Source organism: Methyloceanibacter methanicus (genome assembly GCF_001723285.1).
GTDB lineage: Bacteria > Pseudomonadota > Alphaproteobacteria > Rhizobiales > Methyloligellaceae > Methyloceanibacter > Methyloceanibacter methanicus.
Genome location: NZ_LPWG01000011.1, coordinates 1 through 54,670, shown reverse-complemented (window position 1 = coordinate 54,670; position 54,670 = coordinate 1). Strand labels below are relative to the sequence as shown.

General features: G+C 64.3%; 57 protein-coding genes, 1 other RNA gene and 3 pseudogenes (1 of these 61 cut by a window edge). 30 read left to right on the top strand and 31 right to left on the bottom strand.

What is annotated here, in order from left to right:
- The 3 genes from AUC68_RS07760 to AUC68_RS07750 form a co-directional block, all read right to left on the bottom strand.
- Positions 1 to 716, bottom strand: partial view of a peptidoglycan L,D-endopeptidase MepK gene (locus AUC68_RS07760; RefSeq protein ID WP_069437123.1) — the 5' portion only. It extends 340 nt beyond the left edge of the window; 716 of the gene's 1,056 nt are visible here — the first part of the coding sequence; the start codon lies at positions 714 to 716; the stop codon falls past the left edge of the window.
- A gap of 367 nt (positions 717 to 1,083) precedes the next feature.
- The gene (locus AUC68_RS07755; RefSeq protein ID WP_069437122.1) at positions 1,084 to 3,117 is read right to left on the bottom strand and encodes a L,D-transpeptidase family protein; all 2,034 of its coding nucleotides are present in this window, start codon (positions 3,115 to 3,117) and stop codon (positions 1,084 to 1,086) included.
- Between the two features lie 21 nt (positions 3,118 to 3,138).
- A complete protein-coding gene (locus AUC68_RS07750) occupies positions 3,139 to 4,647 on the bottom strand; it encodes a sigma-54-dependent transcriptional regulator (RefSeq protein WP_069437121.1) in 1,509 nt (502 codons plus the stop codon).
- A gap of 309 nt (positions 4,648 to 4,956) precedes the next feature.
- Between AUC68_RS07750 and AUC68_RS07745 the strand changes: the two genes are divergently transcribed.
- Together AUC68_RS07745 and AUC68_RS07740 are read left to right on the top strand one after the other, a co-directional pair.
- Entirely contained in the window at positions 4,957 to 6,855 is a 1,899-nt protein-coding gene (locus AUC68_RS07745; protein WP_083240538.1) for a M3 family oligoendopeptidase, read from the top strand.
- A gap of 4 nt (positions 6,856 to 6,859) precedes the next feature.
- The gene (locus AUC68_RS07740) at positions 6,860 to 7,453 is read left to right on the top strand and encodes a DUF6790 family protein (RefSeq protein WP_069437120.1); all 594 of its coding nucleotides are present in this window, start codon (positions 6,860 to 6,862) and stop codon (positions 7,451 to 7,453) included.
- A 24-nt stretch (positions 7,454 to 7,477) separates the two neighbouring features.
- On the opposite strand, the gene AUC68_RS17675 is transcribed toward AUC68_RS07740, so the two are convergent.
- Entirely contained in the window at positions 7,478 to 7,987 is a 510-nt protein-coding gene (locus AUC68_RS17675) for a DUF411 domain-containing protein (protein ID WP_244500440.1), read from the bottom strand.
- 37 nt (positions 7,988 to 8,024) lie between these two features.
- The gene (locus tag AUC68_RS07730) at positions 8,025 to 8,966 is read right to left on the bottom strand and encodes an endonuclease/exonuclease/phosphatase family protein (protein ID WP_069437119.1); all 942 of its coding nucleotides are present in this window, start codon (positions 8,964 to 8,966) and stop codon (positions 8,025 to 8,027) included.
- A 198-nt stretch (positions 8,967 to 9,164) separates the two neighbouring features.
- Between AUC68_RS07730 and AUC68_RS07725 the strand changes: the two genes are divergently transcribed.
- The 10 genes from AUC68_RS07725 to AUC68_RS07685 all read left to right on the top strand — a co-directional run bounded on the left by AUC68_RS07725 (position 9,165) and on the right by AUC68_RS07685 (position 17,887).
- Positions 9,165 to 10,514, top strand: coding sequence for an ABC1 kinase family protein (locus tag AUC68_RS07725; RefSeq protein WP_342027468.1), 1,350 nt, complete (start codon positions 9,165 to 9,167; stop codon positions 10,512 to 10,514).
- 86 nt (positions 10,515 to 10,600) lie between these two features.
- Entirely contained in the window at positions 10,601 to 11,092 is a 492-nt protein-coding gene (locus AUC68_RS07720) for a DoxX family protein (RefSeq protein WP_069437117.1), read from the top strand.
- 222 nt (positions 11,093 to 11,314) lie between these two features.
- The gene (locus tag AUC68_RS17670; RefSeq protein ID WP_244500439.1) at positions 11,315 to 11,542 is read left to right on the top strand and encodes a cupin domain-containing protein; all 228 of its coding nucleotides are present in this window, start codon (positions 11,315 to 11,317) and stop codon (positions 11,540 to 11,542) included.
- Between the two features lie 11 nt (positions 11,543 to 11,553).
- Entirely contained in the window at positions 11,554 to 12,471 is a 918-nt protein-coding gene (locus tag AUC68_RS07710) for a VOC family protein (RefSeq protein WP_069437116.1), read from the top strand.
- A gap of 132 nt (positions 12,472 to 12,603) precedes the next feature.
- Positions 12,604 to 12,741 (top strand): aa3-type cytochrome c oxidase subunit IV, encoded by a 138-nt coding sequence (locus AUC68_RS15805; RefSeq protein ID WP_083240537.1) that lies wholly within the window; start codon positions 12,604 to 12,606, stop codon positions 12,739 to 12,741.
- Between the two features lie 118 nt (positions 12,742 to 12,859).
- A complete protein-coding gene (locus AUC68_RS07705; RefSeq protein WP_069437115.1) occupies positions 12,860 to 14,020 on the top strand; it encodes a Re/Si-specific NAD(P)(+) transhydrogenase subunit alpha in 1,161 nt (386 codons plus the stop codon).
- Positions 14,017 to 14,436 carry a proton-translocating transhydrogenase family protein gene (locus tag AUC68_RS07700; protein ID WP_083240536.1) on the top strand — a complete coding sequence of 140 codons (420 nt, stop codon included), beginning with the start codon at positions 14,017 to 14,019 and terminating at the stop codon, positions 14,434 to 14,436. The genes AUC68_RS07705 and AUC68_RS07700 overlap by 4 nt, the downstream gene beginning before the upstream one ends.
- A gap of 14 nt (positions 14,437 to 14,450) precedes the next feature.
- On the top strand, positions 14,451 to 15,845 hold the full coding sequence (locus AUC68_RS07695; protein WP_069437114.1) for an NAD(P)(+) transhydrogenase (Re/Si-specific) subunit beta: 1,395 nt from the start codon (positions 14,451 to 14,453) through the stop codon (positions 15,843 to 15,845).
- Positions 15,846 to 16,365: 520 nt separating this feature from the next.
- The gene (locus AUC68_RS07690; protein WP_158008267.1) at positions 16,366 to 17,244 is read left to right on the top strand and encodes an alpha/beta hydrolase; all 879 of its coding nucleotides are present in this window, start codon (positions 16,366 to 16,368) and stop codon (positions 17,242 to 17,244) included.
- Between the two features lie 190 nt (positions 17,245 to 17,434).
- Positions 17,435 to 17,887: a Rieske (2Fe-2S) protein gene (locus tag AUC68_RS07685; protein WP_083240534.1), complete on the top strand. Its 453-nt coding sequence runs from the start codon at positions 17,435 to 17,437 to the stop codon at positions 17,885 to 17,887.
- Positions 17,888 to 17,914: 27 nt separating this feature from the next.
- Here the strand turns inward: AUC68_RS07685 and AUC68_RS07680 are convergent, their stop codons facing one another.
- From AUC68_RS07680 to purE, 4 genes are all read right to left on the bottom strand, one after another.
- Entirely contained in the window at positions 17,915 to 18,505 is a 591-nt protein-coding gene (locus AUC68_RS07680) for a hypothetical protein (protein ID WP_069437112.1), read from the bottom strand.
- Positions 18,506 to 18,746: 241 nt separating this feature from the next.
- Positions 18,747 to 18,977, bottom strand: a complete 231-nt coding sequence (gene rpsU / locus AUC68_RS07675) for a 30S ribosomal protein S21 (RefSeq protein WP_069437111.1) — start codon at positions 18,975 to 18,977, stop codon at positions 18,747 to 18,749.
- A 145-nt stretch (positions 18,978 to 19,122) separates the two neighbouring features.
- The gene (locus AUC68_RS07670; RefSeq protein WP_069437110.1) at positions 19,123 to 20,211 is read right to left on the bottom strand and encodes a 5-(carboxyamino)imidazole ribonucleotide synthase; all 1,089 of its coding nucleotides are present in this window, start codon (positions 20,209 to 20,211) and stop codon (positions 19,123 to 19,125) included.
- Positions 20,201 to 20,698: a 5-(carboxyamino)imidazole ribonucleotide mutase gene (gene purE, locus AUC68_RS07665; protein WP_069437428.1), complete on the bottom strand. Its 498-nt coding sequence runs from the start codon at positions 20,696 to 20,698 to the stop codon at positions 20,201 to 20,203. Before purE ends, AUC68_RS07670 begins: the two co-directional genes overlap by 11 nt.
- A 225-nt stretch (positions 20,699 to 20,923) precedes the next feature.
- Between purE and AUC68_RS07660 the strand changes: the two genes are divergently transcribed.
- Both AUC68_RS07660 and AUC68_RS16385 read left to right on the top strand, forming a co-directional pair.
- Entirely contained in the window at positions 20,924 to 21,232 is a 309-nt protein-coding gene (locus AUC68_RS07660; RefSeq protein WP_083240533.1) for a DUF4345 family protein, read from the top strand.
- Positions 21,199 to 21,345 (top strand): DUF4345 family protein, encoded by a 147-nt coding sequence (locus AUC68_RS16385; RefSeq protein ID WP_141701154.1) that lies wholly within the window; start codon positions 21,199 to 21,201, stop codon positions 21,343 to 21,345. Before AUC68_RS07660 ends, AUC68_RS16385 begins: the two co-directional genes overlap by 34 nt.
- On the opposite strand, the gene AUC68_RS07655 is transcribed toward AUC68_RS16385, so the two are convergent.
- Positions 21,335 to 21,541: a YdcH family protein gene (locus AUC68_RS07655; RefSeq protein WP_069437109.1), complete on the bottom strand. Its 207-nt coding sequence runs from the start codon at positions 21,539 to 21,541 to the stop codon at positions 21,335 to 21,337. The genes AUC68_RS16385 and AUC68_RS07655 overlap by 11 nt on opposite strands.
- Before the next feature lie 182 nt (positions 21,542 to 21,723).
- On the opposite strand from AUC68_RS07655, the gene AUC68_RS15800 reads away from it, so the two are divergent.
- Entirely contained in the window at positions 21,724 to 21,900 is a 177-nt protein-coding gene (locus tag AUC68_RS15800; protein ID WP_083240532.1) for a YdcH family protein, read from the top strand.
- Positions 21,901 to 22,149: 249 nt separating this feature from the next.
- Positions 22,150 to 22,686, top strand: coding sequence for a c-type cytochrome (locus tag AUC68_RS18350; RefSeq protein ID WP_069437108.1), 537 nt, complete (start codon positions 22,150 to 22,152; stop codon positions 22,684 to 22,686).
- A gap of 74 nt (positions 22,687 to 22,760) precedes the next feature.
- On the opposite strand, the gene AUC68_RS07645 is transcribed toward AUC68_RS18350, so the two are convergent.
- On the bottom strand, positions 22,761 to 23,138 hold the full coding sequence (locus AUC68_RS07645; protein WP_069437107.1) for a SpoIIAA family protein: 378 nt from the start codon (positions 23,136 to 23,138) through the stop codon (positions 22,761 to 22,763).
- Positions 23,139 to 23,377: 239 nt separating this feature from the next.
- Here AUC68_RS07645 and AUC68_RS07640 point away from each other — a divergent pair, with 239 nt between their 5' ends.
- Positions 23,378 to 24,676 (top strand): SH3 domain-containing protein, encoded by a 1,299-nt coding sequence (locus tag AUC68_RS07640; protein WP_141701153.1) that lies wholly within the window; start codon positions 23,378 to 23,380, stop codon positions 24,674 to 24,676.
- Positions 24,677 to 24,689: 13 nt separating this feature from the next.
- Here the strand turns inward: AUC68_RS07640 and AUC68_RS07635 are convergent, their stop codons facing one another.
- The 10 genes and pseudogenes from AUC68_RS07635 to AUC68_RS18680 form a co-directional block, all read right to left on the bottom strand.
- A complete protein-coding gene (locus AUC68_RS07635) occupies positions 24,690 to 25,250 on the bottom strand; it encodes a cupin domain-containing protein (RefSeq protein WP_069437105.1) in 561 nt (186 codons plus the stop codon).
- Positions 25,247 to 25,654, bottom strand: coding sequence for a TfoX/Sxy family protein (locus AUC68_RS07630; RefSeq protein WP_069437104.1), 408 nt, complete (start codon positions 25,652 to 25,654; stop codon positions 25,247 to 25,249). Before AUC68_RS07630 ends, AUC68_RS07635 begins: the two co-directional genes overlap by 4 nt.
- A gap of 19 nt (positions 25,655 to 25,673) precedes the next feature.
- Complete coding sequence (locus AUC68_RS07625; protein WP_069437103.1) at positions 25,674 to 27,590, bottom strand: B12-binding domain-containing radical SAM protein; 1,917 nt, start codon at positions 27,588 to 27,590, stop codon at positions 25,674 to 25,676.
- Positions 27,591 to 27,796: 206 nt separating this feature from the next.
- Positions 27,797 to 28,219, bottom strand: coding sequence for a DUF1622 domain-containing protein (locus tag AUC68_RS07620; RefSeq protein WP_204376983.1), 423 nt, complete (start codon positions 28,217 to 28,219; stop codon positions 27,797 to 27,799).
- 46 nt (positions 28,220 to 28,265) lie between these two features.
- The gene (locus AUC68_RS07615; protein ID WP_069437102.1) at positions 28,266 to 28,655 is read right to left on the bottom strand and encodes a tautomerase family protein; all 390 of its coding nucleotides are present in this window, start codon (positions 28,653 to 28,655) and stop codon (positions 28,266 to 28,268) included.
- 184 nt (positions 28,656 to 28,839) lie between these two features.
- Complete coding sequence (locus AUC68_RS07610; RefSeq protein ID WP_141701152.1) at positions 28,840 to 29,253, bottom strand: hypothetical protein; 414 nt, start codon at positions 29,251 to 29,253, stop codon at positions 28,840 to 28,842.
- 87 nt (positions 29,254 to 29,340) lie between these two features.
- Complete coding sequence (locus AUC68_RS07605) at positions 29,341 to 30,075, bottom strand: GIY-YIG nuclease family protein (RefSeq protein WP_069437100.1); 735 nt, start codon at positions 30,073 to 30,075, stop codon at positions 29,341 to 29,343.
- A 9-nt stretch (positions 30,076 to 30,084) separates the two neighbouring features.
- Positions 30,085 to 31,710, bottom strand: a complete 1,626-nt coding sequence (locus tag AUC68_RS07600) for an acyl-CoA synthetase (protein ID WP_069437099.1) — start codon at positions 31,708 to 31,710, stop codon at positions 30,085 to 30,087.
- A gap of 376 nt (positions 31,711 to 32,086) precedes the next feature.
- Positions 32,087 to 32,958, bottom strand: a pseudogene (locus AUC68_RS07595) (DUF1013 domain-containing protein).
- A 218-nt stretch (positions 32,959 to 33,176) separates the two neighbouring features.
- Positions 33,177 to 33,587 (bottom strand): annotated as a pseudogene (locus tag AUC68_RS18680) (collagen-like protein); the annotation flags it as partial.
- Between the two features lie 425 nt (positions 33,588 to 34,012).
- On the opposite strand from AUC68_RS18680, the gene AUC68_RS07585 reads away from it, so the two are divergent.
- Positions 34,013 to 35,062: a YheT family hydrolase gene (locus AUC68_RS07585; protein ID WP_069437426.1), complete on the top strand. Its 1,050-nt coding sequence runs from the start codon at positions 34,013 to 34,015 to the stop codon at positions 35,060 to 35,062.
- A 54-nt stretch (positions 35,063 to 35,116) separates the two neighbouring features.
- Here AUC68_RS07585 and AUC68_RS07580 read toward each other — a convergent pair whose 3' ends face one another.
- On the bottom strand, positions 35,117 to 36,127 hold the full coding sequence (locus tag AUC68_RS07580) for an NAD(P)H-quinone oxidoreductase (protein ID WP_069437098.1): 1,011 nt from the start codon (positions 36,125 to 36,127) through the stop codon (positions 35,117 to 35,119).
- A gap of 98 nt (positions 36,128 to 36,225) precedes the next feature.
- Here AUC68_RS07580 and AUC68_RS07575 point away from each other — a divergent pair, with 98 nt between their 5' ends.
- From AUC68_RS07575 to AUC68_RS18670, 5 genes are all read left to right on the top strand, one after another.
- Complete coding sequence (locus tag AUC68_RS07575) at positions 36,226 to 36,414, top strand: DUF1192 domain-containing protein (RefSeq protein WP_069437097.1); 189 nt, start codon at positions 36,226 to 36,228, stop codon at positions 36,412 to 36,414.
- Between the two features lie 287 nt (positions 36,415 to 36,701).
- On the top strand, positions 36,702 to 37,235 hold the full coding sequence (gene rcdA, locus AUC68_RS07570) for a protease adaptor protein RcdA (RefSeq protein WP_069437096.1): 534 nt from the start codon (positions 36,702 to 36,704) through the stop codon (positions 37,233 to 37,235).
- Between the two features lie 524 nt (positions 37,236 to 37,759).
- Positions 37,760 to 38,458 (top strand): Crp/Fnr family transcriptional regulator, encoded by a 699-nt coding sequence (locus tag AUC68_RS07565; RefSeq protein ID WP_069437095.1) that lies wholly within the window; start codon positions 37,760 to 37,762, stop codon positions 38,456 to 38,458.
- Between the two features lie 152 nt (positions 38,459 to 38,610).
- The gene (locus AUC68_RS18675) at positions 38,611 to 40,008 is read left to right on the top strand and encodes a PEP/pyruvate-binding domain-containing protein (RefSeq protein ID WP_244500438.1); all 1,398 of its coding nucleotides are present in this window, start codon (positions 38,611 to 38,613) and stop codon (positions 40,006 to 40,008) included.
- On the top strand, positions 39,948 to 41,012 hold the full coding sequence (locus AUC68_RS18670) for a putative PEP-binding protein (protein ID WP_244500437.1): 1,065 nt from the start codon (positions 39,948 to 39,950) through the stop codon (positions 41,010 to 41,012). The genes AUC68_RS18675 and AUC68_RS18670 overlap by 61 nt, the downstream gene beginning before the upstream one ends.
- A gap of 130 nt (positions 41,013 to 41,142) precedes the next feature.
- Here the strand turns inward: AUC68_RS18670 and rpmE are convergent, their stop codons facing one another.
- Positions 41,143 to 41,364 (bottom strand): 50S ribosomal protein L31, encoded by a 222-nt coding sequence (rpmE, locus tag AUC68_RS07555; RefSeq protein ID WP_069437094.1) that lies wholly within the window; start codon positions 41,362 to 41,364, stop codon positions 41,143 to 41,145.
- A gap of 221 nt (positions 41,365 to 41,585) precedes the next feature.
- On the opposite strand from rpmE, the gene AUC68_RS07550 reads away from it, so the two are divergent.
- Both AUC68_RS07550 and AUC68_RS07545 read left to right on the top strand, forming a co-directional pair.
- A complete protein-coding gene (locus AUC68_RS07550) occupies positions 41,586 to 42,524 on the top strand; it encodes a TQO small subunit DoxD (protein ID WP_069437093.1) in 939 nt (312 codons plus the stop codon).
- Between the two features lie 208 nt (positions 42,525 to 42,732).
- Entirely contained in the window at positions 42,733 to 44,565 is a 1,833-nt protein-coding gene (locus tag AUC68_RS07545; RefSeq protein WP_244500436.1) for an ABC transporter transmembrane domain-containing protein, read from the top strand.
- A gap of 11 nt (positions 44,566 to 44,576) precedes the next feature.
- Here AUC68_RS07545 and AUC68_RS07540 read toward each other — a convergent pair whose 3' ends face one another.
- The 7 genes from AUC68_RS07540 to AUC68_RS07510 form a co-directional block, all read right to left on the bottom strand.
- On the bottom strand, positions 44,577 to 45,554 hold the full coding sequence (locus AUC68_RS07540; protein WP_069437092.1) for a hypothetical protein: 978 nt from the start codon (positions 45,552 to 45,554) through the stop codon (positions 44,577 to 44,579).
- Positions 45,555 to 45,602: 48 nt separating this feature from the next.
- Positions 45,603 to 46,631 (bottom strand): peptidoglycan -binding protein, encoded by a 1,029-nt coding sequence (locus tag AUC68_RS07535; protein WP_069437091.1) that lies wholly within the window; start codon positions 46,629 to 46,631, stop codon positions 45,603 to 45,605.
- 35 nt (positions 46,632 to 46,666) lie between these two features.
- Complete coding sequence (locus AUC68_RS07530) at positions 46,667 to 47,671, bottom strand: flagellar motor protein MotA (protein WP_069437090.1); 1,005 nt, start codon at positions 47,669 to 47,671, stop codon at positions 46,667 to 46,669.
- A 154-nt stretch (positions 47,672 to 47,825) separates the two neighbouring features.
- Positions 47,826 to 48,653: an inositol monophosphatase family protein gene (locus AUC68_RS07525; RefSeq protein WP_069437089.1), complete on the bottom strand. Its 828-nt coding sequence runs from the start codon at positions 48,651 to 48,653 to the stop codon at positions 47,826 to 47,828.
- Positions 48,654 to 48,749: 96 nt separating this feature from the next.
- Positions 48,750 to 49,316: an elongation factor P gene (gene efp / locus AUC68_RS07520; RefSeq protein ID WP_069437088.1), complete on the bottom strand. Its 567-nt coding sequence runs from the start codon at positions 49,314 to 49,316 to the stop codon at positions 48,750 to 48,752.
- Between the two features lie 32 nt (positions 49,317 to 49,348).
- Positions 49,349 to 50,470, bottom strand: coding sequence for a tetratricopeptide repeat protein (locus AUC68_RS07515; protein WP_069437087.1), 1,122 nt, complete (start codon positions 50,468 to 50,470; stop codon positions 49,349 to 49,351).
- On the bottom strand, positions 50,467 to 51,090 hold the full coding sequence (locus tag AUC68_RS07510; RefSeq protein WP_083240529.1) for a thiamine phosphate synthase: 624 nt from the start codon (positions 51,088 to 51,090) through the stop codon (positions 50,467 to 50,469). The genes AUC68_RS07515 and AUC68_RS07510 overlap by 4 nt, the downstream gene beginning before the upstream one ends.
- Positions 51,091 to 51,343: 253 nt before the next feature.
- On the opposite strand from AUC68_RS07510, the gene AUC68_RS07505 reads away from it, so the two are divergent.
- The 4 genes from AUC68_RS07505 to AUC68_RS07490 all read left to right on the top strand — a co-directional run bounded on the left by AUC68_RS07505 (position 51,344) and on the right by AUC68_RS07490 (position 53,316).
- Positions 51,344 to 51,652, top strand: coding sequence for a DUF4164 family protein (locus AUC68_RS07505; protein ID WP_141701150.1), 309 nt, complete (start codon positions 51,344 to 51,346; stop codon positions 51,650 to 51,652).
- 36 nt (positions 51,653 to 51,688) lie between these two features.
- A complete protein-coding gene (locus tag AUC68_RS07500) occupies positions 51,689 to 52,063 on the top strand; it encodes a cell division protein ZapA (protein WP_069437084.1) in 375 nt (124 codons plus the stop codon).
- Between the two features lie 72 nt (positions 52,064 to 52,135).
- Positions 52,136 to 52,293: non-coding RNA, 6S RNA (gene ssrS, locus AUC68_RS07495), on the top strand.
- 174 nt (positions 52,294 to 52,467) lie between these two features.
- A complete protein-coding gene (locus AUC68_RS07490) occupies positions 52,468 to 53,316 on the top strand; it encodes a TIGR00282 family metallophosphoesterase (protein WP_069437083.1) in 849 nt (282 codons plus the stop codon).
- Here AUC68_RS07490 and AUC68_RS07485 read toward each other — a convergent pair.
- Positions 53,313 to 53,594: a hypothetical protein gene (locus AUC68_RS07485; protein ID WP_141701149.1), complete on the bottom strand. Its 282-nt coding sequence runs from the start codon at positions 53,592 to 53,594 to the stop codon at positions 53,313 to 53,315. The genes AUC68_RS07490 and AUC68_RS07485 overlap by 4 nt on opposite strands.
- A gap of 382 nt (positions 53,595 to 53,976) precedes the next feature.
- On the opposite strand from AUC68_RS07485, the pseudogene AUC68_RS07480 reads away from it, so the two are divergent.
- Positions 53,977 to 54,670, top strand: a pseudogene (locus AUC68_RS07480) (porin); the annotation flags it as partial.

Genomic DNA, 54,670 nt, shown 5'->3' with positions numbered 1-54,670 from the left:
TTGGGCGTCGGGGGCGGCGTGACGCCGGCGACCATCGTGGGCGACAGGCCCCTGGCCTGGGCGATCAGCACATGGTCCACCATGCCTTTGTCGACGGCGCGTTCGTAGTCCCTCTTGGTGATCCGCCGGCCGTCGCTCGGGACGTATGCGGTCTTTCCTTCGGGGAACAGCGCGGCGAGTTCGAGGCGCGGCATGCGCGGCCACATGCGCACGTTGCCCACGTCCACATGGACGAAGGGAATGCCCGATGTCGGGTAATAGCCGACGCCGCCGATCTCTTGAATGAGGGCGGAAGCGCGCAACTTCTTGACCGGAATGTCCGGGAAATGAATGTCGGAGGCCTTGCCCAGCGAATGCTGGCTGCGCCGCGCCTGGCCGCCGCCGGCGCGCCTCAGCTTGTCGTTGGTCTTCTTGCTGCGATAGGCCGAAATCAGATGGATAGGTTCCTGGGAGCCGAGCCGGGTATGCAGTGTCCAGATGAGATCGATCAGTTCCCGATCCATCTTGGTGGGCTCGTTGGCGCGCCAGTCGCGCATGAACCAGTTGAGCTTCTCGAGGGCTTCTTCGTCCCACACGCCGTCGCGCTTGTAGGTGACGGTGATCGTCTCCTTGGTGTGGATCTCGTACATGGAAAGCGTGCGGTCTTCGGCAGAAGCGGAAGTCGTCTGACCGATGATCGCCGCGGCGCTCACCGTCCAGATTGCAGCGCGCAGCACGGCGCGGCGTAAAGGACTCCCCCGAAAACGCATCCCCGTCTTTCCGTATTACCCTCGCCGGCGTTGTCAGCCGACTTTCCCCAATGACACCAGGCCTTTAAGGCCTTTCTGTGCCCATGGTCGCGTGTGCCCCACTGCGACCTATAAGCAACAGTATCCAGATAAAATGAGCGAAAAACAAGGCAAAGGCGTTAACCGTAAGGCCCGCTTGCGAGCTTAGTTAACAAGTTCTGACCGGGTGTCGTTCGCAGGTTTTCTCATGGTTGCGTCGCCGCCAAAGGGCGGCGGAGACGCGCGCTTCGGCCCGTTCGGGCGAAGAGGGATGAAGGCGTGTTCGTCGCAGAGCTGTGGTGGACGCTTCACCCCGTCAGAAAGCGCTGCGCGCGAACCGCGTGCCGGAGCCCTCGCGTGCCCGCTGCGCCTGCCGTTCTTGCCTGGGCGCCGCGTCCGGGCGCCCCGAGGCGGCGTAGTTCCGGCCGTTCTTGAGGAGGGCGGTGGTCATGCGCCGGTCGTGGCCGTAGAGGTCGGGATAGGTCTTGATCGAGCCATCCTCGTTCACCCAGAGCGTGAAATAGGTGATGTAGACAGGCACGGGGCTCTTCAAGGGCACGTGCTTGTCGTACCCGGTGTTGAACGCGGTCTGCGTCCTATCGGCGCTCCAATTCTGGTCGTGCTTCAGGAGCACGGCGGCGAATTCGTCCGGGTTCTGCACGCGCATGCAGCCATGGCTCTCGGCGCGCACGGTCCGCCCGAAGTAGTGCTTCTCCTGGGTGTCGTGCATGTAGACGTCGTGCTTGTTGGGGAACACGAACTTGACGCGTCCCAGAACGTTGTTGGGGCTCGGCGGCTGATAGAAATGCAGCTTGCGCAGGTCCACGCGAGCCCAGTCGATCGTCTGCGGATCGACGTGCTGGCCGTTGTACTTGATGCGCAGCTCATGCTGCTGCAGCACGCGGGTGTCCCAGCGGCGTCCGTACCAACCGCCGCCATAGGGCCGGATATAGGGCCGGATCTCGCCGGTCTTGATGGAATTCGGGACGTTCCAATAGGGGCCGAACACCACGGACTTCATGTCGTTCGAGAAGATGGGCGTGGGCGTCTTGGTCTTGCCGACCACGACCCGGCTGGTGTGGATGGTCTCGTCGTCCTTGACCACCCGCAGCATGAATTCCGGCACATTCACGGTGACGTAGAACCGCCCTTGGTCCTGGGGCAGCCAGCGCCAGCGCTCCATGTTCAGGAGGATCTTCTTGATGTCCGCCGGGTTGCCGGCGTTACGCATCTGCGGGTTGTTCAAGAGCCGCCGCGTGCCGGGCCCGACCACGCCGTCGGCCGTCGTGTTGTGCGCCCGCTGGAAGCGCTTCACCGCTTCGGCGAGCGTGTCGTCGTAGCGTTCCGGATTGTCCCCTTGGGGCACGCCGAGCCGTGTCCGCAGCAAGGCGACTTGCGGGTCCGCATCGCCCAGCCGGAGCAGGGGCCCGCTTGGAACGTGGACCTTGGGCGCGGTGTCGTCCGTGTCCGCGCTGCCGCCGCGCAGGGCGATCAGCTTCTTACGCAGGGCTTCGAATTGCGGATGCTGCGGCTGAAAGCTTCGCAGGTACGCGCCCGCGTCCGGCCGATAGGCGATCGATTGGATGACCTCGTCCGGCTTCGGCAGGGCCAGCGTCGGGTCCAGGTTGCGCGAAATGCGGCGCGGATCGATGCGTCCGCCGCGGGCGTCCCGCGCATAAGCGAGCACGGCCCCGCTGATTTCGAGTTCCGCCGAGGCGAGTGTGGCCGTCGCATCCGATGCTGTTTTGTCGAAGCCCGCGAGATCCGGCAGACTGTAGTCCGATGCCTCGAGGCCATAATCCTCGGCGCGCGCAATCTCGGCCGTCACGGCCTTGCCGCGCGCGGTCAGGCCGTTCTCGTCGACCCACAGAAGCGGTCGCCCGCGATCGGTGTAGTACTCATCGAGCGCGGCCTTCTCGTCGGCCTTGAGCGTGGCCGTGGCCGAGGCGCCTTCCGACAGAAGCCGCTGCACGGCCCGCTGCAGAGGGCTGGCCGGCTTGGTGCGGGTGGCGATGCGCGGCGTGGCCGCGCCGATGGGCTCTGTCCCGGCCGCTTTGGGACTTTCCAACTTCGGCCCGGCGTCCGGCCGGTTCACAGCCGGCAGCGTTGCGACGGACGGCGCGGTCCGGCGCGAGTCCGGTCCGCGGGACACCTTTGCCGGAAACTTGTTTGCCGGAAACTTGGCCTCGGCCGCGTCCGCGCCAAACATTTGTACACGGAGCAAGTCGGTGCTGAGCGGTTCCGAACTCAGCATCGCAGTGTTCGTCATCTTCCTGTCCGCGGCACCCGCAGGCAGGCCCGGCAAGGCCGCGCACAGAACCGTCAGTGCGATGGCGTGAATGGGCTTCATAGGACCAGTCCCCCTTCAGGCTTAATTGGGCCGCGCTTCGAGTCCGATCTCCCGCATCTTGCGGTAGAGCGTCGATCGTCCGATGCCGAGGCGCTTGGCGATCTCCGTCATGCGGCCGCGATAGCGTCCGAACGCGAGCCGGATCATGTCCGCCTCGACGGCTTCCAAGGACCGGATGTCGCCATTGGCCCCGAGGGCGGGGATGCCCACCGAATCCTTGCCGGTGGGCGTCGGGACGTGGATCGTCATCGGTGTGTCGGCAGATTGACCGAGCATGACCGGGCCGTCGATGCGGGGCATCGGATCTCTCGGTGCCGGTGCCGGCGGCACGGTGACGGCATAGCCTTCCACATGCGCGGCGATCTGCGGGAACTCGCTAACGGTCAGCGTGGGCGAATCGGCGAGCACGACGGCGCGGAACACGGTGTTCTCCAGCTGGCGGATATTGCCGGGCCAGCTGTAGCGCTGGAGCATCGCCTCTGCCTCGGCGTCGATCCCGTCCACGCGCTTGCCTTCCTCGGCGGCGAAGCGCGCCGTGAAATGGCGCACCAGTTCGGGGACGTCTTCGAGCCGCTCGCGCAGGGGCGGCACCCAGATGGGGAAGACGTTCAAGCGGTAATAGAGGTCCTCGCGGAAGCGGCCCTCTTGCACCAGCTTGATCAGGTTCTGGTTGGTGGCCGAGACGAGCCGAATATCCACCTTGATCGGCTGTTTGCCGCCGACGGGGTCGATCTCGCCTTCTTGAAGGGCGCGCAGTAGCTTCACCTGCGCGTCCAAGGGCAGTTCGCTGATCTCGTCGAGGAACAGCGTTCCGCCGTCGGCTTCGACGAACTTGCCGACGCGCTTCTCGGTGGCGCCGGTGAACGAGCCGCGTTCGTGGCCGAAGAGAATGCTCTCGACGAGGTTTTCGGGGATGGCGCCGCAATTCACCGTCACGAACGGTTTCGCCTTGCGTGCGCTTTCGCCTTGGATGGCGCGGGCGACCAGTTCCTTGCCCACGCCGGATTCGCCTTCGATCAGGACCGGAATGTTGGAGGAGGCGGCGCGCCGGCCGATCTCGACGACCCGCTCCATGGCCTCGCTGCCTGCGATCAGGTCGGAGAAGCCGAGCTTGCCGTTGGCGGTCGCCTTCATGCGGTTGATCTCGCCGGCGAGCGCCTCGATCCGCAGGGCATTCTTGATGGACACTTCGAGCCGCTCGGGGCTCACGGGCTTGACCACGAAGTCGACGGCGCCCGCGCGCATGGCGCCGATGGCCGCGTCGATGCTGCCATTGGCCGTCTGAACGATCACGGGTGGCTTCTTCGGGAGCGAGCGCATGGCGGCCAGAACGGCCATGCCGTCCGTGCCGGGCATCACAAGGTCGAGGAGAACGAGGGCGATATCGCCGGCATTGCCGGCCTGCAATGCAGCAAGTGCGGCTTCGCCGCCGTCGGCGCTTTGAACCTCGTAGCCGAACCGCTTTGTAATCTCTTCAAGAATACGGCGATGGGTAGGGTCGTCATCGACGACCAAAACGCAACTGGGCATGACGCAAAAACTCACTGGTTACGCAAACATCTACTGGAGCAGGTTCCCATTGGGCCGATACACTTGGGCTTTCGGGAATCCTGCTGTGCCAAAACAGTGCACTCGAAGGGTAAACATGTTCTTTATCGCAGTTCGATTTTGGGGAATGTCTTGCGAATGCGTAATTTTGCGTGCCACAACAAAGCGTTCTTAGGCCCTTGCGGGAGGGGCGCGCGCTACCCACACTAGGCGTGAGGAATTGACGTATTTGGGTGTTAGCGAATCGCCTGCGAGGGATTCGCGCCCCGCCAACAAGGACCTTCAAGACTGATGCTGTGCAGCTTCTTCCCTGGTTTGCCGTCCCGTACCGTTGCAACCTTCTCGCCCAAGGCGCTCGAAAAGGCCGGTGCGAAACCGGGCGAGGGCGCCGCGCTCGGCGACCTCCCGGAATGGAACCTGGGCGACCTTTACGACGCGCCCGAAGCGCCGGCGCTCAAGGCCGACCTGGAAAAGGCCCGGCACGATGCGGAGGCCATGCACGAGCGCTATGCCGGAAAGCTCGAACAGCTGCTTGACGGCGGCGCGGGCGGCGAGGCGCTGGCGGAAGCCGTGCGCACCTTCGAGGCGCTGAACGACGTGCTGGGACGCGTCGCGTCCTATGCGAGCCTGCTCTACGCCGCCGATACCACAGACCCGCGCCATCAGAAATTCTATGGCGACATCCAGGAGACCATCACGGCGATCTCCTCCAAGCTTCTCTTCTTTCCCTTGGAGCTCAATCGCCTCGACGATGCGGCGATCGAGACCGCGCTGGCGACGCCGGCCTTCGGCCACTACCGGCCCTGGATGGAGGACTTGCGCAAGGAAAAGCCCTATCAGCTCGAAGACAAGCTGGAGCAGCTCTTCCACGAAAAGGCGGTGAGCGGGCGCGGGGCCTGGGACCGGCTCTTCAACGAGACCATGGCGAATTTGCGCTTCGAGGTGGAGGGTGAGGAGCTGAGCCTGGAACCCACGCTCAACCTCCTGCTCGATCCGACGGAAAAGCGGCGCAAGCACGCCGCCAAGCGCTCGCGAAAGTCTTCAAAGGACAATATCCGGCTCTTTACCCTGATCACCAACACGCTCGCCAAGGATAAGGAAATCTCCGACCGCTGGCGCGGGTTCGAGGATGTGGCCGACAGCCGCCATCTCTCCAATCGCGTGGAGCGGGACGTGGTCGACGCGCTGGTCGCGGCCGTGCGCGAGTCCTATCCGCGCCTGTCCCACCGCTACTACGCCATGAAGGCCAAATGGCTCGGCATGGACCGCCTGAAATATTGGGACCGCAACGCGCCTCTGCCCGAGGTGCCGAAACAGGTCATCGGCTGGGACGATGCGCGCGATACGGTGCTGACGGCCTATGGCAGCTTCTCCCCGCGCATGGCGGAGATCGCCGGCCGCTTCTTCTCGGACGGTTGGATCGATGCGCCGGTCCGCGAGGGCAAGCAGCAGGGCGCGTTCTCACATCCGACCGTGCCAAGCGCGCACCCTTACGTCCTGCTCAACTATCAGGGCAAGCCGCGCGACGTGATGACGCTCGCCCACGAGCTGGGCCATGGCGTGCACCAGGTTCTGGCCGGCAAGCAGGGCGCGCTGATGGCGCCGACGCCCCTGACTCTGGCGGAAACCGCGAGCGTGTTCGGCGAGATGCTGACCTTCCGGAAGCTGCTCGATCAGGCTCCATCCCCCCGCGAGCGCAAGGCGCTGCTCGCGGCCAAGGTGGAGGACATGCTCAACACCGTGGTCCGGCAGATCGCGTTCTACTCGTTCGAGCGGCATGTGCATACGGAACGGCGCGAAGGCGAACTCACGAGCGACCGGCTCGGGGAGATCTGGATGGACGTGCAGCGCGAGAGCTTGGGGCCGGCGATCGAGCTCAAGCCGGAATACGAGACCTTCTGGTCCTATATTCCGCATTTCATTCACGCACCCTTCTATGTCTACGCCTATGCGTTCGGCGATTGCTTGGTCAATTCGCTCTACGCCGTCTACGAAAAGGCCGATGCGGGGTTTGCCGAGCGGTATCTTGCGATGCTGTCCGCGGGCGGGACGAAGCATCACAGGGAACTTTTGAAGCCGTTCGGTCTTGATGCTTCCGAGCCCCATTTTTGGTCCATGGGGCTCAAGGTGATCGAAGGTTTCATCGACGAACTCGAAGAAATGGACCGGACGGTGATCGCGGAGGCCTAAGACGATGACTCAGGTTGCGCTGGTTCCCCTGCTTGTTTGGGTCGCCGCGCTAACCTGTTGGGGCATCGCCCTGTCGCGCGGCCCCCGTCCGCTGCCGCGCTGGTTCGTGATCGATCGGGCGTTGCGCTACATCTTCATTTTCCCGCTCGGCGTGCTCGGGCTCTGGGCTTTCATCGGCCACGTGATCTTTCCGGTTCGGGCCGCTGCCGCGATCGGCTGGCCGCCGAGCCCGTTTCAGTTCGAGGTGGGCTACGCCAATCTGGGGATCGGCCTTGCAAGCCTGTATGCGGCGTTCACGACATTCTATGCGCGGGTGGCGGTGGCGATCGCCGCATCCTGTTTCCTCGTCGGCGCCGGCATCGGCCATGTGCACGACATCATCGCTTACGGCAACCTGACCGCGGGCAACGCCGGACCGATCCTGGTGACGGATTTTCTCACGCCGGCGGTGGCGCTGGGCTTGCTGATCGCCTCCGCGCGGCGGCCGAAGGCGAAGCTGCGGTCGCCGGACACCCAGGCGCTCGAAGCCGAGATCGAGGTGGCGCGTGACGCCATGCGCTCCTATCGGGAGGCGCTCGACAGATTCGTCAAAGGGTAGGGCCTGCCCGCGCGCCGCCGGAGCTCAGTGCTTGGCGAAGATCTCGGTGCTGCCGTCCTTCTTCACGAGAAGAACGTCGTAAGGCTCGCTCTTGCCGTCGGGCTGTTCCATCCCCGGCGAGCCGAGGGGCATGTCGGGCACCGAAAGGCCGACAGCGTCCGGGCGCTCCGCGAGCAGTCTTTTGATGTCGTCCGCCGGGACATGGCCCTCGATGGTGTAGCCCTCGATCAACCCGGTGTGGCAGGACGCGAGCTTCGGCTCAATGCCGGCTTGGCGCTTGATGCGATTGAGCATCCCTTGCGTCGTGTTTCGCGCCGAGACGCTGAAGCCGTTCGATGTGAGATAGTCGGCCCATTTCTGGCAGCAGCCGCAGGTGGGCGATTTCCAGATCTCGATCGCAAGGCGCGCGTCGGGCGCCGCAAAGGCCGGCCCGCCCAGGGCAAGCGCGGCCAAAGACAACGTCGCGAGAAACAAGACCAGCGTCGCGCGAAAGACGCGAGGCCGTCTGACGATCGTCGGCCGTGCTGCAATCACGCCCGTGCTCCTTCATCGCCGCATGCGGGCCGCCATCCTATTCCACAAGGGCGATATCGGCGATCACAGGCAGGTGATCGGATTCCAGCCTCGGGCCGATCGACAAATCGATCTTTGCCAGGTGCTGCGAGACGAACACATTGTCGATGGGCAGCAGCTGCAGAAGCGGGATGGCTCTCCAGCGTGCAGGCCAGGTCGGTGCGTAGGTGTTCAGGCGGCCCAAGCCGGTTTCCGCGGAAAAGCGCCGGAGCTTGTGCGTCCACGGCGTCGCGTTGAAGTCGCCGGCGACAATGACGGGCCCTGTTCGTGAGCGTACGAAACGCGTCAGGGTCTCGATGTCGCTCTTTTGCTGAACCGGGTAGAAGGGCCGCGCCATATGTGCCCCGACGAGGTCGACAGGGGTGCCGTCCACATCGAGGCGCGCCCAGTTGACGATGAGCGAGCGCCAATAGGGTTCGTTCGGACGATCGAGCCGGCCTTTGTCCACAATCGGATGCTTGGACAGGATCACGAGGCCATGCCCGCCCGCCTGGAACGGGTATCGCGCTTTCATCCGCTCCAGAAAATCCTCGTGCTTCCAGCGGACCTCTTCCAGCACCACGGCATCGGGTTTCGTCTCGGCGAGGAAGTCCTCGACCTTCTGCTCGTGAAGGTCGCCCTTGCCCCACATGTTGAAGGTGGCAATGCGCAGGAACCGTTCGGCGCCGTTCGCCGCTTTCGGGGCCGCGCCGGCAAGGTTCGGAATCAGTATAGCGAGCGCCACGGCAAGAAGAGCCCCGGTCGTCACGATCAGCATGCGGCTGCGCAGCACCAGGCTGAGGAGAAGCAGCACCGCGAGACCGGCCACGAGGAACGGCAAGCCGTTGTTGACGATGTCGAGGGCCGGGTACGCATCGGCCAGGACTCCGGCGACGAGCGCGGCCGCCGCGAAGAGGCAGCCGGCAATGATGGCGGCGTTGAGCAGTTTTGAGATCGGCATGAAACGATGGTCTGAGAACGATGTTCGGAAAGTCGGCTATGGCACGGGTGGAATTGGCACTTATATGTGGGGAGCCATAACGAGAGGTGAAGGGCCACGGCGTTCATGAACGATTTGTCGGACAGCTCGGGTCGCGGTTCGCCGAGGAACGATTCAGAGGCGGCGGATCGCGAAAGGAACAGGTTCAGCGCCCGAGCCATGCGTTATGGCCGCGTCGGCGCCAATGTGGGCGGGGTGGCCGCGCGCATGGCCGGACGGCGCCTGTTCGGGCTCGATGCGGAGACCGAGAAGGAAGCGGCCGCACTGGCCATGGCCCTTGGCGGGCTCAAGGGCCCGATCATGAAAGTGGCCCAGCTTCTCGCCACCATTCCCGACGCGTTGCCGCCGGAATATGCCGAGGCCCTGGGCAAGCTGCAAAGTCACGCGCCGCCCATGGGGCGTGCCTTCGTCAAGCGCCGCATGGCCGCCGAGCTCGGCCCTGAGTGGGAGAGCAAGTTCGCCGCCTTCGAGTATGAAGCCGCGGCCTCCGCCTCGCTCGGCCAGGTGCACCGGGCGGTGGGCCATGACGGGGCCGCGCTCGCGGTCAAGCTGCAATACCCGGACATGCGTTCGGCCGTCGAAGCGGACCTGGTGCAGCTCGGCATGCTGTTCTCGGTGCATCGCCGGATGCGGCCTGCGGTCGAGACCTCCGAAGTCTTGAAGGAGCTTTCCGAACGGCTGCGCGAAGAGTTGGACTATCAGCGCGAAGCCGGCATGACGCGCCTTTACGGCCTGATCTTCGCGGACGACGCCACAGTGCGGGTGCCGGAGATCTATCCGCACCTCTCGACCGATCGCGTGCTGACGATGACCTGGCTCGAGGGGCGCAAACTCCTGGACTACAAGGACCGGCCTCTCGAGGACCGCAATGCCATCGCCCGCGCGATGTTCCGCGCCTGGTGGTTTCCCTTCAGCCATTACGGCGTCATCCACGGCGATCCGCATTTGGGCAACTACACGGTGTTCGAGAACGGCGCGGGCCGTGCCGCGGGCATCAACCTACTCGACTATGGCTGTATGCGGACTTTCGCGCCCAAATTCATTCAGGGCGTGATCGATCTCTACAATGGGCTTCTGCATGAGGATCGCGCCTTGATGGTGCATGCCTACGAGACCTGGGGCTTCGTGGGCCTGTCCAACGAGCTCATCGATATTCTGAATATCTGGGCCAGGTTCATCTACGGCCCCATGCTCGACGACCGTGTGCGCACGATCGCGGACGATGTGGAGCCGGGCATGTACGGGCGCAAAGAGGCGTTCCAGGTCCACCAAGCCTTGCGGGAAAAGGGCCCCGTGACCATCCCGCGCGAATTCGTCTTCATGGACCGCGCGGCGATCGGCCTTGGCGGCGTGTTCCTGCACTTGGACGCGGCCTTGAACTTCCATGTCCTGTTCGACGAGGCCATTGCGGGCGTCGACATCGAAAACGTGACGCAGCGGCAGCGCGATGCGTTCGCGCAAGCCGGCGTGCCGATGCCCGGTACGGGGGTAACCGGGACAAGCGCCTGACAAATCCGCGACAAGGGTTGTGATCGCTCCCTACATGGCTGAGGATTCGCGGGAGACGCGAACGTCATCGAAAGGAGGGGCTGGCCATGGATTGGCTCATCAACGATGCGCTGCCGGTCTTGGCGCGTATCTTCATTGTCTGGATCTTCCCGTTCAGCTTTCTCGACAAGATCATCAATTGGGACACGGCGGTGAAACAGGCCTCGTCGAGTTGGCTGCCCGGTGGGGCCATGCTGCTGTACCCGGCCATGGCGGTCGAGTTGCTGACGCCGCCCATGATCGTGTTCGGGTTCTACGACGGCATCGCCGCGTTCATTCTCGCCGGTTACTGCGCCGTCACGGGGCTCGTCTATCATAACTTCTGGACCTATCCGCGTTTCTGGTCTCCGACGAGCGAGGGCTACCCGCATGTCTGGGACTTCTTCAAGAATTTCGGGCTCGTCGGCGGGCTGATCTTGGTGATGCTCGCGGCCGGCTTCTTCGAGATGGCGGACAAGGACATCGAGGAAGTGACGCTGCTTTCGCCCCATCTGTCTGCACAAGGCGCGGTTGCCGCCGGACCGGCGGAGGTTCGCTGAGCCGATGGAGTCTCCGACGCGCTCCTACTGGCATGTCTGGGCGGACGAGGAGGGGGTCACGCACCAGACCCAGTGCGCGTTGACGAATTTCGCCATGCAGAGCATGGGCGGGAAGGCCGCCCCGCAATGGAATCTCCAGCTCTGTCGGGGGCAAGCCAACGTCATGCTCTGCGTGCTGCCGGTCGGTTGGGTCGGCGAGTGGCATGAGAACCCCAAGCCGCAATGGATCATTCCGCTCTCGGGCGCGTGTTCGTGGAAACCACGGACGGCGTGCGGGTCGAAATGGGGCCCGGCGAGATTTCGTTCGGGGCCGATCAACATTCGAAGCCGTCTGCAGACGGGGATTTCGGTCACAGATCGGGAACGGTCGGCGATGAGCCCGCAACGCTTATGGTCGTGCAGCTGGAAGACCCCAAATTCGTCGCCGCCCGGCCCGGCTTCTTCAAATAGGGACGCGTTCCATGCCGGTGACGAAACTGATGCGCGTGGTCATAACCGTGGCGGATCTCGACCGGGCCACCCGCTTCTTTGGCGTCGGGTTGGGGCTGGAGGTGGCCCCGGAAACGCGCTTCTGCGATGCCCAGTGGAATGGGCTTCTCGGGCTCGATCCGAGGACCATCATGCGAACCGCCGATATCCGCTTTCAGAGGGAAGGCCTCACGCTCGCGGCCTTCGATCCGCCGGGCGTCCCCTATCCCGAGCCCCGCGCCTCGAACGATCCGTGGTTCGAACACGTGGCGCTGGTCGCAGGCGACATCCAGGCGGTGTGGGCGCGGCTGGAAAAGGCCGGGCCCGAAACCGTCACCGCGCACGGTCCCGTGCTGCTGCCGCCGAATACGGGCCGCGTGAGCGCCTTCAAGTTCCGCGATTTCGAGGGCCATCCCCTGGAGCTGATCGCGTTTCCGCAAGGGGTGGGCGACCCGCGCTGGCAGCACGGGAGCGCCGGCATTCGCGGCTTCGACCATACCGCCATTGCCGTGAGCGATCTCGATCGCAGCCTCGCGTTCTATACGGGTCTCCTGGGGATGCGCGTGGGCGGGCGGTCCTTGAACCAGGGGCCGGAACAGGACCGGCTCGATGGGCTTTCGGGTTGCCTGGTCGATGTGGTGGCGCTCCAGCCCCTGTCCCAGCCGACGCCCCATGTGGAGTTGCTCCACTACCGGTCCCCGCAGGGGCGAACGGCCGTCGCGGCGCCGCATGCGAACGACGTGGCCTCGGTCCGTCAGGTCCATAAGGTCGACGATCTGGAGGGGCTCGTTCGGCGCCTCGAGGCGGCGGACGTCGTCTTCGTTTCCGATGGCCTCGTCTGCCTCGCGGACGGGGGCAACGGGGCTGCCGTCAGGGACCCGGACGGGCACCTGATCGTACTATTGGATTAGGCTTCGGGTCGCCTGTTTGGTCTGGCCCAATATTGCGGCAAGCCTGGGAGTCTGCTATTTCCCGAGGGAAGCGCGGCCTCGCGATGTGGCGCGAAGCGACCGCCAACGAATGAGAACTAGGGGGATAACCGAATGCAGATTGATCCCAAAGCGGGCCACCCGGATATGGACTATGCCGAGCACATGGGAACCTACAAGACGTTTTGTGGGCTGGTGTTGTGGGGCACGATCGCCGTTGCGGCGCTTGTCGCGGCCATGGGGTTCTCCTGACATAAGCGCGGACGACGACCGGCTTCGTGAAGGCGCGTCGCCGTCTTATTCCAAAACCCGATAGCGCTTGGCGGACCGCCTGTACCGAACCGGTGCGCCTGCGGCGAAGGGAGCCATAATGATTGCAATTGGCGTACCAGCGGAGGGTCCCGACGAGCCTCGGATCGGCCTCACCCCCGAGACGGTGAAAAAGCTGGTCAAGGCCGGTGCCAAGGTCACCATACGGTCTGATGCGGGCCTGCGGTCTCATTTTTCCGACGAACAATACGAGGAGGCTGGCGCCTCCATCGCCAAGAGCGACAAGGACGCGGTCGCCGATGCCGACGTTGTCTTCACGGTCCGGCGTCCGCCGGTCGACCTTGCCAAGGCCATGAAGAAGGGCGCGTCTCTGATCGGCATGCTGGATCCGTTTTCGGATACCGACGGCCTCGAGGCCCTGGCCAAGACCGGCGTTTCGCTGTTCGCCATGGAACTGATGCCGCGCATCACGCGCGCGCAGAGCATGGACGTCCTGTCCTCGCAGTCGAACCTCGCCGGCTACAAGGCCGTGGTCGACGCCTCGGCCGCGTTCGAGCGTGCCTTGCCGATGATGATGACCGCGGCGGGCACGGTGCCGGCCGCGCGCGTGTTCGTCATGGGGGCGGGCGTTGCGGGGCTCCAGGCGATCGCCACGGCGCGCCGCCTGGGTGCGATCGTGACCGCGACGGATGTGCGTCCCGCCGCCAAGGAACAGGTCGAGTCGCTCGGCGCGAAATTCATCGCCGTCGAGGACGAGGAATTCAAGCAGGCCGAGACGGCCGGCGGCTACGCCAAGGAAATGTCCGACGACTACAAGAAGAAGCAGGCGGAGCTTGTTGCCGAGCACGTGAAGAACCAGGACATCGTCATCACCACGGCGCTGATCCCGGGACGGCCCGCGCCGAAGCTGATTTCCAAGGCCATGATCGAGAGCATGCGGCCCGGCTCCATCATCGTGGATCTCGCCGCCGAGCGTGGGGGCAACGCGGAGCTGACCGAGCCGGGCGATATCGCCGAGCACAAGGGCGTGCGCATTTTCGGCCAGTTGAACTTGCCGGGCCAAGTGCCGGTCAATGCCTCCAGCCTCTATGCGCGGAACCTTCAGGCGTTCATCGAGCCGTTCATCGACAAGGAAACCAAGGAACTCGCCATCGATTGGGACGACGAGCTGGCCGTGGGCACCGCCATCGCCCGCGACGGCGCCATCGTCAACGATCGGGTTGCCGGAGGAAAGACATCATCCGGAGGAAAGGCATCATGATGACTAGGACCCTTCTGACGGGGATCATCGTTGCGGGGCTGGCGCTTGCCTTCGAAGCGTTTCTGCCGGGCGCGGCCCACGCGGCGGAAGCGGCCGCGGAAGACGGCGGCCACGATTTCATCTCGCAGTTCTCGATTTTCGTGCTGGCCGTGTTCGTCGGCTACTATGTGGTTTGGAGCGTGACGCCGGCGCTGCATACGCCGCTCATGTCGGTGACCAATGCGGTCTCCTCCGTGATCGTTGTCGGCGCGTTGCTCGCGGTGGCCGTCGAGGCAGGAGACGCGGTTGCCTCGTCCGGTCATTGGCTGGCGAAGATCCTGGGCTTTTTGGCCCTGATCCTGGCCTCGGTCAATATTTTCGGCGGGTTCCTGGTGACGCAGCGCATGCTCGCCATGTACCGGCGTAAAGACCGCTAGGGGGATCGAACAGCATGTCCTCCGAACTCGTCGCACTGCTTTATCTCGTCGCGGGCGTTCTCTTCATTCTCGCGCTGCGGGGCCTGTCCTCGCCGGAGACCTCGCGCCGGGGCAATTACATGGGCATGGCCGGCATGGCCATCGCCGTCGTGACCACGCTCGCCGTGGCCGCCCCCCAGTCGGGCCTGTCTTGGGCCATGATCATATGCGGTATCGCCATTGGCGGGACCATCGGCGCGGTCATCGCCCGCCGTATCCCGATGACGGCGATGCCCGAACTCGTTGCCGCGTTCCACTCGCTGGTTGGCATGGCCGCGGTCCTGGTGGCCGCGGCGGCCTATTACGCGCCGGAGGCATTCGGTATCGGCGCGCCAGGGAGCATCCGCGTGGCGAGCCTCGTGGAAATGTCCCTGGGCGCGGCCATCGGCGCCATCACCTTCACCGGCTCGGTCATCGCCTTCGCCAAGCTGTCGGGCCGCATGTCGGGCGCGCCGATCCTTCTGCCCGCGCGGCATCTCATCAACATCGCGCTCGGCATCGCGCTGATCGCCTGCATCGTCCTGTTCTGCCAGGAGCAGACGCCGTTCTATTTCTGGGCGATCGTCGCGCTGTCGCTGCTGCTGGGCGTGCTGATCATCGTCCCCATCGGCGGCGCGGACATGCCCGTCGTGATCTCGATGCTCAACTCCTACTCGGGCTGGGCGGCGGCGGGCATCGGCTTCACGCTGGGAAATACGGCGCTGATCGTCACCGGCGCGCTGGTCGGCTCGTCGGGCGCGATCCTGTCCTACATCATGTGCAAGGGCATGAACCGCTCCTTCATCAGCGTCATTCTCGGCGGGTTCGGCGGCGAGACCGCGGGCCCGTCCGGGGACGGCGAGCAGAAGCCGGTCAAGCTGGGTTCGGCCGAAGACGCGGCCTTCCTGATGAAGAACGCGGAGAAGGTCATCATCGTGCCGGGCTACGGCATGGCCGTGGCCCAGGCGCAGCATGCCCTGCGCGAGATGACGGACGAGCTGAAAGAGGTCGGGGTCGAGGTCAAGTTCGCCATTCATCCGGTCGCGGGCCGCATGCCGGGCCATATGAACGTCCTGCTCGCCGAGGCCAACGTGCCGTACGACGAGGTGTTCGAGCTCGAGGACATCAACTCGGAATTCGCCCAGACCGACGTGGTCTACATCATCGGTGCGAACGACGTGGTCAATCCGGCCGCCGAGGACGATCCCACCTCGCCGATCTACGGCATGCCCGTGCTGCAGGTCTGGAAGTCCGGGACCGTGCTGTTCAACAAGCGCTCGCTCGCGTCCGGCTACGCGGGCATCGACAACCCGGTCTTCTACAAGGACAACACGATGATGGTCCTGGGCGACGCCAAGAAGATGACCGAAGAGATCGCGAAGTCCATCTAACTTGCCCTACCGGCCTGTGGCCTACTTGAGGCATGGTCGTTAGCTTGCCCTACCGGCCTGTGGCCTACTTGAGGGCATGGTCGGTTCCCCTGCCGCGCGTTATGCGCCTTGAGGGCGTGTCCCGGTGGCTCTCCGGCTCCGGGACGGCGCCGCCTCGCGCCCGTTAACCGTCTCGAAGAAAACGATAAATCGTCAAGATCGGGCCGGGAGTCGCCCATTTTGCGGCTGCAATCGGTGCTTAATCCGCTGCGCCTTGGCGCCTGCGCGGTGCGGCGTGTGACATTTGTCCATTGATTCCCTCGCCGTCCAGACCATCTAGCATGGGATCGAGGCGCCTCCCTTCCGAAGGTTAACCCGAGATTTCCGGATCGAAGGCCGCCATTAGCTGAGCATAAACCCTAGTGCTTGGATCAAGTGCGACGTTTTCGCGGATTGAATGGCCTGTTCAAAAGCCATTCATACCTGGTCCCTATTTCGTAGGCCGATCAAGAACAAAGATAAGAGAGGCGTGGACGGGCTCATGTTGAACCTTTTTCTAGCACTGTTACTGATTTTTGCGCTGTTTTGCCTCGTGGCGCGGCTTCTGCATCGCTATTTCGTCTATGTGCCGGATCGCAGGCGCATCGATCCGCGCGAAGCCGGCATCGCAGGCGTCGAGGAGATCGTCTTCAAGGCAACAGACGGCAAGACGCTGATCGCCTGGTACCGGCCGGCCGAAAAGGGCAAGCGCACGCTTCTGTACTTCCCTGGCAATAGCGGCAGCGTGGCCGCGCGCGCCGGCAAGATCAAGACAATCGCCGCGGACGGTTACGGCGTCTTCATCGTCAACTATCGCGGCTATGGCGGATCGGGCGGCCGTCCCACCGAGAAGCGCCTGGTGAAGGACGCCGTGAGCGCCTTCGACACCTTGCGCGGGCTCGGCGTGCCGCCCCGCGACATCGTCGTCTATGGCGAGTCGCTCGGCACGGGCGTTGCCACCCAGGTGTGCCTCCAGCGCGAGGCCGAGGCGCTGGTGCTGGAATCGCCGTTCACGTCCGTGGTGGACGTGGGCAAGCTGGCCTGGCCGCTCCTGCCGCTGAAGCAGATCATGGTCGATCAGTACCGCACCATCGACCGCATCGGGTCCGTGAACGTGCCCCTGTTCATCGTGCATGGCGGCCGCGACGCGGTGATCCCGCTCGACATGGCGCGGCGGGTGTTTCATGCGGCCCACGAGCCCAAGACCCTGACGGTCGTGCCGCGGGCCGGGCACAACGACCTCTTCGAGCAGGGGGCCTGGGCGCGGGTGCGCGACTTCGTGGCCGGCCTTCCGGCCGAAGCGGTGCCTGCCGAGGCGCAGAGCGCCGCGCGCGCGGGCCGTCCGGTGGAGATTCAGGCCGCCGCTGCCGCCGAGCGCTAGAGCGAAATCCGTCTGTGTCCCTTTCGGGGGCTTCATTTTCGAGGCTTCCTGGCCGGCGTGGACCCCCGCGCCGGCCCTTTTGCGTTTCCGTGCTGCGGTCGGGGAACGGGCGCGCAAGGCCGTGTTGGCGTCCATTTTGCAAGACTGACCGAAGAGCGACGCAGCAGCTTTCAGAGATGAGGATATCGCGATGACCGAAACAGCGCCGGCCGATATGGACGTTCCCTACGTTGTGTGTGGGCTCAACGAGATACCGAGTAAGCGCGCCAAGGACTTTCGGTTGGGGCGCATCGAAAACGGCGAGGTGAAGCACTGGTCGATCCTCATCTATCGCCTGGGCCAGAACGTCTACGGATACGAGAACCAGTGTCCCCACGAGGGCGTGGGTCTCGACTTCGGCGGCGAGCGTTTCGTCAACGACAACGGAAGCCTCCTGATGTGCGGCAAGCACGGGGCCTTGTTCGACCCCGGCACCGGCGAATGTATCGATGGACCGTGCTTGGGGCAGGCGTTGAAGCCGGTGCCCCTCGTCGTGCTCGATGACGATGTGTGCGTCATCGGCATCGAGCTGGCCGGCGAAGACATCGAAGACGACGTCGACGAGGACGAAGACCCATCGCTCTGCGATGACGTGGGTGTCTAAGCAGAGCGGCCCTGAGAGGGCCGCCTACTAGACGGGCCGGTTCTCGTTGCGGTTCTTGACCGGCTCCATCTCTTCGACACCCTTTTCGAAGCTGATTTCTTCGAATGTGTCATCGAAGTCGAGGGCGGCGTTCAAGACATACTCGGTCTTGTCGACCGTGCTCATCTTCTTCACGTCGTTCTTGTCGATGCGCAGCAACTCGAGCATTTCCTTCCACACCGACGACTCGTCGCACGGGAAGACATAGAAGCTCTTGCCGTCCATGGTGACGGAGAAGGTCTTGCTCAAATCCACGTTGTTGCAAAACATGAAATATTTGCCGTCCGGGCCCAACAGGTCACCCAAGACGTCGACGACGCTTTGCAGATATTCGAAGTTGTGCAGATAGCCCGCCATCACCGGGATCTGCGCGTCGCCCTTGTTGGAGAGCGTCAGGATCTGCTCCATGCAGAAATCCGGGGGCCGTGCCTCGTCGGCGAGCTTGTCTTGAAACTTCAGCGCGAAATCGCCGCGATAGGCGAAGCGGTCTCCATCGGCCGTCGGCGCTTTCAAAACGGCGTTGAAGAGGCGGCCCTCGGTCTCCAGTCGGCCGTAGGGCGTTTGATCGATCGTCGTCATAGCGGTGTCCCGGATTGTTGGTTTTCCGACGCAAAGTGCGTGCGGATAGGCCTGATGCAAATGCCCTGCCGGTTTGCGTCTGGGATCGGGACCATTGTTTGCGCTACCGCGCTTTGCGCTACTTGAGCGCTTGTTTGCTTGCGCTACCGCGCTTCGCGCTCGTTGAGCGCGTGCAGACACGACAAAGCCGGGAAGGGTGTTCCCGGCTTCTGGTAACGCTTTAGCTTTAAGAAAGAATGCCTTAGCGGCGACCGCGGGGGCGTGCGCCGACACCCGACTCGCGCTGGGCCTTCTTGCGGGCCAGCTTCCGCGCGCGGCGGATGGCCTCGGCTTTCTCGCGGGCACGCTTCTCGGAGGGCTTCTCGTAATAGTTACGGAGCTTCATCTCGCGGAAGATGCCTTCGCGCTGCATTTTCTTCTTCAGCGCCCGGAGGGCCTGATCGACATTGTTATCGCGAACGACGACTTGCACGCGTCTCTAATCTCCGAATTAGCGTTGGTTTTGAGATTGGACGGGAGCCAAAGCAACCCATTTGCGGATCACTTGAATCACGCATCCGGGGCTCGTCTAGCAAACCTGCGGCGCCTTGTCCAGACCGTGGAGCGGTCTTCCGGCCCTATGATTTCGGGGAAATCCTGGTGATGTGGCCCATCTTGCGCCCGGGCCGGGCCTCGGCCTTACCATAGAGATGCAGGGCGGTGCCGGCCTCGGCGGCGTTCTGGCGCCATTCCCCCGCGTCGTCTCCAATAAGATTGGTCATGACCGCATCGCTGTGGCGGGCCACATCGCCGAGCGGCCAGCCGCAAATCGCCCGGACGTGATTTTCGAACTGGCTGATGAGACAGGCATCTTGCGTCCAATGACCGGAATTGTGGACCCGGGGCGCGATCTCGTTCACCGCAAGGGACGGGCTGGCCCCGCCGGTCTGGAACATCTCCACGGTGAGGACGCCCACATGGCCGAGCGCCTCGGCTATTCTGCCCGCGATCGCTTGCGCTTCGCCGGCGAGCCTTGGGGCCATGTTGGCCGGGACCGTGCTCGTATCGAGAATGCCGCCTCTATGGACGTTCTCGACCACGTCGTAGAAGCGCATGGTCCCGTCCTGGCCGCGCACGGCAATCACGGAGACCTCGCGCTCGAACGCGACCATGCCTTCCAGGATCGCCGGCGCTTCGCCGATGATCTCCCAAGCGCTTTCCGCTTCGCAGAGCGTGTGGATCGAAGCCTGTCCCTTGCCGTCATAGCCGAAGCGGCGGGTCTTGAGCAGGGCCGGGGGCGGCACGCGCAGGATCGCGCCTTTCAGGTCGGCGAGCGTCGCGACGGCGGCGTAGGGCGCGACCGCGATGCCAAGGCCGCTGACGAAATCCTTTTCGGTCAGCCGGTCCTGGGCGACCTCGAAGGATTTGACCGGCGGGAACACGCAAGCGCTGCGACCGGCGGCTTCCAGGGCCGCGGCCGGTACGTTCTCGAACTCGCAGGTGACGACGTCGACCTGTTCGGCAAAGCGCGCGATGGCGTCCAGATCGTCGTAGGCCCCGACGGTCGCGGCCGCGGCGACGTCGAAGGCCGGCGCATCGGGCGTGTCGTTGTAGATGTGGGTCTTGAGGCCGAGGCGGCTTGCCGCGACCGACGTCATACGGCCGAGCTGACCGCCGCCGAGAATGCCGATCGTGCTGCCCGGCGGCAGCGGATGGTCAATCATCATCCTCGACGGTCTCGGCGACCGCTTCGGTCTGGGCGCTGCGCCAATCGGCCAAGCGCGCCGCCAGGGCCGCGTCCGACAGGGCCAGGATGCTGGCCGCGAGGATACCAGCATTGGTCGCGCCGGCCTTGCCGATGGCAAGCGTCCCGACTGGCACGCCGCCCGGCATTTGCGCGATGGACAGGAGGCTGTCGAGCCCCTTCAAGGACTTGCTTTCCACGGGCACGCCGAGGACGGGCAGTTCGGTCATGGACGCGGCCATGCCCGGCAGATGCGCCGCGCCGCCGGCCCCGGCAATGATGACCTTCAGGCCGCGACCGCGCGCGGCCGACGCGTAGTCGTAGAGCCGCTGCGGGGTGCGATGGGCCGAGACGACTTTCGTCTCGTAGGGCACCTCGAGGGCGTCCAGGATTTTCGCTGCTGCCTTCAGGGTGGGCCAGTCCGACCGGCTTCCCATGATAATGCCGACGGAGGGTGTCGCCTCACTCATGCTTTCGCTCATTAAAAAAACCGCCCGGAGGCGGATCGCGGAAAGCGCGCGATTATAGGCGTGCCGGGGGGCTTGGCAAGGCGCCTCTAGGGATGTTCTCGCCCCAAGCTTAAGGGCCGCCGGTGCGGAAGAGGCCGGAGCAGAAACGGACAAGCCAGGCGCAGCAAAAGGCGTCATGATCGGGCTTCGCTTTTTTGACCCGACTCACATAACGCGAGGGACCCGATGCCTGACGTCGCCGCCACCCCCAAAAACAACAAGCTGATGCGGCTGTTCCTCTTGGGAGCGGCGCTGCTGATCGTGCCTATCGCGCTCAATTACGGGCTCGTGCCGTCCACGACCTTGCCGATGTTCCTGACGATCCCGGATTTGAGCACGGACCAGACCCATATCTACCGGGGCGTCATGTGCCTTTATCTGGGGGTCGGGCTGTTCTGGGCCGTCTCGGCCTTCAAGCCCGAATGGCAGCGGGTGGCCGTGATCACGGCGATCGGCTTTGCTTGGTCCATCGCCGCGGGCGCATCATCAGCCTGATCGTCGACGGCCGGCCGAGCCCGCTCCTGCTGTTCTATCTGGGGGTTGAGATCCTCGCCGGGCTGCTGGGCCTTGCCGTGCTGGCGGCCGCGGACCGCAAGCTCAAGCGATAATGTCGGGAAGCAGTTCGTCCTCGATCCGGCATATCTCGTCTCTCAGAAAGAGCTTCTTCTTCTTAAGGCGCTTGAGCTGCAATGCGTCCGCGCGGCCTGACTGTTCGAGCGCGTTGATCGCACTATCCAGGTCGCGATGCTCTTGTTTGAGCCTGCTCAGTACAGCCCGAAGCTCGCGGATCTCCTCGCTCTCCATCGGGCGCTCCTTTACCGTGTCGCGGGAGTATCTTGCCGAACGCCGCTCCGTTCAAGTGCATGTCCACAGGATCGAGCCGGGGCGAATTGTCCGGCCGGGCGCGCCGGGCGCGGTCGTGATTAGACAAGCGCAGGTCTCTTTGACAGAATGGTCACGTCGACAATTCAATCTGGAGGTCCGGCATGGCACTAGACGCGCATCTCGATGAATTGGCTGAAAAGCACCGCGCTTTGGATCGGAAGATCGACGAGGAACAAGGAAGGCCTACGGCGGACGCTTTCAAGATCGCCGAACTGAAGCGCCGGAAACTCCACCTAAAAGATGAAATGGAACGCTTGAGACACGGCGTCTCCCACTAGGTTCCAAGGACCCCCGGTCTCCGGCCTGGAGATCGCGTCGAGAGATTGGTTTTTGCCGCGCTCGGCCTCGCGGGACATGCGCGAGGCTCTGCCCGGCCCGTTATTCTTGTTGCCGCGCCCGCGTGGGAGAGCGCTGGGGCGTGGCTTTTTATTGGGCGCCTTGCTGGGGGCGCCCTCATCCTTGATGCAGATTCGTGCTGCCCCACCGAGCGGCCGGCGCTGTCGAGAAGGGTGCGAAACGGATTTGAGATGGGTGCGATGCGAGCAGGACGAAGCGGTTTTCTTGGGTTCCTCGAGGTATTTGGGTTTCTCGGGCGCGCCGTGTTTGGACCGACGGGTGCCCTCGCGATTTTGGCGGTGGCCGCGATCGCCCTGCCGGCCGCGACGGCAGCCCCGGTCCTGGCGGCCGAAAAGGACCTGTCCGACAAAGGCGAGGTGATCGTGCGCGAGCACTGCGCCCGCTGCCACGCGATCGGGCGCAGCGGCGAGAGCCCCAAGGCCGAGGCGCCGCCGTTCCGCGTGTTGTCGCAAAGCTACCCCGTCGACAGCCTGGCCGAATCGCTCGCGGAGGGCATCATGTCCGGCCATCCGGAGATGCCCGTCTTCGTCTTCACGCCGCACGACGTGGACGCGATCATCACCTATCTCGAGTCGATCCAGGTCCCGGCGGACGGCAGCCCTTCAGACGACGGCAGCCCTTCGGATTCGGATTCCTCGAACACCGACCCTTCGGATACAGCACCGTCCGCGCCTGAGGCGTCCGGGACAACGGAGTCCACGGGATAACCGGCCGGCGCCGCTCAAATGTCCGTGGCGCCTCTCAGATATCCGCGGCGCCTCTCAAATATCTGCGGCGCCTCTCAAATATCTGCGGCGCCTTCCGGCCACATCAACCAGTCGCGGGCTTCAGCGATCTGGTCGGGCGCGAAATGCTCGACCTCGCAGGTGATGAAGGGCGCTACGAACCGGGCCCACAGATTCTGGATATGCGGGTCGCAGACGATGGCGACGCGGCTGAAATCCTTGAGGTGGCGCAGGCTGAACTTGATGTCGTGCCACAGCGCGGCGGCATCCATGCCCTCGAAGTCCGAGACCTGCTCCAGAACGCGCACCTGACCGTGGCGCGCGATGAACGCCTCGAGCTTTTCCGCGAGGCGGTCGAACTCCTCCGTGGAGACCTTGCCGCCCACATGGATTTCGACCGCCTGGGCATTGTCATGTTCGACATAGGACAACATGGAACGATCGCACCTCTTGGGTTGGCGGCGGGCCGGCCGGAACGGTCTTCTCGCGAAGGCGTTTGGATGGTCAGGGGCGTAGCCTCCGGCAGACCGGATTGGGGTTCAAGGTCTGGCGGCCCCCGAGGCCCCGAAAAAAGTTGCTGCGTCCCGGTGCCGCTTCACCGAAATTTAGGGTTAACGAAGACAGAATACTGGCCTAAGACACGCAATCGCCGCCTTTTCTCAGCCTAATGCGGTTGAAGAGGGGAGTTACGACCATCAAGAAGCTGATTTTCTTCTCCGCGAGCCTGTCCATCGTCGCGCTGGGCGCGGTGTGGATGATGCTGTTCAATGAGCCGATCGCCGACACCATGACGAAGGCGCCGCCGCCCAAGAAGCAGACGCTCGCCTACGAGCAGGCCCTGGCCACGGCGCAGGACGGCGAGGACGACGTGTCCGCGCCGGAGAGAAAGCCGGAGCCGGACGCGATGGACACCGCGGGTGGCGCTTCTGAAAGCACCGCCTCCGATGCGGTGAAGGCGACCGCCGATCCGGCCGCGAACCAGGCCGCGCCTCAACAGAATGTCGCGGCACTGTCGCAGCCCGCGGGGCAACCCCAGCCGGGAACCGGCGCGCCCACGCCGAATCCGCTGCCGTGGCTCAACGAGCCGGCCGGAGGTGATGCGGCGGCCGGTGCCGCGCAAGGGCAGGCCGCTCAAGGTCAGCCAGGTGACTATTTCGAGGCACCGCCGCAGAACGCATATGGCCAGACTCAGCCCTCTGGTCGGAACCAGGCTTACGGCCAGCAGCCGGCTTATGGCCAGCAGCCACCTTACGGACAGCAGCCGCCTTACGGGCAAGCCCAAGGCCAGCCGGTCCAGGGTCAGTCTCAGCCCTATGACAGGACCGCGTCGCGCGATCCCTACATGGATGGCGGGAACCCCTATCAAGGGTCCGGGGCAACCGGAACCGCGCAGGGCGGTTATCCGCCCTATCCGGGACAGGGTGCCGCGGGTGCGCAGCCGAGCTATCCCGGCCAACCCGGCGGCCAGGGTCAGTACCCTCAACAAGGACAGTACCCACAGCAAGGACAGTATCCGCAGCAGGGGCAATATCCGCAGCAAGGGCAATACCCCCAGCAGGGCCAGTACCCGCAACAAGGCCAGTATTCCCAAGGGCAGTACCCCCAAGGTTCCCAAGGTCCGTATCCTCAGGGCCAGGGCTATGGCGGCCCCCAGGAGGAATGGGTGAAGGTCGCGGTGTCCGGCTCGGGCATGCGCCTGACGGCTTCGGAGGATTCGCCCGTGCTGTTCGCCTTTCCCTATGGGCGCGATCTGAAGGTCGTGTCCCGTAACGGCGAGTGGGTCGAGGTGACCGATCCCAACAGCAACGCCAAAGGCTGGATCCAGGCCTATGCGCTGGCACCGTCCGCGGGTCCGACGCAATACGGGCAGGCCGGTGGAGGCTATTACGAGGAAGAGCCGCCGCAGGAGCGCCGCCGGCCTTTCGGCCGTGGTGGTTTCGCGGACATGATCAACCGCGCCTTCGGCAACTGACCGGGAATACGCTCTAGCCCGCGCGTTTCACTCCGAGCGAGATGGTGAGCAGCCGGCAGGGCGCCTCGTGCGGGTTGCGCCAGGCGTGAGGCTGTCCGTTCAACACCACGCTGTCGCCCGTGCCCATGGCGATTTCCTCGCCGGTGTCGAGGACGAGAAGGCTGGCGCCCTCGGTGACATAGATCATGTCGATCGTGTCGGTCCGGTGCATGCCGGGCCTGCGCGGGTCCATGGTGCGGATGAGGCCGGGGAGCAGGGCTTCGGTCTCCTTGAGCGCCTGTTTCATCTCCTCGGGCGTGGGCGCTTTGGCGTCTTGGCCAACGCCTTGCGGCGGCAGTTCGATCAGTTCGAAACGGAAGCCGCCGGCCGGCGGAAACCAGGCGTGGAAGTCGGGCGCGGCGCCATCGTTGGGAACGGACGGCATCGCGTCGGCACCCCAAAGGCTGAAGAATTTCGCCTCCGGCATGAGCGGCGTTTCGATCGGCGCGACGGCGTCGTCGCGCGCCACGCAGGGCCGTCCCTCCGCCGTTTCGCCGATCGCCACGCGGCGCAGCCGCGCTTCCGTCTTGGTCATGGCGACGATGTCCTTTTCCGCGGCTTCTTCTTCGCCGCCGTCTTGTTCTTTGCTGCCTTTTTGCGCGCCGGTTTCTTCGCCGCGCGGGCGATCGCATAGGCCTCGCGGGCCCAGGCGGCGAGTTCGTCCGGCTCCTCGAGCAGGCGCGGGGGAACCTCCCAGTAGGACATCGAGATCGGTTTCCCGCCCTTCGCCGCGTAGGTGAACGCCGCCATGCCTTCGGCCTCGAAGGCGGGCGCGGTGGTCCCGTCCGCTTTCAGATAGAGCGTGTCGTCGGCGATAAGCGCGAACATCACCTGGCCCGCATAGACGCCGGCGCCGCCGAACATGCGCCGGATGGCGACGGGCCCAAAATCCGCGAGCTGATCCTTGACGAATTCCTGGAAGCCTTCGGACGCGCTCATCCGATCATCCGGCTCGGACCTAAGCGGCGGGGGCCTTTTCGCCCGCCGGCCCGGTTTCGTTGGCAAGACCCGGCGCTTTGAAAGCCTTCTTCGACTTCACGGTCAGGATCGGCTGACCCTTGCCGTTGCTCTTGGGCGCGCCGTTGGCGGCACCGTTCGCCTGAACGCTGGCCTTGTTGGCGACACGCAATTCCCGCTCCACGGCGACCCGCGCGGCCTCGTTCTGATTGTAGAGGCCCATATGCTCGGAATCTTCCTCGGCGACCGCCGTGAGCGCCTGATCCTTGTAGTCCTTGGCGTGTGGGTCGGCCTCGATCTTCTTGACGATCCGTTTCAGGTCCCACCAGCTCTTGCCGAGCATGGTCGCCTTGCGCGCGACTTCGCCCGCATATTTGGCATAGAAGGTGATCGGGTTTTCGATCGGCAGGCCGGAGCGCCGGTGTTTGCGGTGTTTGATGCGGAAGACGCCCCATTGCAGCGGATGCAGGCCCTCGACCGGGACGGAGTTCTTGAACCAGAACAGCACGGGCATCAGCGAGCGGATGTTGACGCCGCTGGCATAGGCGCGGCGCAGGACCGTCTCCAGATGCTCGTTGGTGTAGAAGATGCGCCACGCGGTCTCGTAGGCGCCCTGCCATTCGTCCTTGGTCATCTTCGCGTGGCCGGTAACGACATGCTCAAGCTCGTACTTGTTCATGTCGGGGTCCATCCACACGCCCTTCTCGGAGAGCACCTTGTGGTCTTCGGAACCGGGCAGGGGCGTCAGGATGAAGAACTCGAGCATGTCGAGCGGCAGCTCCTGCTTGATGATCTCCAGATCCTGCTCGATGGACTCCGGGGTGTCGTTGGGGAAGCCCAGAATGTAGCCGGCGAAGGTCATGATGCCGACGCGCTTCCAGTCCAGCAGCATCTTCCGGTATTCGGTGATCTTGTTCTGACGCTTCTTGGCCGCGAGCAAATTCGCCGGGTTGATGTTCTCAAGCCCGATGAAGACGCGGGTCACGCCGGCGCGCTTCGACTTCTCGATGAAGTTCGGAATCTTGTGGCACAGCGTGTCCACCTGAATCATGAAGCGGACGTCCATGCCGTCCTCTTCGCGCAGCTTGATGATGCGGTCGTAGATCGCTTCCCAATCCTTGTTCCGCGCGAAATTGTCGTCGGTGATGAAGAAGCGTTTCACGCCCTGCTCGTAGTTGAGGCGCAGGATCTGCTCGATGGAGTCGGGCGTGCGGTAGCGCGACTTGCGGCCCTGCACATTGATGATGGTGCAGAACGAGCATTGGAAGGGACAGCCGCGGCCCGCATCGAAGCTCGTGAAGTTGCCGACCGTGCGTTCTACGAACTCGTAAGGCAGGAAGGGCGGCGCCGGCACGTTGGCGAGGCAGGGCAGTTCCTCGGTCATATGGTTGTAGATCGGCTGGAGCTTCCGCGCGGCGGCATCGCGGATCACCGTATCCATATGCTCCTCGGCCTCGCCCGCGAAGATGGAGACGCCGAGCTCCTGCGCGGCCTTGATGTCGTCCGGGAGCTCGGGGAGCATGGACAGGCAGCCCGAAACGTGGAACCCGCCGACCATCACCTGGATGCCGGCGGCTAGGAACGGGCGGGCGATGTCCACCGCACGCGGAAATTCATTGGACTGGACGCCGACGATGCCGACCAGGCCCTGACCGCCATTGTCCTGGACCATGCGGATCAGGTCGTCGAACGGGACCCGCTTATTGGTCTCGTCGATCGCGGTGACGTCGATCGGCAGGTCGGGGCCGAGCACGCCGCGCTCGGCGGCTTCCTGGGCGAGACTGTAAACGGCGGCGAGCGAGTTGGACGGCATCGTGGACTTGAGCCACTGCACGACGTAGCCATCCTCGTCGTAATGGGACGGTTTGATGAGGATGAATTGGAAACGCGGGCTCGTCGTCCGTGTTGACTCTGTCATCCCTCAATCCCGTGAAGCGCCGTCCCCGCGCATCGGGGAGCTCAAGTTGTTGGGCTACTTCGGAAAATCGCGCCCTGGCCCAAGGCGGCGTGTATCCCCCAATTCCGCCCGAATTTTGGCCAGCCGGGCGTCCGCACGCTCCGTCAATCGTGCGGTGCGATAAGTCAGAGCCACTCAAACACAAATTCGTCCGATGGTCCAACGGATTAGGATGACGCGGGCCCAGGAGACTGATTCTGTGGCGAATTGTCCGCTTGGGTGTCCTGAAGCCTACTGAAAGCGGCGATATCCTTGGCTAGGAAGTAGTTCAGCATGGTCCGGACCACGGCGATCACGGCCAGTTTCCAGATATCGTCCCAGGTGGGCGCAACCGCCGTGCGGACGATGTCCGCGGCCAGGGCGAATTCGAGCGCCAGCAGGATCCAGGTCGCGAATTTCAGCCAAATCTCCCGGCCGCGAAAGCCGTCCGCCGTGCCGGTGACGATCGCCCCGATCAGGCCGAGGACGGCTTGGACCGATCCGAATGCCACGACGAGCACCGCGCCGAACTCGACGCCGATCGCCACGTAGTTGGCGATCACATTGAAGGTGTCCTCAAGCTGAGCGATGGTCCCCTCCCGGTCCGTCACTTACGAAGACTAGGCCGATTCGGGGTGCGCCTCACAGCGCTAGGACCTAGAGCTCCCCGGTCAGGAACTGGCCGCGGCCGAGCCCGAAGGACCAGTCCTCGTCGGTGTTCTCGACGAGGGAGACCATCACGTCGGAGGGGGCGATGCCGCAGGCGCGCTCAAGCTCTTCGCAGAGAAGCCGGTAGAAGGCCTCCTTCTGCTCGCGCGTGCGCGGACGGGAGACGACCTGCACGACCACGACCTTGTCGGTGCGTTCGATGCCGAGGCCAGTGTCCTCGACGATCATGCGGCCGCGTCTGTGCTCCTGGACGATCTGGTAGCGGTCGCGTACGGGCACCTTGAAGGCGGCCAGCATGGCCCGGTGCGCGGCATCGAGCAGCGTCTGGATTTCGCCGTCGGTGCGGCCTTCGATCAGATCGAAGCGGAGCAGGGGCATGGGGGCGGTTCCTCTTTCTTGTCCGGCCTCATGCTGAGGAGCGGCGAAGCCGCGTCTCGAAGCATGACGCCATAGGCTCCTGTCTTGGTGCTTGCGGCCTCACCCTTCGAGACGGGCCTTCGGCCCTCCTCAGGGTGAGGACCGGGATGTCGGCGTCTAGACCTCATTCGCCAGCTCCCGCAGTTCAACCTCGCGTCCACCAGTCATGCAGTGGCGTTGCAAGAGCGCTACCAATCCCACGTGCAGCTTGTGCTTCTTCGAAGGTCGGTTTTCTTTGAAGCAAGTTCCAAAGAACCCAGAGACCAAGAGTGTCGCTTGGCAGCAGGTCTTTCACTACAGGACTCTGCATATCGAGATTGCCATGGGTGAACCCTTGGCAGTCGAGCACTGCTTCCGCGCCTCTCGGATGCCACTTGTGCAGCTCCGAAACAATGAGTGCATGGAGTGCTTTGAATCGTTTCCCCGACACCCGCTGCGCCAAATCAAGAAGGGCAGCCTGCACAGAGGCGGCGGTTGCAAAGAAGTCCCATTCTTTCGAGTTGCACCTCTTCAAGAAGGAATAGTGATCACTAACTGGAATGAACGTGGCGACGGCCAATATCTTGGCAGCCCCCACAAGGCGCTTTGCTTGAGCCTCGAGTGGATCGTGGTGTTGAAAGAATCTCGATAGCATCGCGAGAAGGACCTACATGAATTTCCTGCGTCTGAACGCGCGAACATCTCTAGAGTCGAGGTTGAACCATTCTCCCTGCTTGCGTTTTTCTGCAAACCGGTGATGCCAGTACCGTTCGATGCCCGCTGGATCGTCAGTCTTGATAACATGAATAGTTGAGGCCTCTTCAGGCAGTTGGATCGCAAGCTCGCGCTCACGACGACCTGCAGAGTTAGTCTTTCCGATCTTGTAGTAGCGACCTGACTTTAAGAGATAGACAAAGCCCAACTCTGACTCAGGGACTGGCTCGCTTGCCGATCGTTTCTTAACTGTCGTTCTGGCCGCCGTGAGGGCTTCATTGCACAGGCGAGCTGCGTCCTCGTAGCCACTGCGTTCCTCACAGTGGGCAAGTGCTTTTTGGATAAGATCGCCCCTTCTTCCGAGCCGAGCTGCAAACGTATGAGGACTAGGAAAAGTATCGTCGCTGCTGTGCTTAACCCTAAGCGCCGCCTGCGTGGGGACCTGTCCAAGTTCACGGATTAGGTCGACGAACTTCTCTAACAGGAAATCGGCGTCGTATCCTCCTTGTAGCGAATTGGGTTCGAAGCCGGCTTCTCTCTGGGCGTCGCTGAGTCGCGCCCAATATTTTTCGATGTAGTAGGGCTTTATCCCGGTTTCTCGCGCAAACCGCTCGCGACCTAGTGGAACTCCTCCATTCTCTGTAGCAGTGCGGCGAATCTCGTCGAGAATGTGCTTCTTGCTGAACATCAAGCGCCGTTACACCTCCTTCGCGAGTTCGCGCAGTTTGAACTTCTGGATCTTGCCGGTGGAGGTCTTGGGCAGATCCACGAACACGACGTAGTGCGGGCATTTGAAGTGGGCCAGGTGCTCGCGGCACCAGGCGATGAGGTCCTTGGCATCGGCTTTTGCGCCGGGTTTGAGCTCCACGAAGGCGCACGGCGTCTCGCCCCATTTCGGATCGGGCTTGGCCACCACGGCGGCGCTCGCCACGTCCGGGTGCTTGTAGAGCGTATCCTCCACCTCGATGGAGGAGATGTTCTCGCCGCCCGAGATGATGATGTCCTTGGAGCGGTCCTTGATCTGGATATAGCCGTCCGAGTGCATGACGCCGAGATCGCCCGAATGGAACCAGCCGCCCGCGAAGGCCTCGTTCGTGGCCGTCTCGTTCTTCAGATAGCCCTTCATGACGATGTTGCCGCGGAACATGACCTCGCCGATGGTCTCGCCGTCGGCCGGGGTCTTCTCCATGGTTTCCGGGTCCATCACCGTGAGATCCTCGAGCGTGTGATAGCGCACGCCCTGGCGGATCCGCTTCTTGAGCCGGTCCTCGTGGGAGAGGCCGTCCCAGGCGCCGCGCCAGGCATTGAGCGTGGCCGGGCCGTAGGTCTCCGTCAGCCCGTAAAGATGGGTGAGCTCGAAACCGGCCTCTTCCATCTGGGCCATCACGGCCGCGGGCGGCGGGGCGGCTGCGTGGTTGAAGGCGACGGTGTGATCGAAGTCGCGCTTGTCTTCCTCCGGCGCCGTGAGGAGGGCCGACATCACGAAGGGCGCGCCCGACAAATGGGTCACCTTGTGGTCGGCGATCGCGTCGTACATGGCTTTGCCGCGCACCGCCCGGAGGCACACATGGGTGCCCGCGACCATGGAGAGCGACCAGGGGAAGCACCAGCCGTTGCAGTGGAACATGGGCAGGGTCCACAGATAGACCGGGTGCTGCCCCATGCCGGTGGCGATGGTGTTGCCGTAGCACATCATGGCCGCGCCGCGATGGTGGTAGACGACGCCTTTCGGATTGCCGGTGGTGCCGCTCGTGTAGTTGAGCGAGATGGCGTTCCATTCGTCCGACGGCATGGCCCAGGCGAAATGCGCGTCGCCCTCCGCGACGAAGGCCTCGTAGTCGAGATCGCCGAGACGCGTGCCCGGCACGCCGAGCTCGGTGTCCTCATAGTCGATGATGAGCGGCTTGACCTTGGCGAGGCTCAGCGCCTCCTTCATGACGGGGCCGAATTCGGTGTCGGCGATCAGGATCTTGGTCTCGGCGTGATCGAGCATGAAGGCGATATTCGCCGCGTCCAGCCTCGTGTTGATCGAGTGCAGCACCGCGCCCGTCATCGGCACCCCGTAATGGGCCTCGAGCATGGAGGGCGTGTTGGACAGGATCACCGACACCGTATCGCCCACGCCGATACCGCGGGCGGCGAGCGCGGAGGCCAGCTGGCGGGCGCGCTTGTAGAACGTCTCGTAGGAGATGTGCGCCGTACCGTGAATGATGGCGGTGTGGTCGGGATAAACGGCGGCCGCCCGCTCCAGGAACACGAGGGGCGTCAGCGGTTGGTAGTTCGCGGGCGTCTTGCCGAGCCCGGCGTCGTAAGGATTGGTCATAGGCAATATGGATTGGGGGCGTTTGGTTGCCGCACCCTAGCCATGGGGGACCGGATGAATCAATTCCTCTTGTGGGCCGGACGGCAAAAAAAGCACGCTCGCGGACTGACCGGCCCGAACGAGCGACCGGGCCGGCGCGGCGCGGATGCCGGACGGCTCCCCGGATCTAGCGGTGCGCGTAGTAGGCGAGCGTGATGCCGAACGCGCAAAAGGCGACGACGATCAGCGCCAGAATGCCGATCTCTGTCGGGCTCATGAAGACCTCCCTATCGTCAAGAGCAACGAAGGGAAGCATGCTCGCCGCTGGACCGGCGATGGGCCTTGAGGGAGATCAAGCCCGAACGGCGCGTGGGAGGGACCGGCCCGGCCGCGGTGCTTAGTCCTTGGCGGAGTCCGTGTCTTCCGTATCCACGTCTTCCGCGCCTTCGCCTTTGGTGCTCTCGTCCGCCGCGCTCTCGCTCTCGGGTTTCAGGTCCTTCAGCTTGGCGAAGACGGAGTCCGCGTCCGGGGCCTCTTCGACCTGCTCGGGCGCGGCCATGGCGTCGCGGGCTTCCCGGGCGAGCGAGCTGGCCATGTCCTCCTCGGCGCCTGCGGCGGCTCGAATCGGGCACCGGGTTCGGGTTCGCCGGCGCCGGCCTCGCCGAGGCCGATGGTCTCCTCGGTCGGGAGCAGGGAGCCAGCCTTCTCCACCGTGATGCCGGCCTTCTTCTGTTCGCGCTCGAGCCGCGCGGCCGCCCGTTTCACGGCGGCATCGAGATCGATCTGCGAGCACAGGCCCAGCGTCACCGGATCCTGCGCGACCAGGTTGGGCGAATTCCAGTGGGTCCGGTCCTTGATGGCCTGGATCGTCGGCTTCGTGGTGCCCACGAGGCGCATGATCTGGCTGTCCTTCAATTCCGGGTGGCTTTTCAAAAGCCACAGAATGGCGTTGGGCCGGTCCTGACGGCGCGACACCGGCGTGTAGCGGGGGCCGCGCTTCGTCTTGACTTCGGGGACCTCGACCTTGGGCTCCAAGAGCTTCAACCGGTGCGACGGATCTTCCTCGGCCCGGTGGATCTCGTCGCGCGAGAGCTGGTTGGAAGAGATCGGGTCCATGCCTTTGATGCCCTGCGCCACGTCGCCGTCGGCGATGCCTTTCACTTCCAGCACGTGCAGCTGGCAGAACTCGGCGATCTGCTCGAAGGTCAGGGATGTGTTGTCGACGAGCCAAACGGCCGTCGCCTTCGGCATCAATGGGGTGCGATTCATGATGGCATTCAAACCTTGCATAAAAGGGTTCCGTCGTGTCCCTCGCCATCCCAGACGAAAGAGCCAAACGTCCCAATTTCAGGGGAATGCAACCTATATAGGCGTTGACGCGCCCGTAAGCAATCGGTTCCGGGGGCCGCGCGCGATCCGCGTGACCCCCGGTTCAAGGCTTGCGGCGGGGCGCCCCAAGCGAGGCTTTCATGCCGCGCCGCCGGGCGTCACTTCGCCAAACACGAAATGGCGGCGCTTGCGCTCCCGCACCAGGCGCGATTGGAGGTGCTGACGAGAGCCGGGCTCGGTTCGCTGCCGCCCTGACACCAGGCTCCGATCAGCGTTTCGTTCTCGGCACAGGCCGCGAATAGGCCAGGGCCGTCGGCGACCACGACGCGAATAGAGGCTCCTCCGGTGTCGCCCTTCGGCCCCGTGTCGCCTTTGGGTCCCGGCGGTCCGGCCGGCCCCGGCTCACCCTTCGGACCCGCGTCGCCCTTCGGACCTGCGTCGCCCTTCAGACCCGCGTCGCCCTTCGGACCCGCGTCGCCTTTGGGGCCTGGCTCACCTTTGGGCCCGGCGGCGCCTTGCTCGCCTTGCGGTCCTGCGGGGCCGGCCGGTCCGGCGTCGCCTTTCGGACCTTGCCCATCGCCACATCCGAACAGCAGCAACGCGGTCGCGCACACAACAGTAACAGCGATCTTTGACATGCGTTTCCTCCCCGTCATGTCATACGAACACAGACCGATCGAGCGCCGATCTATGTTGCAGAATATTTATTCTTGTCTAATCGGAGATGATATTGAAGAATCATCTGCATATTGATTTATTATTCTTCTTCTATAACATGAGTCGGTAGGGAAGAACTTGCCAATGTTCCCTAGGAATTCTTTACGTCTCGACTTGGAAGACTGGAGCTGCTTGGCACTCGCATCCCTGCCATCGATCGGACTTGGCGCATCGTCCGGTGCGCGTAGGGGCGGCTCTCTCACAAGAAAAGCCTCACCGGCAGTGGAACGCCGCGCGCAGGCCTTGAATCCGGCGCCGCAGAACCGAATTGCTTTTTGTGCTGGATGCCTTGAGAGACAGCGCCGGTGACGGCGCCACGTTTCAGGACCGCGCGCCTTGGTGGGGCGGCGACCTGCAAACGCTGCGCAATGTGGTCATGCGCCGGCCGTTTCCGCTGCCCGGCCGCGCGGTGAGGCTGGAATTCCCGGCGAACGACGGCAGTGGCGACCGGCTCATGGGCACGCTCCACGAGCCGGATGCGCTTGGCGGGCAGGAGCCCTTGATCGTTCTGATCCACGGACTCACCGGCTGCGAGGACAGCGATTATATGCGGGAGTCCGCAAGGTTCCATCTCGCCCGGGGCCGCGCGGTCCTGCGTCTCAACCTACGCGGCGCCGGCCCCGCGCGAGACCTTGCCGGCAACTACTATCACGCGGGCTGCGCCGCCGACATTCAGAGCGTGCTGGACGGGCTTGGAAGGCACCGCACCGAACAGGGCGTGTTCCTGGTCGGCTACTCGCTCGGGGGCAATGTTCTGCTCAACTGGCTCGGCCGCGCAGGCCGGCATGGGTCCGTCATCGGCGCGGCGACCGTCTCCGCGCCGATCGCGCCCCGGCAAGCCTGCCGCCGCATGCTGGAACCGCGCAACGCGCTCTACCACCGCTTTCTCATCCAGCGCATGAAGCGGGACGTGCTGGCGTCGTGCGGCCTCACCCCGTTGGAACGCCGGGTCATCGCGCGTGCCCGGACCATCTTCGAGTTCGACGACCAATGGGTCGCGCCCCGCAACGGGTTCCGGAACGCGGTGGACTACTATACGCGCACCGCGGGCGCGCAATTCGTGCCGGCGATCAGCATCCCGACGCTCATGATCCATGCGGCGAACGATCCGTGGATTCCCGCCGAGCCGTATCTTCAGTTGAAGACGCGCGAGCTGCCCCATGTGGAGATCCTGCTTCCGACAGGCGGGGGTCATCTCGGCTTCCACGAGCGCGGCTTTCGCGACACGTGGCACGACCGCATCATCGACGGGTTCATTCGCGGTCTCGCCGACGGCCGTCCAATGCCGCGGCCGCGGCCGGGCTCCGAAACGGCCACCGGGACGTAGCCCGGCAGCGGGTCGGCGAGGGCCGGTGTTGTCCCGCGTCCGTCCTGCCTCGCCCTACAACGTCGTCAGAACGATCTTGCCCACATGCGCCGGGTCGTCGATGCGCCGGTGGGCGTCGGCCGCCTCCGTGAGATGGTACACCGAGTCAATCACGGGTTTGTATTTGCCCTCCTCGATCAAGGGCCAGACCTTCTCCTCGATGACCGTCGCCATCTTCGCCTTGGCCGCATCCGTCTGTGCACGGAGCGTCGAACCGGTGAGGGTGAGGCGGCGCATCATCAGCCGCATGAGGTCGACTTCGACCTTGGAGCCCTTCAGGAATGCGATCTGCACGATATGGCCTTCGAGGGCCGCGGCGCGGATGTTCTTCTCGACATAGTCGCCGCCGACCATGTCGAGGATGACGTCGGCCCCGTGCTTGTTCGTGACTTCTTTGACGACCTCGAGGAAGTCTTCTTCGCGGTAGTTGATGGCCTTCACCGCGCCGAGGTCCTCGCAGGCTTTCGCCTTCGCGTCGTCGCCCACCGTGACGATCACCTTCGCGCCGAAGGCGGTCCCGAGCTGAATGGCCGTGGTGCCGATGCCGCTCGCCCCGCCATGGACCAATAGCCAGTCGCCTTCCTTCAGCGCGCCGCGTTCGAACACGTTGTGCCAAACCGTGAAGATCGTCTCGGGCAGCGCCGCCGAATCCACGGGGCTCAAGCCATAGGGTGCGAGCAGGGTGGTGGCCTCCGGCGCCACCGCGTATTCCGCATAGCCGCCGCCATTCACGAGCGCGCAGACGAAATCGCCCGGCTTGAAACGCGTCACGTTCTCGCCGACCTCGACGACAGGGCCTGAGACTTCGAGCCCCAAGAGATCGGAGGCACCCTTGGGGGGCGGGTACAGGCCCTGACGCTGCAACACGTCCGGCCGGTTGATGCCTGCGGCGGCAACGGCGATGAGGACTTCGTCTTCCGCAGGCTCCGGCAAGGGCCGGGTTCCCGGGGTCAGCATCTCCGGCCCCCCCGGCTCGCGGACTTCAATCACGGTCATTGTCTCTGGCAGCATGCTCGTCCTCGTCATGGTTCGCTTCTTCACTCTTAGAGAAGAGCGCCGCGCGATGCTAGGATGAGAGCCGCCGAGCGACGGGAACGACCGGCGCGCGAACGGAGATTTCGACCATGGACCTCGACGACCTCACACCGAAAAAGCCGAAAGGCCACGAGATCGGGCAGGACCTGTCCACGCTGTCGGAGGCCGAACTGAAGGCGTTGATCGATACGCTGCAAGGCGAGATCGGCCGCATCGAGGCGATCCTCGCGGCGAAGGAATCCTCGCGCAGCGCCGCGGAGGCCGCCTTCAAGCGCTGAATTGCAGCGCTGAGAGTTTCTTTAGGTAAATCGGGCCTTAGCCTTAACCGGTTGTTAGGGACTCTCCCGTAAAGTCATCGTTATCCAGTCCTCTGGATCTGAGTGGCCTGTTCCACTCTGTTTGACGCCTCCCTGTTAACTTCCTGAGCCGCCGTCTTGGCGGCTCTTTTTTTTTGCCCTCCATTCGCCGCAGCTTGCGTTTTAACCTTTCTTACCGGAAGGTAACGACAGCACTGACCCATGGCTTAGTATGGCCCGCAACAAGGGGCGATGGAGTACCGGGGGCAATGGCGGGTAAGACCGAAAACAACACCTATGGAGGCGGCGTAACCGTCTCATTTGGCGCGAAATTCGCGCGTTCCGACCAATTCAAGACAGTCTTTCGGGAGGGCATGGCGCTGGTGGAAGCCGCAGCCGCCTATCTCGACGGCGACGGGCGCAAAGAGGCCCGTCAGCTCAAGCCGCCGCACTCGTTGGCTTACGCCACGGAGAGCATGCGGCTCACCACACGGCTGATGCAGCTTGCGTCCTGGCTGCTGATTCGCCGGGCCGTGACGGAAGGGGAGCTCACGCCGGAGCAGGCGGTCGAAGAGCAGCGGAAAATCAAGCTGCCGGTGGAGGATTCCCGCCCCGTGCGCGATCTGGAAGTCCTGCCGCCGCGCCTGCAGGCGCTCATCGAGGACAGCATCAAGCTGCAGGAGCACGTGGCCCGTCTCGACCAGTTGATGGATTTCAAGCAACCGGAGCCCGAAGAGGCCCACCATCCGGTCGGGGCGCATTTCTCCCGTCTCCAGGCCGCGTTCGGGCAAGAGATCGACTAGGGCTGGAACGCCAATCCGACCGTCTCTGGCCGAAGCAACGGCCGCAGCCGGCGAGAACACAGGCAGTGGTCCGATGGGCTGGCGCTCAAAACACGCCGATTTCGGCCCGTTGTGCCGTGTTGTGACGGAATGCACATCGCTTCGTCCCGTCAGTCCCTATCTTAAGGTCACGGAACACGGGAGAAGACCCATGAGCTTCATCAATCGCCACCTGATCCTCGGTACGCTCTTCGCAGCGCTAGTTTGCGCGACGGTTGCGGTGTCCCAACGAGCGCAGAGGCCGGCCCGAAATCGACCGGCGGTTTCCTCGACGTCTCGGGCCTCGACCTCGGCTGAGCGGCCGCTAAAGGATTTCGCCCGGCGCGCGCCTGCCCCCCAGGCCCCCCCCCCCCCCCCCAGGCGCGGACGCCGGCACACCAGCAAAGGTCCGGGGTTTCCAACCTCCGGGCCTTTGTCTTGTCTAGATTTGTCTTGTCCAGATTCCGGAGTGGACCGGAACCCAGCCCCTGGTATCATTCGGAAACATGGGCGAGATCGGCGACATAGAGCTCTTCGCCTCACTCGGCGCGGAAAGCGCCAAGCGCTTCGCCCCGATGCTCACCTGGCGGACCTATCCAGCGAACGAACTGGTCATCGACATGGACGATGCGTCCAACGACGTGCTGTTCGTCGTCACCGGCTCCGTCCGTGTCATCCACCGGGCCGACGACGGGAAGCAGGTCATTCTCGGCGAACTGGGCCCTGGCTCCATCTTCGGGGAAATGGCGGCCATCGACGGGATTCCGCGCTCCGCCAGTGTCACCACGTTGCAGACGTCCCTGATCGGCTCCATGCGGGCGCAAGCCTTCCTGGACGTGCTTGCGTGCGAACCGGAGGTGTGCCGCGCGGTGCTCAACCTGCTCGTGGGGCGCATCCGCGCGCTCAACCATCTGCTTTCCGAACATGCCTACCTGACGGCTGTGGAGCGGCTTTACGCCGAGCTCTTGCGTCTGTCGCGCCCGCGCGCCGGCCATGACGGTCAGCGCAGCATCTCGCCCCCGCCCACCCAGCAGGATCTTGCCGAGCGCATCGGCTCGCGGCGCGAGGTGGTTTCCAGGGCTCTGCGCAAGCTGGAGAAGGACGCACTCGTCGAGAAGACGCGCGGGGCGCTGGTGCTGACCGACCCCAGCGCGCTCAACCGCCGCATTTCGCTCGAAGGACTCTGGGTCAAGCTCGACCCGTAAGAGTGTGGCCCTTTCTTTCCCGCGCGGCCTTCACGGGGATGAAGGCTTGACGGGAATCAAGGCGCGCGAGCACCTTCCGGAAGGTAAACTTGCTCGCGGGGGCGACGGATCACGATGATGAGCGCGAGAATGCCTGACCGAGAGCCGGCAACATGAGCGATCCGCAAGACCTCGTCCTTCCGCTCTCCGCCCTGCGCCGCAGCGACGTCGCCCGTGTCGGCGGCAAGAATGCCTCCCTTGGCGAGATGATCGGCACGCTGCAGGAGGCCGGCATCAACGTGCCCGGCGGTTTCGCGACGACGGCCGCCGCCTATTGGCATTTCATCGAGTCCAACGACTTGCAGCACCGTATCGCGCAAGCCATCGGCACGCTCGACGACGATCTCGGCAATCTTGCGCACATAGGCGGCTCTATTCGCGCGCTCATCCTCGAGGTCCCGTTCCCGCCGGATCTCGAGGATGCGATCCGCCGGGCCTACCGCGACATGGGCGCGGACGGCGCCAGCTCGGTCGCGGTCCGCTCCAGCGCCACCGCCGAAGACCTGCCCGAGGCAAGCTTCGCCGGTCAGCTGGAGACCTATCTCAATGTCCAGGGCGAGGCCGCGCTGCTCGAGGCGTGCAAGAAGTGTTTCGCGTCCCTCTTCACCGACCGGGCCATCGCCTATCGCGAAAACCACGGCTTCGATCACATGAAGGTGGCGCTCTCCGTCGGGGTGCAGACCATGGTGCGCTCCGATCTCGCGTCGTCCGGCGTGATGTTCTCCATCGATACCGAGACGGGCTTTCCCCGGTCGGTTCTCATCACCGGGGCCTGGGGCCTCGGCGAGACCGTGGTGCAGGGCATGGTCGCCCCGGACGAGCTCCAGGTCTTCAAGCCCCTGCTCGACGACCCTGCGCTCGTGCCGATCATCGAGAAGTCGCTCGGCGCCAAGCGCCGCAAGATGATCTACGGCACCGGTGGTGCGACCGTCCTCACCGAGACCAGCGAAGACGAGCGCCGCAGCTTCGTGCTCACGGACGAAGAGGCGCTGACGCTCGCCCGCTGGGCCGTGGTGATCGAACGGCACTACGGGCTGCCCATGGACATGGAGTGGGCCAAGGACGGGGAGACCGGCGGGCTCTATATCGTGCAAGCCCGTCCCGAGACCGTGCAGTCCCGGCGCGAGGCCGGACAGCTCAAGACCTACACGCTGAGACAGAAGGGGAAGTGCCTCGTTTCGGGGCTGGCCGTCGGCGATGCCATCGGCACGGGCAAGGTCTGCCACCTCGACAGCGCCGACGATATCGAACGCTTCGAACCCGGCGCGGTCCTGGTGACGAAGATCACGGATCCCGACTGGGTCCCCATCATGAAACGGGCTTCGGCAATCGTGACGGATCATGGCGGGCGAACCAGCCACGCCGCCATCGTCAGCCGCGAGCTCGGCCTTCCCGCGATCGTCGCGCAAGCGGCGCGACCGAGATATTGCGCGACGGCCAGGACATCACCGTGTCCTGCGCGGAGGGCGACGAGGGTCACGTCTATGACGGTATCGCCGACTTCGACGTGACCGAGATCGACATCGGTAAGATTCCGGCAACGCGCACCAAGGCGATGCTCAATGTCGCGAACCCGTCCGCCGCGTTTCGCTGGTGGCGCTTGCCGGCCGACGGCGTCGGCCTCGCGCGCATGGAGTTCATCATCTCTAACCACATCAAGGTTCATCCCATGGCCTTGATCCGCTTCGACGACGTCACCGACCAGGCGGCGCGCGGGGAGATCGAGCGCCTGACGGCCGGCTACGAGACCAAGGCGGATTACTTCGTCGACAAGCTCTCGCGGGGCATCGCCCGTATCGCCGCGGCCCAGTATCCCAACCCGGTCATCGTCCGCATGAGCGACTTCAAGACCAACGAATATGCGGAGCTCCTTGGCGGCAGCGCGTTCGAGCCGCATGAGGAGAACCCCATGATCGGCTGGCGCGGGGCGAGCCGCTACTACCATCCCGACTATCGGGACGGCTTCGGGCTCGAGTGCCGTGCCATTGCCCGCGCGCGCGAGGAGATCGGCCTCGCCAACATCGTCATGATGATCCCGTTCTGCCGGACGCCCGAAGAGGCCGATCGCGTCATCGCGGAGATGGAGAAGCATGGGCTCAAGCGCGGGCGGGCCGGGCTCCAGGTCTACGTGATGGCGGAGATCCCCTCCAATGTCGTTGTGGCCGAGGCATTCGCCGAGCGCTTCGACGGTTTTTCCATCGGCTCCAACGACCTCACCCAGCTCGTGCTCGGCATCGACCGGGACAGCGGACGGTTGAGCAGCCTGTTCAATGAGCGCCACCCGGCGGTCACCGGCATGATCGCCCGGCTCCTGGAGTCGGCCAAGAAGACGGGCAGCCATACCGGGATCTGCGGCCAAGCCCCGAGCGACCATCCGGAGTTCGCGCGGTTTCTCGTCGAACACGGCATCGACTCGATCTCCGTGACGCCCGACAGCTTTCTGCGGGTCAAAACGCAGATTGCACTTGCCGAGGCGGCCCTGTCGCAAGACACGCCCACACCCGTGTCGTCCTGACCGTTGAGGGGCGGCGCAGGCCCTGCGGCGCGCGCTCCGAGGATCCGGGCCGTCCAAACAAACCGGGCTCTTCAAACAAAAAGCCGGCCTCGAGGGGCCGGCTTTCGTCGCGAGACGCGTTCGTCTCAACCTATTTGATGAAGCCTTCGTACTTCTTCTTGAAGCGCGAGAGGCGGCCGCCACGGTCGATCAGGTGCTGCCCGCCGCCGGTCCAGGCCGGGTGGGTCTTCGGATCGATATCCAGCTTCAGCGTGTCACCCTCGGCGCCGTAGGTCGAGTAGGTGAAAAACTCCGTGCCGTCCGTCATGACCACCTTGATCTGGTGGTACTCGGGGTGAATGTCCTTCTTCATGGCTCAAAACCTTGTTTGCTCGGGCCAGCCCGGATTTTCAGGGCGGCTCCGCGTCGCATCGTCATTATTCTAGCGGAATTGGCGGCAGGCTATAGCGCGGAACCGGTGCCAGAGCAAGCATCTGCGGCATCTTGGAGGATCGCGCCATCGTGACTGGAATTCGGCAAGACGGGCCTCTAGGAGGAGCGCCGGGGCGCAATTTGGAACCAGAGGGACACAGCATGGACTCGACGGAGAACCGTTTCGCGGATGTGAGGCAACTCGCCTTGCGGGCTTCGGCGATTTCGATGGGGTTCGTGTTCGTCTCCGCGGCCTGGCGGCGCTTCGTCAACGCGCCGGCCAAGCTCGACATCGACAGCCCGAAGGACGTCGCGAACAAGCTCGTGGAAGCAGCGCCCGGCTCGCCGATCGAGGGGCTGGTCCATTTCGTGCTGGCGCGGCCAGGGCTTGCCGAGTTCGCCACCTATGCCATGACCATCGGCGAGGCGCTTGCCGGGCTCGGGCTGATCTTCGGTTTTCTCACGCGCCCGTCGGCGATCGGCGCCGCGCTTTTGAACGTGGCGCTCATGCTCATCTTCGGCTGGCAGGGCTATGAGTGCCTCGACGAGTGGACCATGGCCGCGCTCGGCTTCGCGATCTCGGTCAGCGTCATGCTTTACGGGCCCGGCCTCTACGCGCTCGACAATGTCTTCGGCATCGATCCGCTCGAAACCTGGTTCACCAAGCCCGTGGCTATCGTGCTGACCGCCGCGTCGGTGATCTTCACGGTCGGGTTCTACGATTACTATTTCGGGATCGCCCATTTGGAGCGGCGCACGGCCGTGGAGGCCTACCGGATCGTGGCCGAACCGGCCCCGCAAGCGGACGCGGCGATCCTATACGTGAACGCGGGCGCGTCCACCAACGGCGCGTACGTGCGCAGCATCACCTTCACGTTGGACGACGGCGCGACGGTCACGCAGACCGCCGAGGAGATCGACATCCTCAAGAGCTATTTCGAGCCTTGGGCGCGCTCGGGCGTTCTGACGGACGGCGTGCTGCGGCTCCGGCTCGGGTCCAAGACAGAGATCCGCCTGCCGAAAGGCGCGCGATCCGCGACCATCGATCTGATCGACAATGCCGACCAGGAGGTGGAGTTCGCGCCCGCGGACGGGAACTAGGTGCGCCGCTTCCATCCCCCGGGCGATCCGGGCGCCGGTCTTCGTCCGGCCGGGCGGCCTTCGGCGTCTTAACGCTGGGCCTATTCCCAATGATGGGGTGCATCAGGGGCTTTGCGCGCGGCGCCAAGACCCTTAAAGTCGGCCCGTTTCTCGCTCCGCCGGTACCGGCGCAAACCTCGACAAAACTTAGAATAGACTGGGCTTTCTTTTGCAACCTATCCCCCTCGAGCCTGCCAGCGCCCCTGCGCGATCCGCCGAACCGCATCCCGAAGAGACGGGCAAGTCCCGGCGCGTTTCGCTGAAGCCTCTCGCGCGGATTAGGCCGTATCTCCTGCGTCACAAGGGCATGCTCGCCGCGGCGCTGATCGCCCTGGTGGTGGCGGCGGGTGCGATGCTCGCGCTGCCGCTTGCCTTGCGCCGGATGATCGATCTCGGCTTTTCCGGCATCGAGCCGGAACTGGTGGACGTCTATTTCGGCACCCTCGTGGGTGTCGGCGCGCTTCTGGCCCTTGCCAGCGCCGCGCGCTTCTACTGCGTGAACTGGCTCGGCGAGCGCATCGTGGCCGATATCCGCACGGATGTCTTTGCCCATCTCACGGGGCTCAGCCCTGCCTTCTACGAGGTCTCCCATTCGGGCGAGGTGATGTCGCGGCTGACTGCGGACACGACCCAGGTGAAGGCCGCCGCCGGCACGGCCATCTCCCAGGCCATCCGGAACGTGCTGCTCCTTGCCGGCTCCGTCGTGATGATGATCGTGACCAGCCCCAAGCTCTCGCTGGCGGTCCTCATCGTCATTCCGCTCATCGTGCTGCCGCTCGTGGCCTACGGCCGTTCGGTGCGCGCCCGTTCGCGCTACGCCCAGGATACGCTGGCGGAGGCGTCGGCCTATGCCAGCGAAAGTCTGGCGCAGGTGAAGGTGCTTCAGGCCTACACCAATGAAGGCGCCGCCACCGGCCGCTTCCGGAGGGCCATGGAGCGGGCCTCGGAGGCGGCCAACGACCGTGCCAAGGCGCGGGCAGGGCTCACGGCGATCGCCATGTTCTTAGTCTTCGCATCCGTCGTCGGGGTGTTGTGGTACGGCGCCCAGGACGTGCTGTCCGGCTCGATGACTGGGGGCACGCTCGGACAGTTCGTGCTCTACGCGGTCTTTGCCGCGGCGGCGGTGGGCGGGCTCAGCGATGTCTGGGGCGAGGTCGCGCAAGCCGCGGGCGCGCCGAACGGCTTGGCGAGTTGCTGGAGGCGCAGTCCGAAAATCGCCTCGCCGCCCCATCCGACGCCAATGCCGCAACCCGCGCGCGGCGAGATCGCGTTTTCGAATGTGCGCTTCGCCTATCCGTTGCGGCCCGACGCGGACGCACTGGACGGCGTGAGCTTCACCGTGAAGCCGGGCGAGCGGGTGGCGCTGGTCGGCCCGTCGGGCGCGGGCAAGACCACGATCTTCGCGCTGCTCTTGCGCTTCTACGATCCGAGCGCGGGCACGGTGCGCGTGGACGACGTGCCGGTGAACATGGCCGACCTCCACGAGTTGCGGTCCCGGTTCGCCATCGTGCCGCAGGAGACCGCGCTGTTCGCCGACAGCGTCGCGGCCAATATCGCCTACGGGGCGGAGGGCGTTTCGCGCGCGCAAGTGGAAGCGGCGGCAAAGGCCGCGTTCGCGCACGACTTCATCGCCGCGCTGCCGGAGGGCTATGACACGATGCTGGGCGAGGGCGGCGTTACGCTGTCCGCAGGCCAGCGCCAGCGCATCGCCATTGCCGCGGCGGTGCTGCGCGATGCGCCGATCCTCCTGCTGGACGAGGCGACAAGCGCGCTCGACACCGCCAACGAGACCATGGTGCAGAAGGCCCTCGACACGGTGATGGAGGGGCGCACGACGCTTGTCATCGCCCACCGGCTCTCGACCGTGGTCAACGCGGACCGGATCCTCGTCTTCGATCAGGGGCGCCTCGTGGAAGAGGGCACGCATCAGCAACTCGTGGCCAAGAGCGGGCTCTATGCCCGGCTCGCCTCGCTCCAGTTCGCACCCGACGCGGCCGAGTAGCGCTGGTCAAGTCAGCGTTTCGACGTGCCGTATTTGTCGGAGAGCGCTTTAAGAAGCTTGGCGGCAGTCGCTACCGCAAGCTCTAGGCTTGAGTCGACGTACCGGCTCGAAAGTGACAGTCTGCTGCCTACTGCCGCTTTGTCGCTTGTCTTGGACAAATATGCTTCATCAATGTGGCCACGGCGATGAACAATTAAGTGACGTCGCTGCCAAAAGAGCCAAAGCTCATCGCTTCCTAAAGCGTCTCGCAGCCCTTTGTCAGGCAGGACGACATCCAGCATGTCGCGGATCACCGGCAGTGAATCGAAATGCCGGTCTCGAAGAAGTAGGTCACCCATCGATTCTGCCACATTAAAGTCGTGACTCAGCAGGCTGTCGATGGAAATTCCCTTGGATGGGAAGTGCTTTTTTGTGCGGTCATCCTCGAGAAGCCTCGCGGCGATCACAGGGTCCTTATTCAAGACAACCCGTAGGGTTCCCGATATCAGAGTTTCTAAGGCTCCCCAGACCATGACGATTGTTTCCAAGAGAAGCTCGTGAGACGCAGTCTTTAGGTCGCCACCCTCGGAACGGTCGACAAGCCTCTGAACCACCATATCCGTCAGGTGACTGATAAATTTAGGTGTTTTGAGCTCCTGATCTATCCTTTGGGATGCAGTGGAGTAGGCTTCGCGATCATCATCAGCGGTCGGCTTCTCAAACGGTTTGAGCGCCCTGATCTTCTCAGCCATGTGAAGTGCTTGAAATCGTGATTGGACGAATTCCGAGTAGGTCATGGTGAAGGGAATTGTCACGACAGTGAGGGCGGAATCGATGTTGCCTTTGAACACGATAGCCGCTCCGCGATAGTCTGCCGGCGCTCGCTCCAACGCTCCGTCGAATTCAGCCCATAGATCATCGCGGGGGAGCACGAACCGATTTGAGAACTCTCGGAATGTAGATTCCTCGAGCTCAGTTTTCAGTGGCTCGTCGTTTTCGGTGTCTTCCATACTTCTGAACCGGAACACTTCTGCGATAGTTGATTTGCGGAATGGCAGCTAGCGCTCTGTGAGTTTCAATTCGATGCGGCGGTTGCGGGCCAGCGCTTGCGGGCTCTGTCCCGAATCGATCGGCTGGAATTCGCCGAAGCCCGCCGCCACGAGATGCTCGGGCGCAATGCCGCGCGCCATGAGATAGCGCACCACCGAGATGGCGCGCGCCGCCGACAGTTCCCAGTTCGATGGGAAGGTGGACGAGGAAATCGGCGTGATGTCCGTGTGGCCGTCCACGCGCATGACCCAGGGAATGTTGGCGGGAATATTCCCCTCGATCTCCTTCAAGGCCGTGGCCAGCTTGTCGAGCTGGGGCCCGGCGCCGGGCTTCAACGTGGCCGAGCCCGGGTCGAACAGCACGTCGGAGGGGAACACGAAGCGGTCGCCGACGATCTTGAAATCCTGACGCTGCCCCAGCGTCTTGCGCAGCTCGCCGAAGAAGTTCGACCGGTACCGCGCCAACTCCCGCGCCTTGATGGCGAGCGCCACGTTGAGACGCTGCCCGAGGTCCGCGATCTTCTCCTGGCTGTCTTTGTCCTTGGCCTCCGACGCCTCCAGCGCCTCGTTCAGCGCGGCGAGCTGAAGCCGCAAGGCGGCGAGCTGCTGGTTGAGCAGTTCGACCTTGGCGAGCGCGTCGTTGGTGATGTTGCGTTGTTCGTCGAGCTGGGTGCCAAGCGCGGCGATACGCCCTTCCGCGTCGTCCGAGGCGCCGCTCGCATCCCCGAGGAGCCCGGTCAGTTTCCTGTTCTGGGCCTCGGTGTTGAGGAGCGTCGCTTGCAGGGCCGCGAGATTGTCCTCGGCCGACTCCTTCTTGGAGCGCTCGAGTGCCAGGAGCTCGGTCAGCTCCGCGAGCTGCCGGTTCAGGCGCGACAGCATCGTGTCCTTGCCGCTCGCGGCCTGGGTGATGATGTAGTTCGTCACCATGAACAGCGACATGAGGAAGATCACCACGAGCAACAGCGTGGAGAGCATGTCCACGAAGCCCGGCCAGAGATTGGCCGTGTATTGGGCGCGGCGGCCGCGGGCGAGAGCCATCTAAGCGTCCCTCATCTCTGTCGCGCGCACCGAGGTCATTTGCCAGCGGGCGCCTTGGGCTTGCTGGCCACCTGGCGCAGCACGGCGGCGATCTCGTGCTGCTGCTGCGCCTGTTCGTCGGCCCATTCCCGCACGACCTTCTGCTCGGCGCGCATCTGGCGGATCAGCTTGTCGACGCCTTGGGAGAGGTCGTGCACGGCCGCCTCCGTGCCCGCGCCCTGGCCCACGCGCTCGCCGAGATCGGAGATGGAGCGCTGCATGTCCATGAGCGCATAGCGCAGTTGCGGCGGCACGCTGTCGCCGGGGTCGGCGGTCTGCAGCTCGGTGACATTGGCGAGCCAGTCTTCCAGCTCGTTGTAGAAGCGGCTCTGGGCATGGCCCGCCTGCAGGTCGAGGAAGCCGAGAATGAGCGAGCCGGCGAGGCCGAACAGCGAGGACGAAAAGGCGATGCCCATGCCGGAAAGCGGACCGGCGAGGCCCTCCTTCAACTGATCGAACAGCATCACGCTTTCGGCGCCGCTGGTGTCGAGCGCGCCGATCGTGTTGCCCACCGAACTGACCGTGGTCAAGAGACCCCAGAAGGTCCCGAGCAGGCCGAGAAAGACGAGAAGGCCCACCAGATAGCGCGTGGTCTCGCGCTGCTCGTCAAGGCGCGAGGCGACCGAATCGAGCAGGGTGCGGGCCGATCCGTGCTCCAGCGACAAATGTCCGGTCTGGTCGCGCAGCATGGTCGCCATGGGCAACAGCAGCACGGGCGGGTCGGTCTTGGTCGGGCTCGCATCCGTGATGGAGAAATTGTTGACCCAGTTGATCTCGCGAAAGAGCCGCAGGACCTGGCGGAAGGCGTAGACGCAGCCGACGATGAGCACGCCGATGATCAGGCCGTTGAGGCCCGGATTGGCCATGAAGCTGCGCCGCAACTGCCCGGTCTGACCATCGAGGATGATCGCGAGCAGGACGGCCAGTACGAGGAAGAGCGACATGCGCCACAGAAAGATCTGGGGGCGCGAGAGTTTTGTCCGAAACGTCTTGCGTGCCATGCGTCCAGTGCTCGGGGTGCTCGCGCGACTCGCGCGCGATTTGGGCTCAAGCGAGATTACCCGAATAGTTTGACAGGCAAAACGGCAACCTCAGGGCGGAGTTCCGCCCGCATGGCCTGCCAAATCGGCTTCAGGAGCTCATTTCGCGTGCCCGCTATCCCGCTTTGGCGGGCGTCTCCGCGGGCGCCGCAGCGGCGGCGGCCTTCAAGAGCTTCAGGAGTTTCAGGTGGATCGTCTCGTTGCCCGCGACGATGCCGCCGGTCTCGAAGATCTTGTCCTTGCCGCTCATGTCGGTCACGTAGCCGCCCGCCTCTTTGATGAGGACGATGCCGGCGGCCATGTCCCAGGCCCGCAACGCGTTCTCCCAAAACCCGTCGAATCGGCCGGCCGCGACCCAGGCCAGGTCGATGGCGGCCGAGCCCGTGCGGCGCACGCCGGCGCTCGCGGTCATGGCCGTCCGCAGTTCCCGCAAGAAGGCGTCGTGCCCGGGGCGCCCCGTATGGGGAATGCCCGTGCCCAGGACCGCGGCCGCCAATTCGGACCGGGCCGCGACCCTGATGCGGCGGTCGTTGAGAAAGGCGCCCTTGCCCTTCTCGGCCGTGTAGGTCTCGTTGGTGACCGGGTTGTAGATCAGCCCGGCGACGAGTTCGCCCTCGCGTTCCAGCGCGATGGAAATGGCGAAGATCGGGATGCCGTGGAGGAAATTGGTCGTGCCGTCCAGCGGGTCGACGATCCAGCGATGGGTGGCGTCCGCGCCGTTGACCTCGCCGCGTTCCTCCATCAGGAAGCCGTAGCCGGGGCGGGCCCGGGAGAGTTCGGCAAAGATGATCTCCTCGGCGCGCGTATCGGCCGCGCTGACGAAGTTGGCCGGACCTTTGAGCGAGACCTGCAATTGCTCCACCTCGCCGAAATCGCGGGCGAGGCTGCGGCCGGCTTTGCGGGCGGCGCCGAACATGACGTTCATCAACGCGGATGCGGGCATGGACTTCTTCGGCCTTCAACGGCGTCCAGGTCTTGGACGAGAACAACTTGCGATCGTGCCGGCGGCTTGCGGCCTGGCCGGCGGCGCTACTTCGACTTACGACTCGGCGCGGCGGACGTAGGTGATTTCGTTCGTATCGACCACGATCTTTTCGCCCGCCTCGATGAAGGGCGGCACCATCACGCGGACGCCGTTTTCGAGCATGGCCGGCTTGTAGGACGAAGCGGCCGTTTGCCCCTTCACCACGGGATCGGCCTCGACGATTTCAAGCGTGACCTGATCGGGCAGGGCAACGCCGATGGGGCGCCCTTCGTGGCTTTCCACGGTCACCGTCATGCCGTCCTGCAGAAACGCGGCGCGGTCCTCCAGGAGGTCCTGCGGGATCTGGATCTGGTCGTAGGACTCAAGGTCCATGAAGGTCAGCATGTCGCCTTCGGCAAAGAGGAACTGGTGATCCTTCTGCTCCAGGCGCACGCGCTCCACCGTTTCGGAGGCGCGGAACCGTTCGTTGAGCTTTGAGCCGTCGATGAGGTTCTTCAGTTCGACTTGGGCATAGGCCGGCCCCTTGCCGGGTTTCACGGCCTGCGTCTTCACCGCGACCCAAAGGCCGTTCTTGTGGTTGATGACGTTGCCGGGCCTGATCTCGTTGCCGTTGATCTTCATGATGTGCCTTTTTGAGTCCCGCTCGGGTGCGTCTAGGGCTGCGTTTTGGGCTGGGTCGTGCCGTTCGTGCCGCCCGGGGCCGCGCGGCTCTGGCTTGAGGTTGCTTGATCTGCTGGGGGTTTAAGACTTGGGGGCTGGCCGCTGTCAAGGGCGGGCGCGGCTTGAGAGGCGGCAGGCTGGCCGTCCGAGAGGCTGGGCACCGCGGCGGCCTCCTCGTCCTCGGTGATCCGGCCGCCCTCATAGGCATCGACCAGCCGTTCCGCGGCGACCCGCTGTTCCGGTGTCAGCTTGGCCAGGAGCATGTCGAGCGAAAAGTCGCTCACCCCGGCCTCGCGCGCGAGCAGGTGCCATTTGGCCGCCTGGACGAGATCGAGCTCGAACACGACGCCATTGGCGTGGAGACGCGCGACACGGTTCTGGGCGACGGGATTGCCGTTCTCCGCTGCAAGGTAGAAGAGCTTCGCGCCTTTCTCCTCGTCCTTCTCGACACCCCGGCCCTTGAACAGCATGGTGGCGTATTCGACCTGCGCGGCGGACAGGCCGGCCTCGGCCGCCTTGCCTGTCCACTCCGCAGCCTTCTTCTCGTCGAGCGGAACCCCGCGGCCGAATTGGTAGAACGCGCCAAGATCGTATTGCGCCTGGGTGTTGCCGCTCTCGGCCGCCTTGGTCATCCACTCGGCGGCCTTGGCCTCGTTGGCGTCCCGGCCGCGCCCTTGCAGATACATCAGCGCCAGATTGTACTGGGCGGCGGGGTTGCCGGCGTTGGCGGCTTGTTCGAAGAGGTTGGCGGCCATGCGGGCATCCTTCCGGATGCCGAGCCCTTTGGCGGTCAGGAGCCCGAGCGAGAGCTGCGCGTTGGTATCGCCGAGATCGGCGCCCTTGGCATAGGCGTTCGCGGCCTTGGCGAAGTCCTGAGGGACGCCGAGGCCCTCGGCGTGGATCTCGCCGATCAGCGTGTAGGCTTCCTTGGAACCCTCTTCGGCCTCTTTCTGCGCCAGATCGAGCGCCGTCAGATATTTGCCGGCGGCGAACGCCGCATAGGCTTTGCTTTCCGCGGCATGGGCGACGCTCCCGGGCCCCAGGGGGGTCAGTACCGGAACGGTCGCCAGAACGAGCAATGCCGAAACGGCCAGTCCGGCGCGGAAATGTCTCATGCGTGCCTCCGAATGCTGCCGATCGCGCGATCCATGTCCCGCAACCGGTCGAGCGCGGCGTCGCTGTCCCAGATCGTGCGAGGTGGCGCGATAAAATCGGCGCCCAGTTCCGTCAGGTGCTCGGCGGCGGCGATGTCCGCGATATCCCAGGCGACGCTGGGGACCACGAAAATCTCCGACCACCAGGCGATCGTGTCCGACAGGGCCTCGAAGTCGCTGCCTTCGGGTCCGCCGAAGGCAACATAATCCGCACCCGATTCGGCGAACGCCATGGCGTCGTGCCGCACAAGTCCGCAACCGACGCCAATATTGGCGCTCTCGCCAAGGACCTTTCGCGCCTCAGCGTAGAGAATTTGATCGGCAGCAATGTGGACCCCGTCCGCGCCAAGATCGGCGGCCGTCTCAATCTCATTTTCGATCAGGCAGGCCGCGCCCGCCGCTTGTATGCGGTCGATCGGGCCGTCGAGGGCTGCCGGCGTGAGGTCTTCGGCCGCGCCGCAGATCAGCACGCAAGCGGGCGAAACGTCCGACAGCGCCTGGGAAAGCTGCGATTCCAGCTTGGCGGTGAAGGGGGCCGCAACCTGCAAATACAGGCGGCATCGGGGCTTGAATTTGGACATCGTCGGTGTGGGGGCCTGGGGGCGGAGGTTGAGGAGGCTGAGGGTCGCGAAGGGTTTGTCTCAAATCATAGGCGTCGCGGGGCTGTCAAACTTTGCACAGGGTGTCGTGAGAAGAGGCTTGTCGGCGCGCCGTTTCCGTTTGAACATGGCGTCACCACATGTCTCGCCAGCCGACTGATCCATATGTGGAACATGGCTCTTGAGGCGGCTGCTTGGCGGGAATCGAGCACGCTTGGCGGGGAAGGCGAACGCGATGGCGCAAACCATGATGAATTTGGACCCGACGGACTCCCTTGCGCGCTTCGACGCCGCTCTGCACGCGCTCGAGGGGCATCTGGGCCGCGTCTTCGCCGAGGACGGCGCAAAGGCCGATCCAAAAGAACTCTCCGCGCTGCAGAACCAGGTCAAATATCTGACCGAGGAACGCGACCAGCTCCTGGCCGATCTCGAGGCCGAGCGCGCCCGGGTCCGGCGTCTCAAGTCTGCGAACGCGGAAGTGTCGGACCGGCTCGAGGCGGTCATGGGTGCCTTGAAAGACATGGCCCCGGCGATGCAGGACTAAGTCCTTACGGGGCCGGCAGGAGGCTGAGAGCACTACATGGGTCAAGTCGTTGTCACGCTGAATGGCCGGACATACCGGCTGGAATGCAACGAGGGCGAGGAAGCGCATCTGGCTGAACTGGCCGAGTATGTCGGTGCACATGTGGACGAGATGCGGCGGAAATTCGGCCAAGTCGGCGACGATCGCCTGATTCTCATGGCCTCGCTGTTCGTGACCGACGAGCTCTGGGCCTTGCGGGCCGACGTCGACAATCTGCGCGCGCAGTTGGCCGAGGCGCGCCGCGACAAATCCGAATCCGACCAAAACGCGCGATCGGTCGAGACGCAGCTCTACGCCAAGATCGGCGAAGCGGCGGCCCGGCTCGAAGGGCTCAACGCACGGTTGGGTCAACGCGCCGGCGGCGGCCGCTAGCAGAGAAGGCCGGCGCGAAGATCGTCTCCCTCACCTCTGTTCCCAAGCCTTCCGGCTCCCTATAATAGGGACGGTGGGCTGCGGGGTGCGTTAGGAGCATTTATTCCAGGGCCCTATAAGATCCTATGGGAGTTGACCCTGACGGAGATCGTGGTCTCCGTCACTCGGCGCCCACCTACTTAAGTAGGGAAACCCGGGATCTGCGCTCCGACGGCCACCGCGGCCCTTCCAAACGCCACGCCGGTAAACCGCACCCCCCGCCCCGACGCCGCACCGCCCACGCTCGCGCGACGGCACGACCCGGCCTCCAATGGACCGGCTTTTCCGCGCACGGGGTGGCGGGCGGGGGCACAATTCTGTATTGACCCCCGCATGTTCAACCCGTCTCCAAAGCGCCCGTCTTCATGCGACTTCTCTTCCTAGGCGATGTGGTCGGCCGCGCCGGGCGCCTGGCCGTGCTCGAGACCTTGCCGAAATTGCGGGAGCGCTATGCGGCGGACTTCGTCATCGTCAATGGCGAGAACGCCGCCGGCGGGTTCGGGATCTCGGAGGCTATCCTCAACGAGCTCCTGGATGCGGGCGCCGACGTCGTCACCACCGGCAATCATGTCTGGGACCAGCGCGAGGCGCTCGTCTTCATCGAACGCTACGATCGTCTCCTGCGTCCGCTCAACTTTCCGGCCGGTACGCCGGGCAAGGGCGCGGGGCTCTTCAAGGCGGCCAACGGCGCCGATGTCCTGGTCGTCAACGCCATGGGCCGCGTGTTCATGGGGGACCTGGACGATCCGTTTCGCGCCGTCGACGAGGCGCTCACGGCGTGCCCACTGAAGACGGGGGCCGATGCCATCTTCATCGATTTTCACGCGGAGGCCACCTCGGAGAAGGAAGCGCTCGGCCATTTCGTCGACGGGCGCGCGACGGCCGTCGTGGGCACCCACACCCATGTCCCGACCGCCGACGACCAAATTCTGACCGGCGGGACGGCCTATCTGAGCGATGCCGGCATGTGCGGGGACTTCGACTCGGTGCTCGGCATGGACAAGGACGAGCCGATCAGCCGGTTTCTAAGCAAGATCCCCTCGCGGCGTTTCGCCCCGTCCAAGGGCGATGCCACGGTCTGCGGCGTTGCCATCGACGTCGACGATCGAACGGGGCTCGCCCGCGCCATTGGACCCATTCGCCTCGGCGGCCGGCTTTCGCAGGCCGAGCCGGCGTTCTGGCGCCAAGACGTCCGCGAAGAAGACGACGCCTAGGCCGAGTGCAGCGTCCTGTTGGACGCAAACGGCACGACCGTGTTTCGGGGCTCGGCGCCGGCCGCTCGGTCCCGGCCGGAGAGGCTTTTGAGGCAGGCGATGGCGTCGTCAAGATGCTCCATGGCCAGGCTCGGATCGGGCGAATCGCCGTGCAGCGCTTGCCGCGCTTGAGCAACGCGGTCCGCAGCATTTCCGCAGATTTGCGCCAAATTTCCCTCAATGATGGGCATAATTGCCCGTTCATTTTTGGCTAATTTCCCAGACGATGTCTTGGACATCAAGCAATCCCCCCTTTGCCGCGCCCTTGGCTGAAGCTCATGTTTTTCAACGCATTAGGGTTAAGGCTTTCCTAATCGGCCGATGTCGCGGCCCGGCGCGGGAACGGCGGACCCGGCGTCGAACGGCCAGACCGGGACCAAAATGTCACAAGAGAGTCAAAATCGGCGGGGTTGGGCCGTTTCGCGATTTATCGTCGCGCCCCCAGGCCGTATAACAGCTGGGAGTTTTTCCGCGACTCGTTTCTGAGACGGACCTGTCGAGCGGAACAACCAAAAAAAGGGGAAAGAGATGGAGATGTTTGGGGGACTGACAAGAACATCCAGCCGCATTGCCATTGCGGCTGCGCTTGGACTTGGGGTTTATGCTCTGAGCGCGAGCCCGGTGAGTGCGCAAGGTTATGGGGGCAATTGCTGCGCGGATTTGGAAGAGCGCGTAGCGGAGCTTGAGGCGACGACGGCGAGCAAGGGGAACAAGAAGGTTTCGCTGACGATCTCGGGCTGGGTCATCAAGGCGATGAACTGGTGGGACGACGGCGATCTGAGCTCGTTCTACGTTGGCGACAAGAGCTACGACCTTGGGAGCCGGTTTGCGATCACGGGTTCTGCGACGATCGCGCCGGGGTGGTCTGCTGGCTACAACATCACGGTGAACACGATGGGTTCGCAGTTTGGTGTTGCGGGCACGGGCGCGGCCTCGAACCAGGTGAACGAGAACGCCGGCACGTTCGGTTCGATCTCGACGCTGTACTCTTACGGCTACATCAAGAGCGACGATTACGGCGCGATCAATATCGGTCAGCTGAGCCCGGCATCGGACAATGCTGCGGTTCTTGCGGATATTTCCGGTACGGTGATCGAGTCGAATGCGGTGTTCTTCGAGGGCGCGAGCTTCTTCCTGCGTCCGGAAGGCGGCCGGGGGACCTATACGGGTCTGAACGCGATCACGTGGGCCAGCTTCATCCAGTGCTCGGGTCTTGCGGCTGGTGCTGCGGGTATCGGCGCGGACTGCTTTGGCGCTGCGAACGATGCGATCCGGTACGACTCGCCGACGTTTGGCGGTTTCCGGTTCGAGACCT

Coding starts and splice junctions, on each gene's coding strand:
- rpmE (WP_069437094.1), bottom strand. CDS start 41,364: ATGAAGAAGGACATTCACCCCGAGTACCACCAGATCAAGGTGGTCATG.
- AUC68_RS07630 (WP_069437104.1), bottom strand. CDS start 25,654: ATGAGCGCGTCCGAAGGCTTCCAGGAATTCGTCAAGGATCAGCTCGCG.
- AUC68_RS07710 (WP_069437116.1), top strand. CDS start 11,554: ATGCCGGTGACGAAACTGATGCGCGTGGTCATAACCGTGGCGGATCTC.
- purE (WP_069437428.1), bottom strand. CDS start 20,698: ATGAGTGAGGCGACACCCTCCGTCGGCATTATCATGGGAAGCCGGTCG.
- AUC68_RS07670 (WP_069437110.1), bottom strand. CDS start 20,211: ATGATGATTGACCATCCGCTGCCGCCGGGCAGCACGATCGGCATTCTC.
- AUC68_RS18675 (WP_244500438.1), top strand. CDS start 38,611: ATGAGCGATCCGCAAGACCTCGTCCTTCCGCTCTCCGCCCTGCGCCGC.
- AUC68_RS07515 (WP_069437087.1), bottom strand. CDS start 50,470: ATGAGACATTTCCGCGCCGGACTGGCCGTTTCGGCATTGCTCGTTCTG.
- rcdA (WP_069437096.1), top strand. CDS start 36,702: ATGGCGGGTAAGACCGAAAACAACACCTATGGAGGCGGCGTAACCGTC.
- AUC68_RS07510 (WP_083240529.1), bottom strand. CDS start 51,090: ATGTCCAAATTCAAGCCCCGATGCCGCCTGTATTTGCAGGTTGCGGCC.
- AUC68_RS15805 (WP_083240537.1), top strand. CDS start 12,604: ATGCAGATTGATCCCAAAGCGGGCCACCCGGATATGGACTATGCCGAG.
- AUC68_RS07750 (WP_069437121.1), bottom strand. CDS start 4,647: ATGCCCAGTTGCGTTTTGGTCGTCGATGACGACCCTACCCATCGCCGT.
- AUC68_RS07645 (WP_069437107.1), bottom strand. CDS start 23,138: ATGTTGTCCTATGTCGAACATGACAATGCCCAGGCGGTCGAAATCCAT.
- AUC68_RS15800 (WP_083240532.1), top strand. CDS start 21,724: ATGGCACTAGACGCGCATCTCGATGAATTGGCTGAAAAGCACCGCGCT.
- AUC68_RS07530 (WP_069437090.1), bottom strand. CDS start 47,671: ATGGCACGCAAGACGTTTCGGACAAAACTCTCGCGCCCCCAGATCTTT.
- AUC68_RS07500 (WP_069437084.1), top strand. CDS start 51,689: ATGGGTCAAGTCGTTGTCACGCTGAATGGCCGGACATACCGGCTGGAA.
- AUC68_RS07615 (WP_069437102.1), bottom strand. CDS start 28,655: ATGCCCCTGCTCCGCTTCGATCTGATCGAAGGCCGCACCGACGGCGAA.
- AUC68_RS07745 (WP_083240538.1), top strand. CDS start 4,957: ATGCTGTGCAGCTTCTTCCCTGGTTTGCCGTCCCGTACCGTTGCAACC.
- AUC68_RS07535 (WP_069437091.1), bottom strand. CDS start 46,631: ATGGCTCTCGCCCGCGGCCGCCGCGCCCAATACACGGCCAATCTCTGG.
- AUC68_RS07700 (WP_083240536.1), top strand. CDS start 14,017: ATGATGACTAGGACCCTTCTGACGGGGATCATCGTTGCGGGGCTGGCG.
- AUC68_RS07730 (WP_069437119.1), bottom strand. CDS start 8,966: ATGCCGATCTCAAAACTGCTCAACGCCGCCATCATTGCCGGCTGCCTC.
- AUC68_RS07565 (WP_069437095.1), top strand. CDS start 37,760: ATGGGCGAGATCGGCGACATAGAGCTCTTCGCCTCACTCGGCGCGGAA.
- AUC68_RS07575 (WP_069437097.1), top strand. CDS start 36,226: ATGGACCTCGACGACCTCACACCGAAAAAGCCGAAAGGCCACGAGATC.
- AUC68_RS07755 (WP_069437122.1), bottom strand. CDS start 3,117: ATGAAGCCCATTCACGCCATCGCACTGACGGTTCTGTGCGCGGCCTTG.
- AUC68_RS07600 (WP_069437099.1), bottom strand. CDS start 31,710: ATGACCAATCCTTACGACGCCGGGCTCGGCAAGACGCCCGCGAACTAC.
- AUC68_RS07505 (WP_141701150.1), top strand. CDS start 51,344: ATGGCGCAAACCATGATGAATTTGGACCCGACGGACTCCCTTGCGCGC.
- AUC68_RS07635 (WP_069437105.1), bottom strand. CDS start 25,250: ATGACCAAGACGGAAGCGCGGCTGCGCCGCGTGGCGATCGGCGAAACG.
- AUC68_RS07725 (WP_342027468.1), top strand. CDS start 9,165: ATGCGTTATGGCCGCGTCGGCGCCAATGTGGGCGGGGTGGCCGCGCGC.
- AUC68_RS07625 (WP_069437103.1), bottom strand. CDS start 27,590: ATGACAGAGTCAACACGGACGACGAGCCCGCGTTTCCAATTCATCCTC.
- AUC68_RS07660 (WP_083240533.1), top strand. CDS start 20,924: ATGCCTGACGTCGCCGCCACCCCCAAAAACAACAAGCTGATGCGGCTG.
- AUC68_RS07655 (WP_069437109.1), bottom strand. CDS start 21,541: ATGGAGAGCGAGGAGATCCGCGAGCTTCGGGCTGTACTGAGCAGGCTC.
- AUC68_RS07720 (WP_069437117.1), top strand. CDS start 10,601: ATGGATTGGCTCATCAACGATGCGCTGCCGGTCTTGGCGCGTATCTTC.
- AUC68_RS07540 (WP_069437092.1), bottom strand. CDS start 45,554: ATGGAAGACACCGAAAACGACGAGCCACTGAAAACTGAGCTCGAGGAA.
- AUC68_RS07705 (WP_069437115.1), top strand. CDS start 12,860: ATGATTGCAATTGGCGTACCAGCGGAGGGTCCCGACGAGCCTCGGATC.
- AUC68_RS07690 (WP_158008267.1), top strand. CDS start 16,366: ATGTTGAACCTTTTTCTAGCACTGTTACTGATTTTTGCGCTGTTTTGC.
- AUC68_RS07685 (WP_083240534.1), top strand. CDS start 17,435: ATGACCGAAACAGCGCCGGCCGATATGGACGTTCCCTACGTTGTGTGT.
- AUC68_RS07550 (WP_069437093.1), top strand. CDS start 41,586: ATGGACTCGACGGAGAACCGTTTCGCGGATGTGAGGCAACTCGCCTTG.
- AUC68_RS17670 (WP_244500439.1), top strand. CDS start 11,315: ATGGATCATTCCGCTCTCGGGCGCGTGTTCGTGGAAACCACGGACGGC.
- AUC68_RS07525 (WP_069437089.1), bottom strand. CDS start 48,653: ATGCCCGCATCCGCGTTGATGAACGTCATGTTCGGCGCCGCCCGCAAA.
- efp (WP_069437088.1), bottom strand. CDS start 49,316: ATGAAGATCAACGGCAACGAGATCAGGCCCGGCAACGTCATCAACCAC.
- AUC68_RS07605 (WP_069437100.1), bottom strand. CDS start 30,075: ATGTTCAGCAAGAAGCACATTCTCGACGAGATTCGCCGCACTGCTACA.
- AUC68_RS07740 (WP_069437120.1), top strand. CDS start 6,860: ATGACTCAGGTTGCGCTGGTTCCCCTGCTTGTTTGGGTCGCCGCGCTA.
- AUC68_RS07485 (WP_141701149.1), bottom strand. CDS start 53,594: ATGTCCAAGACATCGTCTGGGAAATTAGCCAAAAATGAACGGGCAATT.
- AUC68_RS07490 (WP_069437083.1), top strand. CDS start 52,468: ATGCGACTTCTCTTCCTAGGCGATGTGGTCGGCCGCGCCGGGCGCCTG.
- AUC68_RS18350 (WP_069437108.1), top strand. CDS start 22,150: ATGGGTGCGATGCGAGCAGGACGAAGCGGTTTTCTTGGGTTCCTCGAG.
- AUC68_RS07695 (WP_069437114.1), top strand. CDS start 14,451: ATGTCCTCCGAACTCGTCGCACTGCTTTATCTCGTCGCGGGCGTTCTC.
- AUC68_RS07580 (WP_069437098.1), bottom strand. CDS start 36,127: ATGACGAGGACGAGCATGCTGCCAGAGACAATGACCGTGATTGAAGTC.
- AUC68_RS07680 (WP_069437112.1), bottom strand. CDS start 18,505: ATGACGACGATCGATCAAACGCCCTACGGCCGACTGGAGACCGAGGGC.